The organism is Streptomyces sp. NPDC046716 (genome assembly GCF_040645755.1).
Taxonomy (GTDB): Bacteria; Actinomycetota; Actinomycetes; order Streptomycetales; family Streptomycetaceae; genus Streptomyces.
This window is the reverse complement of sequence record NZ_JBEYYU010000002.1, coordinates 1-56,978: the sequence shown is the minus strand read 5'-3', so window position 1 is coordinate 56,978 and position 56,978 is coordinate 1. Positions and strand designations below refer to the sequence as shown.

General features: G+C 70.8%; 52 protein-coding genes and 1 tRNA gene. 35 read left to right on the top strand and 18 right to left on the bottom strand.

All coding sequences use genetic code 11. The annotated features are described in order from the left end of the window. Nucleotides 1–229: 229 nt before the first annotated feature. Together ABZ930_RS01770 and ABZ930_RS01765 are read right to left on the bottom strand one after the other, a co-directional pair. The gene (locus tag ABZ930_RS01770) at nt 230–895 is read right to left on the bottom strand and encodes a hypothetical protein (RefSeq protein WP_361539780.1); all 666 of its coding nucleotides are present in this window, start codon (nt 893–895) and stop codon (nt 230–232) included. 185 nt (nt 896–1,080) lie between these two features. Next, nucleotides 1,081–1,152, bottom strand: a tRNA-Arg gene (locus ABZ930_RS01765). 194 nt (nt 1,153–1,346) lie between these two features. Between ABZ930_RS01765 and ABZ930_RS01760 the strand changes: the two genes are divergently transcribed. The 25 genes from ABZ930_RS01760 to ABZ930_RS01640 all read left to right on the top strand — a co-directional run bounded on the left by ABZ930_RS01760 (nt 1,347) and on the right by ABZ930_RS01640 (nt 27,319). After that, nucleotides 1,347–1,847 carry a response regulator gene (locus ABZ930_RS01760; RefSeq protein WP_361539777.1) on the top strand — a complete coding sequence of 167 codons (501 nt, stop codon included), beginning with the start codon at nt 1,347–1,349 and terminating at the stop codon, nt 1,845–1,847. Nucleotides 1,848–2,056: 209 nt separating this feature from the next. Then, a complete protein-coding gene (nrtL, locus tag ABZ930_RS01755; RefSeq protein WP_361539774.1) occupies nt 2,057–3,085 on the top strand; it encodes an ArgS-related anticodon-binding protein NrtL in 1,029 nt (342 codons plus the stop codon). 28 nt (nt 3,086–3,113) lie between these two features. After that, on the top strand, nt 3,114–4,505 hold the full coding sequence (lysA, locus tag ABZ930_RS01750; protein ID WP_361539771.1) for a diaminopimelate decarboxylase: 1,392 nt from the start codon (nt 3,114–3,116) through the stop codon (nt 4,503–4,505). Nucleotides 4,506–4,628: 123 nt separating this feature from the next. Continuing rightward, nucleotides 4,629–5,921, top strand: coding sequence for a homoserine dehydrogenase (locus ABZ930_RS01745; RefSeq protein WP_361539768.1), 1,293 nt, complete (start codon nt 4,629–4,631; stop codon nt 5,919–5,921). Nucleotides 5,922–5,935: 14 nt separating this feature from the next. Next, the gene (gene thrC / locus ABZ930_RS01740) at nt 5,936–6,994 is read left to right on the top strand and encodes a threonine synthase (protein WP_361540350.1); all 1,059 of its coding nucleotides are present in this window, start codon (nt 5,936–5,938) and stop codon (nt 6,992–6,994) included. A 281-nt stretch (nt 6,995–7,275) separates the two neighbouring features. Continuing rightward, a complete protein-coding gene (gene thrB, locus ABZ930_RS01735; RefSeq protein ID WP_361539765.1) occupies nt 7,276–8,193 on the top strand; it encodes a homoserine kinase in 918 nt (305 codons plus the stop codon). Nucleotides 8,194–8,589: 396 nt separating this feature from the next. Next, nucleotides 8,590–10,602 (top strand): transcription termination factor Rho, encoded by a 2,013-nt coding sequence (gene rho, locus ABZ930_RS01730; protein ID WP_361539762.1) that lies wholly within the window; start codon nt 8,590–8,592, stop codon nt 10,600–10,602. A 291-nt stretch (nt 10,603–10,893) separates the two neighbouring features. Then, nucleotides 10,894–11,994 (top strand): LCP family protein, encoded by a 1,101-nt coding sequence (locus ABZ930_RS01725; protein WP_361539759.1) that lies wholly within the window; start codon nt 10,894–10,896, stop codon nt 11,992–11,994. A gap of 153 nt (nt 11,995–12,147) precedes the next feature. Continuing rightward, nucleotides 12,148–12,369 (top strand): 50S ribosomal protein L31, encoded by a 222-nt coding sequence (gene rpmE, locus ABZ930_RS01720; RefSeq protein ID WP_081219441.1) that lies wholly within the window; start codon nt 12,148–12,150, stop codon nt 12,367–12,369. Nucleotides 12,370–12,477: 108 nt separating this feature from the next. Then, complete coding sequence (prfA, locus tag ABZ930_RS01715; protein WP_361539756.1) at nt 12,478–13,554, top strand: peptide chain release factor 1; 1,077 nt, start codon at nt 12,478–12,480, stop codon at nt 13,552–13,554. A 37-nt stretch (nt 13,555–13,591) separates the two neighbouring features. Further along, entirely contained in the window at nt 13,592–14,437 is an 846-nt protein-coding gene (gene prmC, locus ABZ930_RS01710; protein WP_361539753.1) for a peptide chain release factor N(5)-glutamine methyltransferase, read from the top strand. A gap of 50 nt (nt 14,438–14,487) precedes the next feature. Continuing rightward, nucleotides 14,488–15,135: an L-threonylcarbamoyladenylate synthase gene (locus ABZ930_RS01705; RefSeq protein ID WP_353944725.1), complete on the top strand. Its 648-nt coding sequence runs from the start codon at nt 14,488–14,490 to the stop codon at nt 15,133–15,135. 38 nt (nt 15,136–15,173) lie between these two features. Next, complete coding sequence (locus ABZ930_RS01700; RefSeq protein ID WP_353947206.1) at nt 15,174–15,803, top strand: protein-tyrosine-phosphatase; 630 nt, start codon at nt 15,174–15,176, stop codon at nt 15,801–15,803. 101 nt (nt 15,804–15,904) lie between these two features. Further along, on the top strand, nt 15,905–17,173 hold the full coding sequence (gene glyA / locus ABZ930_RS01695) for a serine hydroxymethyltransferase (protein WP_361539750.1): 1,269 nt from the start codon (nt 15,905–15,907) through the stop codon (nt 17,171–17,173). Nucleotides 17,174–17,319: 146 nt separating this feature from the next. After that, complete coding sequence (locus ABZ930_RS01690) at nt 17,320–18,666, top strand: MraY family glycosyltransferase (RefSeq protein WP_361539747.1); 1,347 nt, start codon at nt 17,320–17,322, stop codon at nt 18,664–18,666. Nucleotides 18,667–18,927: 261 nt separating this feature from the next. Beyond that, nucleotides 18,928–19,377 carry a hypothetical protein gene (locus ABZ930_RS01685; protein WP_361539744.1) on the top strand — a complete coding sequence of 150 codons (450 nt, stop codon included), beginning with the start codon at nt 18,928–18,930 and terminating at the stop codon, nt 19,375–19,377. Nucleotides 19,378–19,650: 273 nt separating this feature from the next. After that, nucleotides 19,651–20,421: a F0F1 ATP synthase subunit A gene (gene atpB, locus ABZ930_RS01680; RefSeq protein ID WP_361540346.1), complete on the top strand. Its 771-nt coding sequence runs from the start codon at nt 19,651–19,653 to the stop codon at nt 20,419–20,421. Between the two features lie 70 nt (nt 20,422–20,491). Then, nucleotides 20,492–20,728: an ATP synthase F0 subunit C gene (gene atpE / locus ABZ930_RS01675; protein WP_361539741.1), complete on the top strand. Its 237-nt coding sequence runs from the start codon at nt 20,492–20,494 to the stop codon at nt 20,726–20,728. A gap of 41 nt (nt 20,729–20,769) precedes the next feature. Beyond that, a complete protein-coding gene (locus ABZ930_RS01670; RefSeq protein ID WP_361539738.1) occupies nt 20,770–21,318 on the top strand; it encodes a F0F1 ATP synthase subunit B in 549 nt (182 codons plus the stop codon). Then, nucleotides 21,315–22,136, top strand: coding sequence for a F0F1 ATP synthase subunit delta (locus ABZ930_RS01665; RefSeq protein ID WP_361539735.1), 822 nt, complete (start codon nt 21,315–21,317; stop codon nt 22,134–22,136). Before ABZ930_RS01670 ends, ABZ930_RS01665 begins: the two co-directional genes overlap by 4 nt. 111 nt (nt 22,137–22,247) lie before the next feature. Continuing rightward, nucleotides 22,248–23,840, top strand: a complete 1,593-nt coding sequence (atpA, locus tag ABZ930_RS01660; RefSeq protein WP_361539733.1) for a F0F1 ATP synthase subunit alpha — start codon at nt 22,248–22,250, stop codon at nt 23,838–23,840. A gap of 20 nt (nt 23,841–23,860) precedes the next feature. Continuing rightward, nucleotides 23,861–24,778, top strand: coding sequence for a F0F1 ATP synthase subunit gamma (locus tag ABZ930_RS01655; protein ID WP_361539730.1), 918 nt, complete (start codon nt 23,861–23,863; stop codon nt 24,776–24,778). After that, a complete protein-coding gene (gene atpD, locus ABZ930_RS01650; RefSeq protein WP_351451303.1) occupies nt 24,778–26,214 on the top strand; it encodes a F0F1 ATP synthase subunit beta in 1,437 nt (478 codons plus the stop codon). The genes ABZ930_RS01655 and atpD overlap by 1 nt, the downstream gene beginning before the upstream one ends. A gap of 115 nt (nt 26,215–26,329) precedes the next feature. Then, nucleotides 26,330–26,704 carry a F0F1 ATP synthase subunit epsilon gene (locus ABZ930_RS01645; RefSeq protein ID WP_361539727.1) on the top strand — a complete coding sequence of 125 codons (375 nt, stop codon included), beginning with the start codon at nt 26,330–26,332 and terminating at the stop codon, nt 26,702–26,704. 159 nt (nt 26,705–26,863) lie between these two features. Beyond that, entirely contained in the window at nt 26,864–27,319 is a 456-nt protein-coding gene (locus tag ABZ930_RS01640; protein WP_361539724.1) for a DUF2550 domain-containing protein, read from the top strand. 153 nt (nt 27,320–27,472) lie between these two features. Here the strand turns inward: ABZ930_RS01640 and ABZ930_RS01635 are convergent, their stop codons facing one another. From ABZ930_RS01635 to ABZ930_RS01625, 3 genes are all read right to left on the bottom strand, one after another. Further along, a complete protein-coding gene (locus ABZ930_RS01635) occupies nt 27,473–29,344 on the bottom strand; it encodes a glycoside hydrolase family 18 chitinase (protein WP_361539721.1) in 1,872 nt (623 codons plus the stop codon). A 168-nt stretch (nt 29,345–29,512) separates the two neighbouring features. After that, complete coding sequence (locus ABZ930_RS01630) at nt 29,513–30,148, bottom strand: response regulator transcription factor (RefSeq protein WP_361539718.1); 636 nt, start codon at nt 30,146–30,148, stop codon at nt 29,513–29,515. Then, nucleotides 30,145–31,335, bottom strand: coding sequence for a histidine kinase (locus ABZ930_RS01625; protein ID WP_361539715.1), 1,191 nt, complete (start codon nt 31,333–31,335; stop codon nt 30,145–30,147). Before ABZ930_RS01625 ends, ABZ930_RS01630 begins: the two co-directional genes overlap by 4 nt. Before the next feature lie 163 nt (nt 31,336–31,498). Here ABZ930_RS01625 and ABZ930_RS01620 point away from each other — a divergent pair, with 163 nt between their 5' ends. After that, nucleotides 31,499–32,041, top strand: a complete 543-nt coding sequence (locus tag ABZ930_RS01620) for a hypothetical protein (RefSeq protein WP_361539712.1) — start codon at nt 31,499–31,501, stop codon at nt 32,039–32,041. Nucleotides 32,042–32,102: 61 nt separating this feature from the next. Further along, nucleotides 32,103–33,605: a M4 family metallopeptidase gene (locus ABZ930_RS01615; protein WP_361539709.1), complete on the top strand. Its 1,503-nt coding sequence runs from the start codon at nt 32,103–32,105 to the stop codon at nt 33,603–33,605. Here the strand turns inward: ABZ930_RS01615 and ABZ930_RS01610 are convergent. The 3 genes from ABZ930_RS01610 to ABZ930_RS01600 form a co-directional block, all read right to left on the bottom strand. Beyond that, nucleotides 33,602–34,174, bottom strand: coding sequence for a cob(I)yrinic acid a,c-diamide adenosyltransferase (locus tag ABZ930_RS01610; RefSeq protein WP_361539706.1), 573 nt, complete (start codon nt 34,172–34,174; stop codon nt 33,602–33,604). The genes ABZ930_RS01615 and ABZ930_RS01610 overlap by 4 nt on opposite strands. A 67-nt stretch (nt 34,175–34,241) precedes the next feature. Beyond that, nucleotides 34,242–34,997, bottom strand: a complete 756-nt coding sequence (locus ABZ930_RS01605) for an ABC transporter permease (protein ID WP_361540344.1) — start codon at nt 34,995–34,997, stop codon at nt 34,242–34,244. Nucleotides 34,998–35,002: 5 nt separating this feature from the next. Beyond that, complete coding sequence (locus ABZ930_RS01600) at nt 35,003–35,785, bottom strand: ATP-binding cassette domain-containing protein (protein WP_361539703.1); 783 nt, start codon at nt 35,783–35,785, stop codon at nt 35,003–35,005. A gap of 82 nt (nt 35,786–35,867) precedes the next feature. Between ABZ930_RS01600 and ABZ930_RS01595 the strand changes: the two genes are divergently transcribed. From ABZ930_RS01595 to ABZ930_RS01580, 4 genes are all read left to right on the top strand, one after another. Beyond that, nucleotides 35,868–36,506, top strand: a complete 639-nt coding sequence (locus ABZ930_RS01595) for a TetR/AcrR family transcriptional regulator (RefSeq protein WP_361539700.1) — start codon at nt 35,868–35,870, stop codon at nt 36,504–36,506. 148 nt (nt 36,507–36,654) lie between these two features. Next, nucleotides 36,655–37,506 (top strand): 3-hydroxyacyl-CoA dehydrogenase family protein, encoded by an 852-nt coding sequence (locus ABZ930_RS01590; protein ID WP_361539697.1) that lies wholly within the window; start codon nt 36,655–36,657, stop codon nt 37,504–37,506. A gap of 174 nt (nt 37,507–37,680) precedes the next feature. Further along, the gene (locus ABZ930_RS01585) at nt 37,681–38,004 is read left to right on the top strand and encodes an STAS domain-containing protein (RefSeq protein WP_111668275.1); all 324 of its coding nucleotides are present in this window, start codon (nt 37,681–37,683) and stop codon (nt 38,002–38,004) included. A 246-nt stretch (nt 38,005–38,250) separates the two neighbouring features. Beyond that, nucleotides 38,251–40,710: an ATP-binding protein gene (locus tag ABZ930_RS01580; protein ID WP_361539694.1), complete on the top strand. Its 2,460-nt coding sequence runs from the start codon at nt 38,251–38,253 to the stop codon at nt 40,708–40,710. Nucleotides 40,711–40,820: 110 nt separating this feature from the next. Here the strand turns inward: ABZ930_RS01580 and nucS are convergent, their stop codons facing one another. After that, nucleotides 40,821–41,492, bottom strand: coding sequence for an endonuclease NucS (gene nucS / locus ABZ930_RS01575; protein WP_111668273.1), 672 nt, complete (start codon nt 41,490–41,492; stop codon nt 40,821–40,823). 294 nt (nt 41,493–41,786) lie between these two features. Between nucS and ABZ930_RS01570 the strand changes: the two genes are divergently transcribed. After that, a complete protein-coding gene (locus tag ABZ930_RS01570; RefSeq protein WP_361539691.1) occupies nt 41,787–42,179 on the top strand; it encodes an SCO5389 family protein in 393 nt (130 codons plus the stop codon). A gap of 100 nt (nt 42,180–42,279) precedes the next feature. Here ABZ930_RS01570 and ABZ930_RS01565 read toward each other — a convergent pair whose 3' ends face one another. Then, the gene (locus tag ABZ930_RS01565; protein WP_361539688.1) at nt 42,280–43,314 is read right to left on the bottom strand and encodes an LLM class flavin-dependent oxidoreductase; all 1,035 of its coding nucleotides are present in this window, start codon (nt 43,312–43,314) and stop codon (nt 42,280–42,282) included. A gap of 231 nt (nt 43,315–43,545) precedes the next feature. On the opposite strand from ABZ930_RS01565, the gene ABZ930_RS01560 reads away from it, so the two are divergent. Next, nucleotides 43,546–43,872, top strand: coding sequence for an ATP/GTP-binding protein (locus tag ABZ930_RS01560; RefSeq protein WP_361539685.1), 327 nt, complete (start codon nt 43,546–43,548; stop codon nt 43,870–43,872). A gap of 23 nt (nt 43,873–43,895) precedes the next feature. Here ABZ930_RS01560 and ABZ930_RS01555 read toward each other — a convergent pair whose 3' ends face one another. The 8 genes from ABZ930_RS01555 to mce all read right to left on the bottom strand — a co-directional run bounded on the left by ABZ930_RS01555 (nt 43,896) and on the right by mce (nt 54,479). Next, on the bottom strand, nt 43,896–44,732 hold the full coding sequence (locus ABZ930_RS01555; protein ID WP_361539682.1) for an ABC transporter permease: 837 nt from the start codon (nt 44,730–44,732) through the stop codon (nt 43,896–43,898). Beyond that, a complete protein-coding gene (locus tag ABZ930_RS01550; RefSeq protein WP_361539679.1) occupies nt 44,729–45,931 on the bottom strand; it encodes an ABC transporter ATP-binding protein in 1,203 nt (400 codons plus the stop codon). Before ABZ930_RS01550 ends, ABZ930_RS01555 begins: the two co-directional genes overlap by 4 nt. A gap of 123 nt (nt 45,932–46,054) precedes the next feature. After that, nucleotides 46,055–46,774, bottom strand: coding sequence for a hypothetical protein (locus ABZ930_RS01545; RefSeq protein ID WP_361539676.1), 720 nt, complete (start codon nt 46,772–46,774; stop codon nt 46,055–46,057). A 143-nt stretch (nt 46,775–46,917) separates the two neighbouring features. Continuing rightward, complete coding sequence (locus tag ABZ930_RS01540) at nt 46,918–47,685, bottom strand: ABC transporter permease subunit (protein WP_361539673.1); 768 nt, start codon at nt 47,683–47,685, stop codon at nt 46,918–46,920. Nucleotide 47,686: 1 nt separating this feature from the next. Further along, nucleotides 47,687–48,688, bottom strand: coding sequence for an ATP-binding cassette domain-containing protein (locus ABZ930_RS01535; RefSeq protein ID WP_361539670.1), 1,002 nt, complete (start codon nt 48,686–48,688; stop codon nt 47,687–47,689). A gap of 77 nt (nt 48,689–48,765) precedes the next feature. Then, nucleotides 48,766–49,701 (bottom strand): cellulose-binding protein, encoded by a 936-nt coding sequence (locus ABZ930_RS01530; protein WP_111668265.1) that lies wholly within the window; start codon nt 49,699–49,701, stop codon nt 48,766–48,768. A gap of 183 nt (nt 49,702–49,884) precedes the next feature. Next, nucleotides 49,885–53,799, bottom strand: coding sequence for a polarized growth protein Scy (gene scy / locus ABZ930_RS01525; RefSeq protein WP_361539667.1), 3,915 nt, complete (start codon nt 53,797–53,799; stop codon nt 49,885–49,887). 239 nt (nt 53,800–54,038) lie between these two features. Further along, nucleotides 54,039–54,479 (bottom strand): methylmalonyl-CoA epimerase, encoded by a 441-nt coding sequence (mce, locus tag ABZ930_RS01520; RefSeq protein ID WP_361539664.1) that lies wholly within the window; start codon nt 54,477–54,479, stop codon nt 54,039–54,041. 138 nt (nt 54,480–54,617) lie between these two features. Between mce and ABZ930_RS01515 the strand changes: the two genes are divergently transcribed. Beyond that, nucleotides 54,618–55,820 (top strand): acetyl-CoA C-acetyltransferase, encoded by a 1,203-nt coding sequence (locus tag ABZ930_RS01515; RefSeq protein ID WP_361539662.1) that lies wholly within the window; start codon nt 54,618–54,620, stop codon nt 55,818–55,820. 62 nt (nt 55,821–55,882) lie between these two features. Continuing rightward, a complete protein-coding gene (gene meaB / locus ABZ930_RS01510) occupies nt 55,883–56,842 on the top strand; it encodes a methylmalonyl Co-A mutase-associated GTPase MeaB (protein ID WP_361539659.1) in 960 nt (319 codons plus the stop codon). Nucleotides 56,843–56,978: the final 136 nt, after the last annotated feature.

Genomic DNA, 56,978 nt, shown 5'->3' with positions numbered 1-56,978 from the left:
CGCAACCATCGGCCGGTCCCCGAGCTTGCCAGCACCCGAGCACCTGCCGACATCCAACCGAGACCGCCGTCCACCGGTCAAAGCGGTTTCCGGCGGCATCCGCCCCGTCTGGACGACGCCGCCCCGTCGGCCTCCCGGCGACCGCTGGCAGCGGCACTTGGCAAGCCCCTGGCCCCTGCCCGCGCTGACCGCCCTGGCGATCGAATACGCCCGCCGTTCCTCGTCGGATCTAGCTCAGCGGGTAGCCGATCTCCGTGAGCTCCTCGGCGAGATCGGCCAACGTGATCTCTGGATTCAACGCGGTGACGACCGAGTCGCTCAGAGGACGGGACGCGAAGATGTGGGACACCGCCGTCAACGCGACCGGAACCTCGTAGTAGTCCTCGGCCCACCTTTGAAATGCCTCCGGGGAGCGGTCCACGAGCAGCTCGAAGAGGGATCCCGCGCCGTCAGGGTCGTCCGACTGCCCATCGGGGTACTCGATCCTCCCCGTCTTCCAGACCGCATCCTTCGTTTCCCGCCACACGCATGCCGTGACGGCGGGCATCTCGTCCTCGTCGCAGAACGCGGGCTCCTCGACACACGATCGGAAGACATCGGGGACGTCGTCGAGCACTCCCGGCCAGGGCCCGTCCTGCGCGTAGGGACTCATCGGTGATTCATGGGCGAACCCGCGAACATAGGCGCCGGCGGGGGAGAAGACGATCGAGAACTCGTCGCCCGACCCGTCCCGCATCGAGGCCATCGCTTCTGTCCCTGACCATCGATCGTCGAAGGAGTGGTACCGGTCCTCCCACTCAGGGCTGAGGATGGCCTCCAACACGGCCAAGGAACGGCAGTGCTCGCGGAGCACGGATATCTCGGGCAACTGCCGAGCAACGTCTTGAACGGTCACTCACGCATCCAAGCGCACCCCTCTGACGTACGGCCATGGAGCCCAAAGGGCCCGGCGTCCGCGCGCAGTTGACCCCGCCCGCGGAAACGCTCCAACACCCTGCCCACAGGCCGTCCCGCAAACGCAAAAACCCCGCCGTCAGCGTCTCCACTGATGACGGGGTCTTTTAGGCACCTCATCCAAGGTGCCCCCGGCAGGATTCGAACCTGCGCACACGGCTCCGGAGGCCGTTGCTCTATCCCCTGAGCTACGGGGGCGTGCGCCGCGCTGTGCGTGGCGACGGGTAGAACACTACCAGCTTGCTCGGGGTCCTCAGGAACAGGTTTTCCGAGGTGGCGGAAGCCGGCGGTGGGCGGTCGGAACGGGGAGCGGAGGGGGGTCGTGTCCCCTGTACGGGGCGGAAGTGGGGAAAACCCGGACGCGGTGGCCGGTGCGGACCTACTCTCGAGTTGTGCCAGGCGCCACCGGCCGGGTCCTTGTCGTGGATGACAACAAGGTGATCCGGCAGCTGATCAGGGTCAATCTCGAGCTGGAGGGCTTCGAGGTCGTGACCGCGGCCGATGGTGCCGAATGTCTGGAAGTCGTGCATCAGGTGCGGCCGGACATCGTCACCCTCGACGTCGTCATGCCGCGCCTCGACGGCCTGCGTACCGCCGCGCGGCTCCGCGCCGACGCCCGTACCAGTGACCTGCCCATCGTCATCGTGAGCGCCTGCACCCAGTACGAGGTGGAGAACGGGCTGGACGTCGGCGTCGACGCCTTCCTCGCCAAGCCCTTCGAGCCCGGTGAACTGGTGCGCGTCGTAGGACAGTTGAGGGAGCAGGGGAGGACCGCCCGCCGCAGCGGCGCCGACCGTGGCGGTGAGGGAGGAGCCGGTGACGGCTCCGGGCCGTCGCAGCCGGAGAACGGCGACGGTTCCACCGGGCGGGCCCCCCGCACCGCAGACGCCTGACCCGGCACGGCACGGCAGGCCAGGGCAGGGCGCTGCCGAGCGCGGCCCAGCCCACGGCGCCCACCCCCCACCGATGCCCCGACCCGGCACCGAGCGACCCGGCACCACGAGGCCCGGCCCAGCCCAAGGCGCCCCCACCCCGTCCGCATCCCGGACCATCCGCGTAACCGACTCGCCTACCCACCCCCCTCCTCCCCTACGCTTGCCCTGTGACGCCCGCCGACCTCTCCCGCACCGTCCTGCGCGCCGTTCGTCGCGCGGTCGACGACGGTGCGTTCGGTGTGGTCGAGGGCGGGGCCGTCGACGAGGCCGTCGCGCGGGTCGTCGTCGAGCGGCCGCGGCCCGGCGGGCACGGGGACTACGCCACGAACGCCGCGCTGCAGATCGCCAAGCCCACCGGCCGGCCCCCGCGCCAGATCGCCGAGGTTCTCTCCGAGCGGCTGACCGGCAGCCCGGGCATCGCGGCCGTCGACATCACCGGGCCGGGATTCCTCAACCTCACGCTCGCCCCTGCGGCCGACCTGAGCCGGACCCTCGTCGCCGACATCCTGCGCCGGGGCCACGCCCACGGGCACGGCGACGCACTCCGCGGCGACCGCCTCGACCTGCGCGTTCCGGACGAACTGCGTGCTGAGGCCGTCGCCGACGCCGTCGAGCGGATCGCGCGGAGCCAGGGCGCCGAGGTCCACCGGGCACCGGCAGCCGCGTCCGGCGACGCCACCCTGCGGCCCGTGCCGGTCGCCCGTCCCGACGAGCTGTTCGCGCTCCTCGGCCGGGACACCGCCCGCTGGGCCCTGCTCCACCCCGCCGCGCACGACCACCCGCGCACCGCCACCGCCGAGGACCGCGCGGCCCTCCTCGCGCAGCGCGAGACGAACCCGCTCTTCCGCGTCCGGTACGCGCACGCCCGCACCCGGGCCCTCACCCGTAACGCCGCAGACCTCGGCTACCGCAGCGAGCCCGGTGACATTCCCGGCCACGACGACCTCGTCGCCGCGCTCGCCGAGTACCCCCGCATCCTGCTCTCCGCCGCCCGGCACCGAGCCCCCGACCGGCTCGCCCGGCACCTCGTCGTCGTCGCCGACGCGCTGCCGCCCGCCCTCGACGACGTCCTGCCCCTGGGCGGGGAGAAACCCTCGGCCGCCCATCGCGCCCGGCTCGCGCTCGCCGAAGCCGCCGGGACGGTGCTGGCCGGCGGCCTGACCCTGCTCGGCATCGACGCCCCCGTACACGTATGAGCATCCCGAAGAGAGCGCAACCGCAGCCATGAGCCGTTCCGCACACCCCGCAGGCCCCCGGCACGCCGACGTCCTGCCCGAAGGGCACTACGCCGCCCCGCCCACGGACCTCAACGTCCTCGACCCCAAGGTCTGGTCGCAGACCGTGGCCCGCACCGCCGACGGCGGCACCACCGTCGGCGGCATCGAGGTCGCCCGGCTCGCCGAGGAGTTCGGCACCCCGGCCTACTTCCTCGACGAGGCCGACTTCCGCGCCCGGTGCGCGGCCTGGCGCGACGCCTTCGGCCCCGACGCCGACGTGTTCTACGCCGGGAAGGCGTTCCTGAGCCGGGCGATCGTGCGCTGGCTGCACGAGGAAGGGCTCAATCTCGACGTCTGCTCCGGCGGCGAACTGGCCACCGCGCTCGCCGCCGGCATGCCCGCCGAGCGCATCGCCTTCCACGGCAACAACAAGACGGAGGAGGAGATCGAGCGCGCCGTCTCGGCCGGCGTCGGACGCATCGTCCTCGACTCCTTCCAGGAGATCGCCCGCGTCGCCCACATCGCCGACGGGCTCGGCAAGCGGCAGCGCGTGCAGATCCGGGTGACCGTCGGCGTCGAGGCCCACACCCACGAGTTCATCGCCACCGCGCACGAGGACCAGAAGTTCGGCATCGCGCTGGCCGGGGGACAGGCCGCGGAGGCCGTGCGGCGGGCGCTCAAGCTCGACGGGCTCGAGCTGATCGGCATCCACTCCCACATCGGGTCGCAGATCTTCGACATGGCCGGCTTCGAGGTCGCCGCGCGCCGCGTCGTCGGGCTGCTCGCCGAGGTGCGCGACGAGCACGGCGTCGAACTCCCCGAGATCGACCTCGGCGGCGGCCTCGGCATCGCGTACACCAGCGACGACGACCCCCGCGAGCCGCACGAGATCGCCAAGGCGCTCGACGAGATCGTGACGCGGGAGTGCGAGGCCGCGAAGCTGCGGACCCCGCGGATCTCCGTCGAGCCGGGGCGCGCCATCGTCGGGCCGACCGCGTTCACCCTCTACACCGTCGGCACCGTCAAGCCGCTCGACGGCCTGCGGACCTACGTCTCCGTGGACGGCGGCATGTCCGACAACATCCGTACCGCGCTCTACGACGCCGAGTACACCGTCGCCCTCGTCTCCCGCCGCTCCGACGCCGAGCCCGTGCTCGTGCGCGTCGTCGGCAAGCACTGCGAGAGCGGCGACATCGTCGTGAAGGACGCCTTCCTGCCCGCGGACATCGCGCCCGGCGACCTCATCGCCGTGCCCGCCACGGGCGCGTACTGCCGCTCCATGGCCAGCAATTACAACCACGCGCTCCGCCCGCCCGTCGTCGCCGTGCGCGACGGCGAGGCCCGGGTGATCGTGCGGCGCGAGACGGAGGAAGATCTCCTGCGTCTCGACGTCGGATAAATGAAATATCTGTCTCATCATCCGGACCGGGGGCAGAATCCCCGGTCCGGTAAGTGAGACTGGACCCATCGTAGGGATGTGGTGCGTAGTGCCATGTCGCAGCAGGAGAGGAAACGAGGTCGGATGATGCGTACGCGTCCGCTGAAGGTGGCGCTGCTGGGCTGTGGGGTCGTCGGCTCAGAGGTGGCGCGCATCATGACGACGCACGCCGACGACCTCGCCGCCCGCATCGGGGCCCCGGTCGAGCTCGCCGGTGTCGCCGTGCGGCGTCCCTCCAAGGTCCGCGAGGGGATCGACCCCGCCCTCGTCACCACCGACGCCACCGCGCTCGTCAAGCGCGGCGACATCGACGTGGTGGTCGAAGTCATCGGAGGGATCGAGCCCGCCCGGACGCTCATCACCACCGCCTTCGAGCACGGCGCCTCCGTGGTCTCCGCCAACAAGGCGCTGCTCGCCCAGGACGGCGCGGCCCTGCACGCGGCCGCGCTCGACCACGACGCCGACCTGTACTACGAAGCCGCCGTCGCGGGCGCCATCCCGCTGATCCGGCCGCTGCGCGAGTCCCTCGCGGGGGACAAGGTCAACCGCGTCCTCGGCATCGTGAACGGCACGACGAACTTCATCCTCGACAAGATGGACTCGACGGGCTCGGGCTATCAGGAGTCCCTCGACGAGGCCACCGCCCTGGGCTACGCCGAGGCCGACCCGACCGCCGACGTCGAGGGCTTCGACGCCGCCGCCAAGGCTGCCATCCTCGCCGGGATCGCCTTCCACACGCGCGTACGTCTCGACGACGTGTACCGCGAGGGCATGACCGAGGTCACCGCCGCCGACTTCGCGTCCGCGAAGGAAATGGGCTGCACCATCAAACTGCTCGCCATCTGCGAGCGGGCCGCCGACGGGCAGTCCGTCACCGCCCGCGTGCACCCGGCGATGATCCCGCTGACCCACCCGCTGGCCTCCGTGCGCGGCGCGTACAACGCCGTGTTCGTCGAGGCCGACGCCGCGGGCCAGCTGATGTTCTACGGGCCCGGCGCCGGCGGCTCGCCGACCGCGTCCGCCGTCCTGGGCGACCTCGTCGCCGTCTGCCGCAACCGGCTGGGCGGCGCGACCGGACCCGGCGACTCCGCGTACACGCAGCTGCCCGTCTCCCCGATGGGCGACGTCGTGACGCGGTACCACATCAGCCTCGACGTGGCCGACAAGCCCGGCGTTCTCGCGCAGGTGGCGACGGTCTTCGCCGAGCACGGCGTCTCCATCGACACCGTGCGCCAGTCGGGGAAGGACGGCGAGGCCTCCCTCGTCGTCGTCACCCATCGCGCGGCGGACGCGGCCCTCACCGGGGTCGTGGACGCGCTGCGCCAGCTCGACACCGTGCGCGGTGTCGCCAGCATCATGCGTGTTGAAGGGGAGTAGCAGGGATGACCGGAATGACCCACCAGTGGCGCGGCATCATCGAGGAGTACCGGGACCGGCTCCCGGTGACCGACACGACGCCGGTGGTGACGCTGCGCGAGGGCGGCACTCCGCTCGTGCCCGCGCAGGTCCTCTCCGAGCGCCTCGGCTGCGAGGTCCACCTGAAGGTCGAGGGTGCGAACCCGACCGGCTCCTTCAAGGACCGCGGCATGACCATGGCCATCACCAAGGCCAAGGAGGAGGGCGCGCAGGCCGTCATCTGCGCCTCCACCGGCAACACCTCGGCGTCCGCCGCGGCCTACGCCGTGCGCGCCGGCATGGTCTGCGCCGTGCTCGTCCCGCAGGGCAAGATCGCGCTCGGCAAGATGGGCCAGGCGCTGGTCTACGGCTCGAAGATCCTCCAGGTCGACGGCAACTTCGACGACTGCCTCAACCTGGCCCGCAGCCTCTCCGAGAACTACCCGGTGGCGCTGGTCAACTCCGTCAACCCGTACCGCATCGAGGGCCAGAAGACCGGCTCGTTCGAGATCGTGGACGCCCTCGGCGACGCGCCCGACATCCACGTCCTCCCGGTCGGCAACGCGGGCAACATCACGGCCTACTGGAAGGGCTACAAGGAGTACGCCGCCGACTCGGTGTCGTCGCGCACTCCGCGCATGTGGGGCTTCCAGGCCTCCGGCTCCGCGCCGATCGTGCGCGGCGAGGTCGTCAAGGACCCCTCGACGATCGCGACCGCAATCCGCATCGGGAACCCGGCGTCGTGGCAGCACGCGCTCGCCGCGCGCGAGGAGTCCGGCGGCTTCATCGACGAGGTGACGGACCGTGAGATCCTGCGCGCCTACAAGCTGTTGGCGTCCCAGGAGGGTGTCTTCGTCGAGCCGGCGTCCGCCGCGTCCGTCGCCGGTCTGCTGAAGGCGGCCGAGCAGGGCAAGGTCGACAAGGGCCAGAAGATCGTCTGCACCGTGACGGGCAACGGCCTCAAGGACCCGGACTGGGCCGTCGCGGGCGCCCCGCAGCCGGTCACCGTCCCGGTCGACGCGGCCGCCGCCGCGGAGCGTCTCGGCCTCGCCTGAGCCGCGTCCGGCGCTGACGCCTCGTCAACCGGGCCTGTTCGCATACGGGGTGCACAGGGGGCTTACGACACGCATCGTGCGCCTCCTGTGCGCCCTATGTCGCCACAGAACCTTCCTTCGATAGGCTGTACCGAACCCGCCCACCGCATATGCAGCGGTGCCGCCGTCGTTCCGTCGTTTTCTCTTCTGATTCCGTCGTTCGCGGCCCGGGTGCCTCATAAAACATCGGAAGTCTCGGAAGTTCTCGAAACATCCCGCAGCTCAAGGAGAGTCATCGAGCGATGGCCGGTCCCGCGTTCCGCGCCGCCGCCGTCAGGGTGCGCGTCCCCGCCACCAGCGCCAATCTCGGTCCGGGCTTCGACAGCCTCGGCCTGTCGCTGGGGCTCTACGACGACGTGGTCGTCAGGGTCGCCGACTCCGGGCTGAACATCGACATCGCCGGTGAGGGCTCCGAGAATCTGCCGCGCGACGAGTCCCACCTGCTCGTACGGGCCCTGCGCACCGCCTTCGACGCGCTCGGCGGACAGCCCCGCGGCCTGGAGATCGTCTGCGCGAACCGCATTCCGCACGGCCGCGGCCTGGGCTCCTCGTCGGCCGCCATCGTCGCGGCCGTCGTCGCCGCGCGCGCCGTGACGATAGGCGGCGACGCCCGCCTCGACGACGCCGCGCTGCTGGAGCTCGCCACCGAGATCGAGGGCCACCCGGACAATGTGGCGCCCTGCCTGCTCGGCGGCTTCACCATCGCCTGGATGGAGAGCGGCGCGGGCCGGGCGATCCGCCTGTCCGCCGCGGATTCCATCGTTCCGGTGGTTTTCGTCCCCGGGAAACCCGTCCTCACCGAAATGGCGCGAGGACTTCTGCCGCGCAGCGTCCCCCATGTGGACGCGGCGGCCAACGCGGGCCGGGCGGCCCTGCTCGTCGAGGCCCTCACCCGGCGCCCCGAGCTGCTGCTGCCGGCCACTGAAGACCGACTTCACCAGGAGTACCGCGCTCCGGCCATGCCGGAGAGCGCCGCCCTCGTGGAGCGGCTGCGGGCAGACGGTGTCCCCGCAGTGATCTCCGGGGCGGGACCGACGGTCCTCGCCCTGGTGGAGGACGGCGCGGCCGACAAGGTCGCCCGGCTGGCCGGAGAGGGGTGGGCGGCCAATCGCCTGGCCCTCGACGTCGACGGAGCGAGCGTGCTGCCGCTTGGCTCCTGACACACGGTTGCCGGATGAGAGAGGGGGAATGTTTGTTGGATCCGGTAGTGTTAACCTCAAACCTGCACCCGACCCCACCATGGCGAGGTGCTGTGTGTCCCCGTCCGGGACAACCATTCTTCCGGGAGCCTCCCCAGCAATTCATCGCGATGCCGTCGCCTGTCGACAGCTCGCGCTGAACGTTGCCGAGCTTGCTCCGGAACCGGCGTGACCGAGCCGCGTGACACGGAAATTCAGTGCACCCGCGGAATCCGGAATCGCTGCCACCAATGAATTCTTCCGCCTCATCGGCGGACAACCGCCCCGGCACGGTCCGTACCGAGAGGACCACCGCCGGACAGCACAACCGGTCGCCGAGCCAGACAGGCCGACGTCCGCTCCAGGGAAGGACCCTTCGTGAGCGACACCACCGATCTGATGGGCGTGACTGCCGACAGCTCCGCTGCCGCGCCCGCAGCGTCTGCAGGGGACACCTCTGCTACGCCTGCCCGGCGGCGCCGCGGTACCGGCCTCGACGGCATGGTGCTGGCCGAGCTGCAGCAGGTCGCATCGGGCCTCGGTATCAGGGGGACTGCGCGGATGCGCAAGAGCCAGCTGATCGAGGTCATCAAGGAGGCGCAGGCCGGCGGCGGAGCCCCGGCGAAGAGCGCCGACACCGCCGAGGCCAAGCCGAAGCGCCGGGCCACCTCGAAGGCCCGTACCGGCGACGAGTCCGCGGTCGACGCCAAGGCGGAGAAGGCCGAGTCCGGCGCCGCCAAGGCCGACAAGGCCGAGGGTGCTGCCAAGGCGAAGAAGTCCGACGCCCAGCAGCAGATCGAGATCCCGGGCCAGGGCGCCGGGGACGAGCAGCCCGCCGGTGAGCGTCGGCGCCGGCGCGCGACCGCCGAGGCGGGCAGCCCGGAGACCGTCACCGCCGAGGCCAAGAACGAGTCCAAGCAGGACGGCCAGGGCGACGGCAACCAGGACAACGGGGGCAACGAGGGCCGGCGCGAGCGCCGCGACCGTCGGGACCGCGGTGGCCGCGACCGTGACCGCCGGGGCGGCAAGGGCGACGGCCAGGGCCAGGGCCAGGGCAACAAGGACCAGGGTCAGGGCGGCGGCAACCGCCAGCAGCAGGGCGGCCGCCAGGACCGGAACAACGGTCCGCAGGACGACTTCGACGACGAGGCGGGCGGCCGTCGTGGCCGTCGCGGGCGCTACCGCGACCGCCGTGGCCGCCGCGGCCGCGACGACGACTTCGGCAACGAGCCGCAGGTCTCCGACGACGACGTCCTGATCCCCGTCGCGGGCATCCTCGACATCCTCGACAACTACGCCTTCATCCGTACGTCGGGCTACCTCCCGGGTCCCAACGACGTCTACGTCTCGCTCGCCCAGGTCCGCAAGAACGGCCTGCGCAAGGGTGACCACGTCACCGGTGCCGTGCGCCAGCCCAAGGAGGGCGAGCGCCGCGAGAAGTTCAACGCGCTGGTCCGCCTCGACTCGGCGAACGGCATGGCGGCCGAATCCGGCCGTGGGCGCCCGGAGTTCAACAAGCTGACGCCGCTGTACCCGCAGGACCGGCTCCGCCTGGAGACCGACCCGGGGGTGCTCACGACCCGCATCATCGACCTCGTCGCGCCGATCGGTAAGGGCCAGCGCGGTCTGATCGTGGCCCCGCCGAAGACCGGCAAGACCATGATCATGCAGGCGATCGCCAACGCGATCACGCACAACAACCCCGAGTGCCACCTGATGGTCGTCCTGGTCGACGAGCGTCCGGAAGAGGTCACCGACATGCAGCGGTCGGTCAAGGGCGAGGTCATCTCCTCGACCTTCGACCGTCCGGCCGAGGACCACACCACGGTCGCCGAGCTCGCCATCGAGCGTGCCAAGCGCCTGGTGGAGCTGGGCCACGACGTCGTCGTGCTGCTCGACTCGATCACCCGTCTGGGCCGCGCGTACAACCTCGCCGCCCCGGCCTCCGGCCGCATCCTGTCCGGTGGTGTCGACTCGACCGCCCTGTACCCCCCGAAGCGCTTCTTCGGCGCCGCGCGCAACATCGAGGACGGTGGCTCGCTCACCATCCTCGCCACCGCGCTCGTCGACACCGGGTCCCGCATGGACGAGGTGATCTTCGAGGAGTTCAAGGGCACCGGCAACGCCGAGCTCAAGCTCGACCGCAAGCTCGCCGACAAGCGCATCTTCCCCGCGGTGGACGTCGACGCGTCCGGTACCCGTAAGGAAGAGATCCTGCTCGGCAGCGACGAGCTCGCGATCACCTGGAAGCTGCGTCGCGTGCTGCACGCGCTCGACCAGCAGCAGGCGATCGAGCTGCTGCTCGACAAGATGAAGCAGACGAAGTCCAACGCGGAGTTCCTGCTCCAGATCCAGAAGACGACGCCGACGCCGGGCAACGGCAACGACTGACCGTCGTACGTCCTTCAGGGCCGGGCCCCGTCGCGCATGCGGCGGGGCCCGGCCCTTTTGTGCCGGTCTCCGGAGACCTTCACCACATGCATAAGAATTCGGGCCCTTTGTGAAGCATGTGGCGGGCATCGACGAAAGTGCAGGTGGGAGGGGTTAGGGACCTTGGTCCCGTTACGTTCCGTGAGGACGCGTGCTCGCTGCGGACACAGTTCCCTGTGCAACCCTTCTTGGCGATTCGCCGTCACACCAGGTGAGGGCCACAGTGGAGCTGACAGAGCCAGCGAGGAACACATGCCGGACCGTGACAGCAAGCCCGGGCGCGGACGCGCCAAGGGCCGCCGCCGCAAGCCGCGCGGCGGACGCAGCAAGGCGCTGCGCATCGCGGCCTGGAGCGCGGCGGGCATCGTCGTGCTCGGCGGCACCGGTCTCGGGTACGTCTACTTCAAGCTCGACGGCAACATCAAGAGCGTGGACATCAACGCGGCGCTCGGCACCGACCGCCCGGAGAACGTGGACAACGGCTCGCAGGACATCCTGGTCCTCGGCTCCGACAGCCGCGCCGGGGCCAACAAGAAGGCCGGCGGCGGCCAGGACGACGGTTCGGCCCGCTCCGACACCGCGATGATCGTCCACATCTACAAGGGCCACAAGAAGGCCAGCGTGGTCTCCATACCCAGGGACACGCTCATCGACCGGCCCGAGTGCACCGACGGCGACGGCACGGTGCACCAGGCGGCGTCCCAGGTCATGTTCAACTCCGCCTACTCGACGGGCGGCGCGGCCTGCGCGGTCAAGACCGCCGAGTCCGTGACCGGTATCCGCATGGACCACTACGTCGAGGTCGACTTCAGCGGCTTCGAGCAGCTCATCGACGACCTCGGCGGCGTCGAGGTCACCACCACCAAGGCGATCGACGACCCCGACAGCCACCTCACGCTCGACGCGGGCACTCACACGCTCGACGGCAAGCAGGCCCTCGGCCTCGTCCGCACCCGGCACGGCGTCGGCGACGGCAGCGACCTGGGCCGCATCCAGCTCCAGCAGGCGTTCATGAAGGCCCTGATGGACCAGCTGAAGAGCGTCGGCGTCTTCACCAGCCCCAAGAAGCTGTACGACCTCGCCGACACCGCCACCAAGTCCGTGACCACCGACTCCGAGCTGGCCTCGGTGAAGGACCTGGCCTCGTTCGCGAACGGGCTCAAGAGCATCGGCTCGAACGACATGACCATGGTCACGCTGCCGGTCCAGTACGACACCAACGACGCCAACCGCGTCCTGGTCGACGAGACCAAGGCCGACCAGGTCTGGAAGGCGCTCAAGGCCGACCGGGCCATCCCGAAGTCGGCCAGCGAGGGCACCGCCACCGGCCAGGCCGACGGCGTCGTGAAGTAACCGCGGCGCCCGCTCGGACGTCGGGGAATACTTCTGGGCCCACCCCGGTTTTGGGGGATGCGGCCAGTGCTGGCAGACTGGTACGTCGGCTCCGGTTCACGCTCCCGCAATCCGCGGCTGCGACCCGGCGCCCTCCCGAACCTAGGAGACACCTTGAAGCGCGACATCCACCCCGAGTACGTCGAGACGCAGGTCAGCTGCACCTGTGGCGCGTCGTTCACCACGCGGAGCACCATCGACTCCGGCACCATCCGTGCCGAGGTCTGCTCCGAGTGCCACCCGTTCTACACGGGCAAGCAGAAGATCCTCGACACCGGTGGCCGTGTGGCCCGCTTCGAGGCCCGCTTCGGCAAGGCTGCCGCTGCCAACAAGTAGCGAGGCTTCAGCGCCGGTCTCCGGTGCCCCTGTTTTCCGCGGGGGCACCGGGACCGGCGCTTTGCGGTGCAGCCCCCTTTTGACCCCCCGTACCAGCAGGAGCCGGAGATGTTCGAGGCCGTCGAGGACCTCATCGGTGAGCACGCCGATCTGGAGAAGAAGCTCGCGGACCCGTCGGTCCACGCCGACCAGGCCAACGCGCGCAAGCTGAACAAGCGCTACGCCGAGCTGACCCCGATCGTCACGACGTACCGCTCCTGGAAGCAGACCGGGGACGACATCGAGACGGCCCGGGAGCTCGCCGCCGACGACCCCGACTTCGCCGCCGAGGTCAAGGAGCTGGAGAAGTCGCGCGAGGAGATCACCGAGAAGCTGCGGCTTCTGCTGGTGCCCCGCGACCCCTCCGACGACAAGGACGTCATCCTCGAGGTCAAGGCCGGCGCGGGCGGCGACGAGTCCGCCCTGTTCGCCGGCGACCTGCTGCGCATGTATCTGCGGTACGCGGAGCGCGTCGGCTGGAAGACCGAGATCATCGACGCCACCGAGTCCGAGCTGGGCGGCTACAAGGACGTCCAGGTCGCCGTGAAGACCAAGGGCGGCAACGGCGCGACCGAGCCCGGCCAGGGCGTCTGGGCCCGCCTGAAGTACGAGGGCGGTGTGCACCGCGTACAGCGTGTGCCGTCGACCGAGTCGCAGGGCCGCATCCACACCTCCGCCGCCGGCGTGCTCGTCACGCCCGAGGCCGAGGAGGTCGACGTCGAGATCCACGCCAACGACCTGCGCATCGACGTGTACCGCTCGTCGGGCCCCGGCGGCCAGTCCGTCAACACGACCGACTCCGCCGTCCGCATCACGCACCTCCCCACCGGCGTCGTCGCTTCCTGCCAGAACGAGAAGAGCCAGCTGCAGAACAAGGAGCAGGCGATGCGTATCCTGCGCTCCAGGCTCCTCGCCGCGGCGCAGGAGGAAGCGGAGAAGGAAGCCGCCGACGCCCGCCGCAGCCAGGTCCGCACCGTCGACCGCTCCGAGAAGATCCGTACGTACAACTTCCCGGAGAACCGCATCTCGGACCACCGCGTGGGCTTCAAGGCCTACAACTTGGACCAGGTGCTCGACGGTGACCTCGACGCCGTCATCCAGGCGTGCGTCGACGCGGACTCGGCCGCCAAGCTCGCCGCCGCGTAAGACCCACACGCTCACAGCTCAGCCCCGGAGGACCAGCGTGAACCTGCTGCTCGCGGAAGTGGCCCAGGCCACTCAGCGGCTGGCCGACGCCGGCGTGCCCTCGCCGCGCAACGACGCGGAGGAGCTCGCCGCGTTCGTGCACGGCGTCAAGCGGGGGGAGCTGCACACCGTCAAGGACCGTGACTTCGACGCCCGGTACTGGGAGGTCATCGCCCGCCGCGAGGCGCGCGAGCCGCTCCAGCACATCACCGGACTCGCCTACTTCCGCTACCTGGAGCTCCAGGTGGGGCCCGGCGTCTTCGTGCCGCGCCCCGAGACGGAGTCGGTCGTCGGGTGGGCCATAGACGCCGTGCGCGCGATGGACGTCGTCGAGCCGCTGATCGTCGATCTGTGCACCGGTTCCGGCGCCATCGCCCTCGCGCTCGCCCAGGAGGTGCCGCGCTCGCGCGTGCACGCCGTGGAGCTGTCCGAGGACGCCCTCAAATGGACGCGGAAGAACGTCGAGGGGTCCAGGGTCGACCTGCGTCAGGGAGACGCTCTGACGGCCTTCCCCGACCTCGACGGCCAGGTCGACCTCGTCGTCTCGAACCCGCCCTACATCCCGCTCACCGAGTGGGAGTACGTGGCGCCCGAGGCCCGCGACTACGACCCCGACCTCGCCCTGTTCTCCGGCGAGGACGGCCTCGAGCTGATCCGCGGCATCGAGCGCACCGCCCACCGGCTGCTGCGCCCCGGCGGCGTCGTCGTCATCGAGCACGCGGACACCCAGGGCGGCCAGGTGCCGTGGATCTTCACCGAGGAGCGGGGCTGGGCGGATGCCGCCGACCACCCGGACCTCAACAACAGGCCGCGCTTCGCGACCGCCCGCAAGGCGATGCCGTGACCGATCACCTTTACGCAGACGAGCAGTACGCAGAGCTGGAGGCCCGCTAAATGGCACGGCGTTACGACACCAACGACGCGACCGACCGCATCACCGGTCTGCGCGAAGCCGCGTCCGCCGTCCGCCGCGGCGAGCTGGTCGTCCTCCCCACCGACACCGTCTACGGCATCGGCGCCGACGCGTTCTCGCCCGAGTCGGTCGGTGACCTGCTCGAGGCCAAGGGCCGGGGCCGGAACATGCCGACGCCGGTGGTCATCCCCTCCCCGAACACCCTGCACGGCCTCGTCACGGACTTCTCCGAGCTGGCCTGGGAGCTCGTCGACGCCTTCTGGCCGGGCGGGCTCACCCTCGTCGCCAAGCACCAGCCGTCGCTCCAGTGGGACCTCGGCGAGACCCGGGGCACCGTCGCGGTGCGCATGCCGCTGCACCCGGTCGCCATCGAGCTGCTCACCGAGGTCGGCCCGCTGGCCCTGTCGTCGGCGAACCTGACCGGACACCCCTCTCCCGAGACCTGCGACGCCGCGCAGGAGATGCTCGGGGACTCCGTCTCCGTCTACCTCGACGGTGGCCCGACCCCCGGCAACATCCCCTCCTCCATCGTCGACGTGACCGGCCCCGTGCCGGTCCTGCTGCGCGCGGGCGCGCTCAGCGCCGACGAGCTGCGCAAGGTGGTACCCGACCTCGAGGTGGCGAATTGACAGCCCCTGAGACGGGGCGTGGCATAGGCACCGAGTCCATCCCGTACGGGGAGCCTCTGGTGCTCCCCGGCGACTCCTTCCGCATCCTCCACGTCAGCACCGGCAACGTCTGCCGCTCGCCGATCACCGAGCGGCTGACCCGGCACGCCCTCGCCGCCCGGCTCGGCGAGCGGGTGGCCGGCGGCCTCATCGTGGAGAGCGCGGGAACCTGGGGCCACGAGGGTGCCCCCATGGAGGCCAACGCCGAGGCGGTCCTGGCGGACTTCGGCGCGGACGCCTCCGGCTTCGTGGGGCGCGAACTCCTCGACGACCACGTCATAAGAGCCGACCTGGTGCTGACCGCGACCCGCGATCACCGCGCCCAGGTCATCTCCATGGGGCACAGCGCGGGCCTGCGCACGTTCACGCTCAAGGAGTTCACCCGGCTCGTGCGGGCCATAGACCCGGCGACCCTGCCCGATCCGGTCGAGGCGGGCGTGGTCGAGCGCGCGCGGTCCTTGGTGCGGGCCGCGGCGGCTCTACGCGGGTGGCTTCTCGCGCCGAGCGTCGAGGCCGACGAGGTGTACGACCCGTACGGGGCCCCGCTGCCGTTCTTCCGGTCGGTCGGCTCCGAGATCAGCGAGGCGCTGGACCCGGTGGTCTCGGCGCTGACGGGCGTGCCCAAGTAGGTGCGGGTCGCGATGGTGTCCTGCCGTTCCCCGCGCCCCTTCCGGGGCTCGGACCTAGGCTGTTAGACACCCACTCTCCTCCGCGAGGCCCGGAGCCGAACATGCCGGTGATCACCGAACCCGCCGCGCTCGACGCACTGCGCCGTCAGGACCCCGAGCTGGCCGAGGTCCTGCTCGGCGAGACGGCCCGGCAGGCCGACTCCCTCCAGCTGATCGCGGCCGAGAACTTCACCTCGCCCGCCGTCCTGGCCGCCCTCGGCTCCCCGCTCGCCAACAAGTACGCGGAGGGCTATCCGGGCGCCCGGCACCACGGCGGCTGCGAGATCGTCGACGTGGCCGAGCGGATGGCCGTGGAGCGCGCCAGGGCCCTCTTCGGGGCCGCGCACGCCAACGTGCAGGCACATTCCGGCTCCTCGGCCGTCCTGGCCGCCTACGCGGTCCTGCTGCGCCCAGGAGACACCGTCCTGGCGATGGGCCTGCCCGCCGGCGGGCACCTCACCCACGGCTCACCGGCGAACTTCTCGGGCCGCTGGTTCGACTTCGTGCCCTACGGCGTCGACCCCGAGACCGGACTCATCGACCTCGACGAGGTCCGCGCGCTGGCCCGCGCCCACCGCCCCAAGGCGATCGTCTGCGGCTCGATCTCCTACCCCCGGCACATCGACTACGCCGCCTTCCGCGACATCGCCGACGACGTGGGCGCGCACCTCATCGCGGACGCGGCGCACCCCATCGGGCTCGTCGCCGGGGGAGCGGCCCCGAACCCGGTCCCGTACGCCGACATCGTCTGCGCCACCACGCACAAGGTGCTGCGCGGCCCGCGCGGCGGCATGCTGCTGTGCGGCGCCGAGCTGGCGGACCGGGTGGACCGGGCGGTCTTCCCGTTCACGCAGGGCGGCGCCCAGATGCACACGATCGCCGCCAAGGCCGTCGCGTTCGGCGAGGCGGCCACCCCCGCCTTCACGGGGTACGCGCACCAGGTCGTCGCCAATGCCCGGGTGCTGGCCGGGGCCCTGGAGGCGGAGGGGTTCGCCGTCACCACGGGCGGCACCGACACCCATCTGGTGACCGTCGACCCCGCGCCGCTCGGCGACGGCGTCGGCGTCGGCGTCGGCGTCGACGGACCCACCGCCCGCGGCCGGCTGGCCTCGGCCGGCATCGTCCTGGACACCTGCGCCCTGCCGTACGGCGAGGGCCGGGGCCTGCGCCTCGGAACCGCGGCCGTGACCACCCAGGGCATGGGCGAGGCCGAGATGGCCCGTATCGCGGTGCTCCTCTCGGGTGTCGTCCGCGACGCCTTCGAGGTACGCGCCGTCCGCGAGGAGGTCCGTGAACTGGCCCGGAGATTTCCCCCGTATCCGGGCGGATGAGGGGTAGACGCACCGGCGGAGCAGCGGCAGTGCGGGCCGGAACCGTCACTCGTGCAACCATCGTCGCTACCCGTAAGTCCCCGACCTCAAGCACACAAAGCTAGGGTGTGGGGCTGAGATGGCCAGCGATACCTGTGGGGAAGCCCGTGCGTGAATACCTGCTGACGCTCTGCATCACGGCCGCGGTGACGTATCTGCTCACAGGCCCGGTGCGGAAGTTCGCGATCGTGGCCGGCGCGATGCCGGAGATCCGGGCACGAGACGTGCACCGGGAGCCCACGCCGCGGCTCGGCGGTATCGCCATGTTCTTCGGTCTGTGCGCCGGTCTGCTGGTCGCCGACCACCTGACCAATCTGGACCAGGTCTTCGAGTCGTCGAACGAGCCGAGAGCACTGCTGTCGGGTGCCGCGCTGATCTGGCTGATCGGCGTACTGGACGACAAGTTCGAGATCGACGCCCTGATCAAGCTGGGCGGCCAGATGATCGCCGCGGGCGTCATGGTCATGCAGGGTCTGACGATCCTGTGGCTGCCGATCCCCGGCGTCGGCACGGTCTCCCTGACCCAGTGGCAGGGCACGCTGCTCACGGTCGCGCTCGTGGTCATCACGATCAACGCCGTGAACTTCGTCGACGGCCTGGACGGTCTCGCGGCCGGCATGGTGTGCATCGCGGCCGCGGCGTTCTTCCTGTACGCGTACCGGATCTGGTACGGCTACGGCATCGAGAACGCGGCGCCCGCCACGCTCTTCGCGGCGATCCTGATGGGCATGTGTCTGGGCTTCCTGCCGCACAACATGCATCCGGCGCGCATCTTCATGGGCGACTCGGGGTCGATGCTCATCGGCCTGGTGCTGGCCGCCGCGGCCATCTCCATCACCGGACAGGTCGACCCGGACGCCCTCAAGCTCAACCTCGGCGGCTCGACCCGTGACACCACGCACGCGCTGCTCCCGGTCTTCATCCCGCTGGTGATGCCGCTGACGATCATCGCGATCCCGTTCGCCGACCTGGTGCTCGCGATCGTGCGCCGCACCTGGAACGGGCAGTCGCCGTTCGCCGCCGACCGCGGCCATCTGCACCACCGGCTCCTGGAGATCGGCCACTCGCACTCCCGCGCGGTGCTGATCATGTACTTCTGGTCGGCGCTCGTCGCCTTCGGCGCGGTCGCCTACTCGGTGCACTCCGCGTCCGGGATGTGGGTCATGCTCGGCGTCGTCGCGCTGAGCTTCGTCGGCCTCCTGCTGCTGCTGTTGCCGCGCTTCACGCCGCACACCCCGCGCTGGGCGGAGCGTCTGGTGCCGCCCCGCTACCGGCGTCGCCGGGCCACGGCCGACGAGGCGTCGGCCACCTCCGCGGGTGAGACGTCCGCCGCGGAAACGGGCGAGGAGGACGAGGGCGATCGCGCGCCGATTCCCGCAGGAGTCAACGGGGCGACGGCAATTGGCGCCCGTTCGCGCTTCTCCGATCGGCGGAAGGCGGGTTCGTCGCGCTGACGCGGCGTTCCAAAAGGTCCCAATACCAGACAAGTTGATGGAGTGGGCGCGCAGACGCGCACTGTCACTCTCATGTGTGACAGCGAGCACACCATCTAGGTAAAGACCGCATCAAATAGTTTGTGATACCGTTCACGAAACCCGGGGATAGAGCCGAAAGACCGGAGTGCGACGGTCCCTTGGCCCGAAGTTCCCTCTCGGCCCCGGACTACGCTCGTCCATGACGACACCCTGCCCCCATCAATTAGCGGAGCTGCCGCCATGCCGTCCACCGACGCACGGACCCTTCTTCAAGCTGTCGTACCCACCGCCATCGCCGGCGTGATCGCCGCGGTGATCAGTGGTGTGGTCGCGGGCGGCAAGGGTGCTCTCGGAGCGGTCATCGGTGCGGTGGTGGTCATCGCCTTCATGGGGATCGGGCAGCTCGCGCTTCAGTGGACGGCGAAGAAGCTTCCGCAGCTGTTCCAGGCGATGGGCATGATGGTCTACGTCGCCCAGCTGCTGCTGCTCCTGATCTTTGTGGGAGTCTTCAAGGACACCACGCTGTTCAACCCCAAGGCCTTCGCTGTCACGCTCGTTGCCGCGACCATCGTGTGGATGGGCTTCCAGGCCCGCGCCTATCTCAAGGCGAAGATCCTCTACATCGATCCCGACGCGGCGAAGGACTCGGCGAAGAGCGAGAGCTCAGAAAAGACCGGGTCTTCGTCGTGAGGGGTAGGCCCGGGATAAGTGCTCGTTCGATGTCCTGCTATCGTCCGGTGCCAACTGCGGCATCGCTGGCGCGGGCATGTGAGCTGACGCCTGCACGATCGCGAGGCTCAAAGCCTTCCCGCCGCCCCCACACCCGAAACACCAGACCGGTGCCGACCCGCGGCTGCGCGCCGCACCGACACAACGAGGTTGCCGTACTTATGCGTCACGCCGAAGGAGCCCGCGGTGAGTGCTGACACGACCCAGCTCGCGTTTGACTGGAGCTGTCGGATCATGTCCGACAACGGGTGTGGCTTCCCGGCGCCGGGCCTGCACTCCTTCCTCTTCCAGCCGATCTTCACGGTCGGCGGGTTCGAGTTCAACAAGGTGATGCTGCTGGCGCTGCTCACCAGCCTGGTCGTCGTCACCTTCTTCTACGTGGCGTTCGGCAAGGCGAAGGTCGTGCCGGGCAAGGTCCAGATGATCGGTGAGGCCGGATACGACTTCGTCCGCCGCGGCATCGTGTACGAGACGATGGGCAAGCGGGACGGCGAGAAGTACGTCCCGCTGATGGTCTCGCTGTTCTTCTTCATCTGGATCATGAACATCTGGTCCGTGATCCCGCTGGCCCAGTTCCCGGTCGCGTCGGTCTTCGCGTACCCGGTGGTCCTGGCGGTCATCGTCTACCTGATCTGGGTGCCGCTGACCTTCAAGCGCCATGGCTTCGTGGGCGGTTGGAAGAACATCACCGGCTACGACGACTCGCTCGGCCCGATCAAGTGGCTGGTCTCGTTCATCGAGTTCTTCTCGAACCTGCTGGTGCGTCCCTTCACGCACGCGGTGCGACTCTTCGCCAACATGTTCGCCGGTCACCTGATGCTGGTGATGTTCACCGTCGCCTCCTGGTACCTGCTGAACAGCTGGATGATCCCTGCCGCCGGTGTCTCCTTCGTGATGACCATGGCGATGATCCTCTTCGAACTCTTCGTGCAGGCTGTCCAGGCGTACGTCTTCGTGCTCCTCGCCTGCTCGTACCTCCAGGGTGCTCTCGCCGAGCATCACTGAGCACCCCCAACACCCCTAAGCGCCCGGTGGCCAACCCCCACCGGTCCATGAAAGAGAAGGAAGAACTGGCATGCAGACTCTTGCCGCTCTCACTGGCGACATCAAGGCCCTCGGCTCCATCGGCTACGGTCTCGCCGCCATCGGCCCGGGCATCGGCGTCGGCATCGTGTTCGGTAAGGGCACCGAGGCCCTCGCTCGCCAGCCTGAGGCCGCCGGCCTGATCCGCGCCAACCAGATCCTCGGCTTCGCCTTCTGTGAGGCGCTCGCCCTCATCGGCATCGTCATGCCGTTCGTCTACGGCTCCTGACAGCCGCAGACGAATAGCCAAGTTCGACGAAAGGCACTGATGTGATCGCCAACCTGGTTGCACTCGCGGCCGAGGAGGAGCAGAACCCGCTCATCCCGCCCGGTCCCGAGCTGCTCGTCGGCACCCTTGCCTTCGCCATCGTCTTCTTCTTCTTCGCCAAGAAGCTCCTCCCGCGCATCAACAAGGTGCTGGAAGAGCGTCACGCGCTGATCGAAGGCGGTATCGAGAAGGCCGAGGCCGCCCAGACCGAAGCCCAGAGCGTGCTCGAGCAGTACAAGGCTCAGCTCGCCGAGGCCCGGCACGAGGCCGCGCGGCTGCGCCAGGAGGCGCAGGAGCAGGGCGCCACGCTCATCGCCGAGATGCGCGCGGAAGGCCAGCGGCAGCGTGAGGAGATCATCGCCGCGGGCCACGCCCAGATCGAGGCCGACCGCAAGGCCGCCGCTCAGTCGCTGCGTCAGGACGTCGGCCAGCTGGCCACCGACCTGGCCGGCAAGCTGGTCGGCGAGTCGCTGGACGACTACGCCCGGCAGTCGCGCACGATCGACCGCTTCCTCGGTGAGCTCGAGGAGAAGGCAGAGGCTGCTCGATGACCGCCCACGGAGCGAGCCGCGAGGCCCTCGCCGCCGCGCGTGAGCGTCTGGACGCGCTGACCGACTCCACGTCGGTCGACGCCAAGACGCTCGCCGGCGACCTGGCCGCGGTGACGGCGCTGCTGGACCGCGAGGTCTCGCTGCGCCGGGTTCTCACCGACCCGGCGCAGGCCGCCGAGGCCAAGGCCGAGCTCGCGGGCCGGCTGCTCGGCGGCCAGGTCAGCGGCGAAGCCGTCGACCTGGTGTCCGGTCTGGTCCGCTCCCGGTGGTCGGCCTCGCGCGACCTGGTCGACTCCCTGGAGGAGCTGGCCAACACCGCGGACCTCACCGCGGCGCAGAAGAGCGGCGAGCTCGACGACGTCGAGGACGAGCTGTTCCGGTTCGACCGGATCGTCTCCTCCAACACCGAGCTCCGTTCCGCGCTGACCGACAAGGGCGCCTCGGGCAAGCTGCGCGGCGACCTCGTCAAGCAGCTTCTCGGCGGGCGGGCCAAGCCCACCACCGAGCGCCTCGTCGAGCGTCTTGTGACCGTGCCGCGTGGACGTAGCCTTGAAGGGGGACTCGAGTCCCTCTCCAAGCTGGCCGCCGAGCGCCGGGAGCGCATGGTGGCCGTCGTCACGACGGCGGTGCCGCTGACCGACCAGCAGAAGCAGCGCCTGGGCCAGGCCCTCGCGAAGCTCTACGGGCGTCAGATGCACCTGAACCTGGACGTGGACCCCGAGGTCCTCGGCGGGATCAAGGTGCAGGTCGGCGACGAGGTCATCAACGGCTCCATCGCGGACCGCATCGAGGACGCCAGCCGCCGCATGGCCGGCTGACACCTCACCTAGTACGACTACGGCCCTAGTTGGGCCGTGCAGAGGATTCCTGGGGGCTGACCCCAGACCCCAAGAACACTTCGGGCCCAACAAGGAGAGCAGGGAACCCAGATGGCGGAGCTCACGATCCGGCCGGAGGAGATCCGGGACGCGCTGGAGAACTTTGTCCAGGCGTACAAGCCGGACGCGGCCTCGCGCGAGGAGGTCGGTACGGTCACCCTTGCCGGCGACGGCATCGCGAAGGTCGAGGGTCTCCCCTCGGCCATGGCCAACGAACTGCTGAAGTTCGAGGACGGCACCCTCGGCCTCGCGCTCAACCTGGAAGAGCGCGAGATCGGCGCCATCGTCCTCGGTGAGTTCAGCGGCATCGAGGAGGGCCAGCCGGTCACGCGTACCGGCGAGGTCCTGTCCGTCGGCGTCGGCGAGGGCTACCTGGGTCGCGTCGTCGACCCGCTCGGCAACCCGATCGACGGCCTCGGCGACATCGAGACGTCCGGCCGCCGCGCCCTTGAGCTGCAGGCCCCCACGGTCATGCAGCGCAAGTCGGTGCACGAGCCGATGGAGACCGGCTACAAGGCCGTCGACGCGATGACCCCGATCGGCCGTGGCCAGCGTCAGCTGATCATCGGTGACCGTCAGACCGGCAAGACCGCCCTGGCCGTCGACACGATCATCAACCAGCGTGACAACTGGCGCACCGGCGACCCGTCGAAGCAGGTCCGCTGCGTCTACGTCGCCATCGGTCAGAAGGGTTCCACCATCGCCTCCGTGCGTGGTGCCCTGGAAGAGGCCGGCGCGCTGGAGTACACGACCATCGTCGCCGCCCCGGCGTCCGACCCGGCCGGCTTCAAGTACCTGGCGCCGTACACCGGCTCGGCCATCGGCCAGCAGTGGATGTACGAGGGCAAGCACGTCCTCATCATCTTCGACGACCTCTCGAAGCAGGCCGACGCCTACCGCGCCGTGTCCCTGCTGCTGCGCCGCCCGCCGGGGCGCGAGGCCTACCCGGGTGACGTCTTCTACCTGCACTCGCGTCTGCTCGAGCGCTGCGCGAAGCTCTCGGACGACCTCGGTGCCGGTTCGATGACGGGTCTGCCGATCGTCGAGACGAAGGCCAACGACGTCTCCGCGTTCATCCCGACCAATGTCATCTCCATCACCGACGGCCAGTGCTTCCTGGAGTCGGACCTCTTCAACGCCGGTCAGCGCCCCGCGCTGAACGTCGGTATCTCCGTCTCCCGAGTCGGTGGTTCCGCGCAGCACAAGGCGATGAAGCAGGTCTCCGGCCGTCTGCGTCTGGACCTGGCCCAGTACCGCGAGCTGGAGGCGTTCGCCGCCTTCGGTTCCGACCTGGACGCCGCGTCGAAGTCGCAGCTGGAGCGCGGTCAGCGTCTGGTCGAGCTGCTCAAGCAGGCTCAGTACCAGCCGATGCCGACCGAGGACCAGGTCGTCTCCGTCTGGGCCGGCACCACCGGCAAGATGGACGACGTTCCGGTCGCCGACATCCGCCGCTTCGAGAAGGAGCTCCTCGAGCACCTGCACCGCAAGGAGCAGGGCCTGATGACCTCCATCAAGGAGGGCGGCAAGATGTCGGACGACACCCTCACCGCTGTTGCCGACGCCATCGTCGAGTTCAAGAAGCAGTTCGAGACCTCGGACGGGAAGCTTCTCGGCGAGGACGCTCCGGCCGCCGCCGGTAAGTGACGACGGAAGGGACCTGACTCATGGGAGCCCAGCTCCGGGTCTACAAGCGTCGCATCCGATCCGTCACCGCGACCAAGAAGATCACCAAGGCGATGGAGATGATCGCCGCCTCGCGCGTCGTCAAGGCGCAGCGCAAGGTGGCGGCCTCCACGCCGTACGCGACCGAGCTGACGCGCGCGGTCACGGCGGTGGGGACCGGGTCGAACACCAAGCACCCGCTGACGACCGAGGCCGAGACGCCGACCCGCTCCGCGGTTCTGCTCCTCACGAGCGACCGCGGTCTGGCCGGCGCCTTCAACTCGAACGCGATCAAGGCCGCGGAGCAGCTCACCGAGCGGCTCGTGGCCGAGGGCAAGGAGGTCGACACGTACATCGTCGGCCGCCGCGGTCTGGCCCACTACAACTTCCGCGAGCGCAAGGTCGCGGAGTCGTGGTCGGGCTTCACCGACGAGCCCACGTACGCGGACGCCAAGAAGGTCGCGGGCCCGCTGATCGAGGCCATCGAGAAGGAGACGGCGGAGGGCGGCGTGGATGAACTCCACATCGTCTACACCGAGTTCGTCTCGATGATGACGCAGTCGGCGGTCGACAGCCGTCTGCTGCCGCTCAGCCTCGAAGAGGTGGCGGAGGAGTCGGCGTCCAAGGACGAGATCCTTCCGCTGTACGACTTCGAGCCGTCGGCGGAGGACGTCCTCGACGCCCTGCTGCCGCGCTACGTCGAGAGCCGTATCTACAACGCGATGCTCCAGTCGGCTGCCTCCAAGCACGCCGCCACGCGCCGCGCGATGAAGTCGGCGACCGACAACGCGGGCGAGCTGATCAACACGCTCTCCCGTCTTGCCAACGCGGCCCGCCAGGCCGAAATCACCCAGGAAATCAGCGAGATCGTCGGTGGCGCCAGCGCCCTGGCCGACGCGACCGCGGGGAGTGACAAGTAATGACGACCACTGTTGAGACGGCCGCTGCCACGGGCCGCGTCGCCCGGGTCATCGGCCCGGTCGTCGACGTGGAGTTCCCCGTCGACGCGATGCCGGACATCTACAACGCCCTGCACGTCCAGGTGGCCGACCCGGCCAAGGACGGCGAGCAGAAGACCCTGACGCTCGAGGTCGCCCAGCACCTCGGTGACGGCCTGGTCCGCGCGATCTCCATGCAGCCCACCGACGGTCTGGTCCGCCAGGCCCCGGTGACCGACACCGGTGCCTCCATCACCGTTCCCGTCGGTGACTTCACCAAGGGCAAGGTGTTCAACACCCTCGGCGAGGTGCTGAACACGGACGAGCAGTACACGGGCGAGCGCTGGGGCATCCACCGCAAGGCTCCGAACTTCGACGAGCTCGAGTCGAAGACCGAGATGTTCGAGACCGGCATCAAGGTCGTCGACCTTCTCACCCCGTACGTCAAGGGTGGAAAGATCGGCCTGTTCGGTGGTGCCGGCGTCGGCAAGACGGTGCTCATCCAGGAGATGATCTACCGCGTCGCCAACAACCACGACGGTGTCTCCGTGTTCGCCGGCGTCGGTGAGCGCACCCGTGAGGGCAACGACCTCATCGAGGAGATGGCCGACTCGGGCGTCATCGACAAGACCGCCCTTGTCTTCGGTCAGATGGACGAGCCGCCGGGCACCCGTCTGCGCGTGGCCCTCGCGGGTCTGACCATGGCGGAGTACTTCCGCGATGTGCAGAAGCAGGACGTGCTGTTCTTCATCGACAACATCTTCCGCTTCACGCAGGCCGGTTCCGAGGTCTCCACGCTGCTCGGCCGCATGCCGTCCGCCGTGGGTTACCAGCCGAACCTGGCCGACGAGATGGGTCTCCTCCAGGAGCGCATCACGTCGACCCGTGGTCACTCGATCACCTCGATGCAGGCGATCTACGTCCCCGCGGACGACCTGACCGACCCGGCCCCGGCCACCACGTTCGCCCACCTCGACGCGACGACGGTTCTCTCCCGTCCGATCTCCGAGAAGGGCATCTACCCGGCCGTGGACCCGCTGGACTCCACGTCCCGCATCCTGGACCCGCGCTACATCGCGGCGGACCACTACAACACGGCCATGCGTGTGAAGACGGTCCTCCAGAAGTACAAGGACCTCCAGGACATCATCGCGATCCTCGGTATCGACGAGCTCGGCGAGGAGGACAAGCTCACTGTCCACCGCGCCCGTCGCGTGGAGCGCTTCCTGTCGCAGAACACCCACGTCGCCAAGCAGTTCACCGGCGTCGACGGGTCGGACGTCCCGCTGGACGAGTCGATCACGGCCTTCAACGCGATCATCGACGGCGAGTACGACCACTTCCCGGAGCAGGCGTTCTTCCTGTGCGGTGGCATTGAGGACCTCAAGGCCAACGCCAAGGAGCTCGGCGTCTCCTGAGCCTCGTAGCTCATGGGAGGGCCGGGGCGTGTCCCGGCCCTCCCGCAACGCCCACTAGACTTTGACCCAACACCCGGCAGCGGATGCCGCCGGGTGGTGACCCGAGGAGCCCACCTTGGCTGCTGAGCTGCACGTCGAGCTCGTCGCCGCGGACCGTAGTGTCTGGTCCGGCGAGGCCACCCTGGTCGTCGCGCGTACCACGTCCGGCGACATCGGCGTCATGCCCGGTCACCAGCCGCTGCTCGGTGTGCTGGAGTCGGGCCCGGTGACGATCCGCACGAGCGACGGTGGAACGGTCGTGGCAGCTGTCCACGGCGGCTTCATCTCGTTCGCGGACGACAAGCTGTCGCTGCTGGCCGAGATCGTCGAGCTGTCGGACGAGATCGATGTCCAGCGGGCGGAGCGGGCGCTGGAGCGCGCGAAGTCGGACGCCGACGCGTCCGCCGAGCGTCGCGCCGACGTCCGTCTGCGTGCGGTGGCGGCGCGCTGACCCCAGCGAGCCCTATGACGTACCTCAGCCGCGGCCCAGGCCGGAGATCGCTCTCCGGACCGGGTCGCGGCTGAGGCGATCTCCACCCGTTTTTGCTGTTCCGTTATCAGGCGTTTGATCGGTCGAGAAGTTCCTTGAGAGACGAGGAGGTCGGTGCAGATGGTCCTCGTTCTCGTGCTGTGCGTAGTCGCGGTCGTCGTACTCGTACTGCTGGGATTGTTCGTCTTCGGGCTGCGGCGGCGGCTGATCCAGCGCTCGGGCGGCACCTTCGACTGCTCGCTGCGGTGGGACGCTCCCGCGGCGGATGCCGTGGACACCTCCGGCAAGGGGTGGGGATACGGCATCGCGCGCTACAACGGTGACCGGATCGAGTGGTTCCGGGTGTTCTCGTACGCGCCTCGGCCCCGGCGGATTCTGGAGCGGGCGGCGATCGAGGTGACCGGGCGCCGGGCGCCCGAGGGCGAGGAGGAGCTGGCGCTCCTGTCCGACGCCATCGTGCTGGCCTGTACGCATCGCGGGTCCCGGCTGGAGCTGGCCATGAGCGAGGACGCGCTGACCGGTTTCCTGGCGTGGCTGGAGGCGGCGCCGCCCGGGCAGCGGGTCAATGTGGCCTGAGCGTTCTCGGCCGCGGGTTCGTCGTGGCCGGTCGCGCAGTTCCCCGCGCCCCTGGAGCGAGCTTCGCTCGTTCAGGGGCGCTTTTTCTGTGCCGCACATGAAGAAGCCGGGCGCACGGGGGGCGTTCCCGTGGGCCCGGCTTCGCTGGGGGGCCTACTTCAGGCCGTTGGCCACCGCGGTGACCAGTTCACCGTTGGCCGTGTCTCCCGAGAACTCCCAGAAGAACGCGCCGCCCAGACCCTGCGACTTCGCCCAGCTCATCTTGGAGCCGATCGTCGCCGGGGTGTCGTAGGACCACCAGTCCGAGCCGCAGAAGGCGTAGGCCGTGCCGGCCACGGTGCCGTTCGACGGGCACTTGGTCTTCAGGACCTTGTAGTCCTCGATGCCCTGCTCGTACGTGCCGGCGGCCGGACCCGTGGCGGTGCCGCCCGGCTCCTTCTGCGTGACGCCGGTCCAGCCGCGGCCGTAGAAGCCGATGCCGAGCAGCAGCTTGGCGGCCGGGACGCCCTGCGCCTTGAGCTTGGCGATCGCGTCGGCCGAGGTGAAGCCCGACTGCGGGATGCCGGAGTACGAGGTGAGCGGGGAGTGCGGGGCCGTCGGACCCTTGGCGGCCCAGGCGCCGAAGAAGTCGTAGGTCATGACGTTGTACCAGTCGAGAGGCTGGGCAGCGCCCGCGTAGTCGTTCTTCTCGATCTTGCCGCCGGCCGAACCGTCGGCGGTGATGGCGGCGGTGACCAGGTTGGAGGAGCCGAACTTGGCGCGCAGGGCCGTCGTCAGCTTCTTCAGGGCGTCCTGGCCGGAGGTGTCACAGGACAGACCGCAGGCGTTGGGGTACTCCCAGTCGATGTCGATGCCGTCGAAGACATCGGCCCAGCGCGGGTCCTCGACCAGCTTGTAGCAGGAGTCGGCGAACGCGGCCGGGTTCTGCGCGGCCTGGCCGAAGCCGCCGGACCAGGTCCAGCCGCCGAAGGACCAGAGGATCTTCAGGTTCGGGTGCTTGGCCTTGAGCTGGCGCAGCTGGTTGAAGGCGCCGCGCAGCGGCTGGTCCCAGGTGTCGGCGACGCCGGAGACGGAGTTGGCCGCGGTGTAGGCCATGTCCGTGTCGGCGTAGGAGTCGCCCATCGTGCACTGGCCGTTCTGCACGTTGCCGAACGCGTAGTTGATGTGCGTGATCTTCGCGGCCGAGCCGGAGGTCTCCAGGTTCTTCGGGTAGTACTGGCGGCCGTAGACGCCCCAGTCCGTGAAGTACCCCATCTTGACGTTGCCGCCGCCGCCCGGGTTGCCCGGGTCGGTGCCGCCGCCAGTGGTGTGGACCTTGACCGAGCCGGAGACGGGGCCGGTCTGGTCGGCGGTGTCGCGGGCCTGGACGGTGTACGAGTAGTCGGTGCCCGCAGTCAGGCCGCTGTCGGAGTACGAGGTCCCCGTCACCGTCGCGACCTTGGCGCCGTCGCGCAGGACGTCGTAGTTCTTGATGCCCTTGTCGTCCGTGGCGGCCGACCAGGAGATCTTCGCCGAGGTGTCGGTGATGGCGGAGGCGGTCGGGGTGCCGGGCGCGGAGGGGGCCGCGTCGCCGGGGACGTCGCCGCCGTCGCAGGAGGCGCCGTTGATCTTGCAGCCGGTGGGGGCGCCGGCGCCGGAGCCGTTGAAGCCGAAGGAGATCGAGGCGCCGGGGGCGAGCGACCCGTTCCAGGAGAGGTTCTTGCCGGTCCAGTGGTCGGCGGAGTTGGTGACGGTGGCGTCCCAGGCCGAGGTCACCTTCGTACCGGAGGGGAAGTCCCACTCGACGGCCCACGAACTGATGGCCGTGGTGCCGCCGTTCTTGATCGTCCACTTGCCCTCGAAGCCGGTGCCCCAGTCCTGGGTCTTGGCGTAGGTGGCGGTGACGGCGCTGGCCGCGGCGGCGGCCTGGGAGGGCGTCGCGAGGGCCGTGACGGCGGTGAGGCCCGCGGCGGGGAGGACGAGTGTGGCGAGGGCGGCGGTGAATCTGTGCCGCAGCCGCTTTCTGGGTACGTCGGTCGAGCGCATGGGGTGCTCCTCGGGGTTCCGGGGTCCGTGAAGGGGGTGGATCCCTGCGACGCCCATGAGCACCAGGAGTGGGGGGTGTGCTCACCGCAGTGCGGTGAGAATAGAAAGGTCTGGACCATCGGTCAAGGTCTAAACCAATTACGGATTTCGGCCAACCTGCGGCGCGGCCTACAGGCCCAACTCCTGCGCCAGCACCGCGGCTTGCACCCGGCTGCGCAGCCCCAGCTTGCCGAGAAGGCGGCTGACGTGGGTTTTCACCGTGGCCTCCGCCATGTCGAGGCGGTCCGCGATCTCCGCGTTGGAGAGCCCTTCGCCCAGGCGGCGGAGGACTTCGTGCTCGCGCCGGGTGAGGGTCGCCAACTCCGGCGGCGCGGGCGCGTGTCGCGGACCCGACGCGAACTCGGCGATCAGCCGGCGGGTCACGGCCGGCGCGATCGTCCCCTCGCCGCGCGCCACGGTCCGCACCCCCTCGATGAGGTCCTTGGCCTCGGTGGTCTTGAGCAGGAAGCCGCTGGCGCCCGCGCGCAGCGCCCCGAAGACGTACGCGTCGAGGTCGAAGGTGGTCAGCACGAGAACGTCCGCGAGGGCTTCGGCGACGATCGCGCGGGTGGCCGAAACCCCGTCGAGGCGCGGCATCTGAATGTCCATCAGCACCAGGTCGGGCCGCAGCTCGCGGGCCAGCGCCACCGCCTGCTCGCCGTCCTCGGCCTCGCCGGCCACCTCGATGTCCGGCGCGCTGTTCAGGATGAGGACGAGCCCGGCCCGTACGGCGGACTGGTCCTCGGCGACGAGTACGCGGATCACGCGGGTTCTCCTTCGGGGGCCGGGGCTTCCAGGGGCAGCGCCGCGCGCACCCGCCAGACGGTGCGCCCGGCGTCGGGCTGCGGGCCCGCGTCGAAGGTCCCGCCGAGCAGTTCGGCGCGCTCGCGCATGCCGACGAGCCCGGCACCGGAGCCGGGGGCGCGCGGCCCGTCCCGGTCCCCGCACGGGCTGGTGACCCGCACCTCGACCCGGTCGGCCGCGCGTGCGACCTCGACCGTGACGGGGCCGGGGGCGGCGTGCTTGAGGGCGTTGGTGAGGGACTCCTGGACGATGCGGTAGGCGGCGAGGCCGACCGGCGCGGGCAGTCCCGTGGTGGCGCCGGTGACGGTCAGCTCCGCGTCCAGTCCGTTCGCGCGGGACTGTTCGACGAGGGCGCCCAGGCCGTCCAGGGCCGGTGCCGCGGCCGGTTCGGCGGAGGCGCCCGCGTCGCGCAGGATGCCGATCAGGCGGCGCATCTCGGCCAGTCCGTCGACGCTGTTCTCGCGGATCGTCTCCAGCGCCGTACGGGTGGTCGCCGCGTCGTCGATGGAGAGTGCGGCCGTGGAGTGGATCGCGATCGCGGAGAGGTGGTTGGCGACCATGTCGTGCAGCTCGCGGGCCATCCGGGCGCGCTCCGCCGTCACCGCCTGGGTCCGGTCGATCTCGGCGAGCAGCGCGGTCTGTTCGGCCCGCAGCCGCTCGGCCGCCGCCGTCTCTCGGTGGTTGCGGACCAGTACTCCGGTGGCGGCCGGGGTGAGGGTCACCAGGCTCACGGCGATCCCGATCAGCAGCGCCTCCGGGCGTCGCAGCACGGCCAGGGCGCCCAGCGTCGCCGCGACCGTGACCAGACCGCTGGCCACCGGGATGCGCCGGGCCGCCGCCGGGCTCCCGTACAGGACGGCCGCGTAGACCAGGTCCGTGTACATCAGGACCGTCGCCAGGCTGCCCGAGGTGCACTGGTCGGCGACGAGCACGAGGGTGCCCGCCGCGACCGCGCACCACGGCAGCGTCCGGCGCACCAGCTCCAGGCCCGCCATCGCGACGAGCGGCAGCAGCGGCCACGCCCCGTCGAGCGGACGGCCCGTGCTCATGCGCAGGCCGATGCCCCACAGCAGCAGCCCGCCCAGCAGGCCCGCCACGGCGATCCGGACGTCGTCGCGGTGCGGCGGGCGGGGGAGCGGCAGGTGCATGACCCCATCCAACACGGACCGGGGCCGCCGGGCACGGTGCCCTGGGACGACGTCGCGCGGGCCGCCGGTACATCGAAGGATGCAGTCCCGTCTCGTCACCCACGACGACGATCACGCCCGGTTCGGCGGCCAGGCTGGAAGCGGGGAACGAGAGGAGCCCGTCGTGATCGTCACGCTCATCGTCGTCTGCGAGGTCGCCTTCTGGGTGCTGCTCGCCGCCGGACTCGCCCTGCGCTACGGGGCCCGGATGCCCCGCACGGGTCTCGCCGTCCTGCTGTGCGAGCCGCTTCTGGAGGTGCTGCTGCTGGTCGTCACCGCGATCGACCTGAAGAACGGCGCCGAACCGGACTGGAAGCACGGCCTGGCCGCCGTCTACATCGGCTACTCGGTGGCGCTCGGCCACTACACCGTCCGGTGGGTCGACGTCCGGGTCGCCCACCGCTTCGCGGGCGGCCCGCCGCCGTCCACGCCCAAGTACGGCACCGCCCGCGCGGTCCACGAGTGGAAGCTGGCCGCGCGCTGGGTGCTCGCCGCGGTCATCGCCCTCGTCCTGCTCCAGGGCGCGGTCTGGTACGTCGGCGACGACGGGGACACCGGGTCCCTGACCCAGTGGCAGCAGCGCATGCTGTTCCTCATCGGCATCAACGTGGTCATCGCCGTGAGCTACACGCTGTTCCCGAAGAAGGCACCCGCGCTCGACCGGTGACCGGCGGAAATACGCTCTCCGGGCCATGGGCGGCGGCCCGTGCCGGGGCGACGATGCGGGCATGGACAGCACGCTCCTGGCCGCGCTCGTCGGCACGGTGGGCGGCAGCGCGGCCACCGGCACCGGGGCCTGGCTGCGCAATCGGGCCTCCGCGCGCACGGCGGCCCGGCTGGTGTACGCGGAACTGACCCGGGACAGCTCCGCCGTGGCGCAGTTCCGGCAGACCGGGCAGTGGATGGCGCCGCCCCTGTCGAAGACCGCCTGGCAGAGCAACAGCCCGGTGCTCGCCCGGATGCGCTCCGGCGACGTCTTCGAGCGCGCCAACCGGGGGTACGAGGCGCTGGACCTGGCCAGGGCCGTCGCCGCGAACGACCTGTCGGGCGACGAGCGGGACGAGCTCGTCCACGAGGCGTGCAGGCAGCTGATCACCGCGATACGGGAGGTCGGCTCCGTCGCCCACATGTCCGCGCACCAGATCCAGGCGTGGACGGCGCCGCTGGAGCCGGGCGCGGCCGCCAACATCGTGGCGAGCCCCGGCATGCTCCCGGTCGCGCTGGTGCCCCGGGGCGGCGTCCCGCCGGTGCCGGGCGCCCCCGCCTACGTCGTGCGCGAGGGGGGCCTGGAGGTGCGGCCCGGCGCCGACCCCTCCGATCTGGTGCGGCACCTGGTCTTCGACGCGGCCGGCGGCAAGCGGCTCGACGGGCTGCGGCCGGTGCGCTGGACCGGCTCGGCGGTGAGCGCGGACCCCGCCGTGGAGACCGCGTACGAGGCGCTGGAGGCGATGGACCGGTTCGGCGTCGACGTGCTCGACATCGACGAGGACGATGCCTCGCGCTTCCCGTTCGCGGCGGTCGTGCACTACGACCGGCGGTACAACAACGGCTGGTGGAACGGGCAGTTGATCGTCCTCGGCGACGGCGACCGGGAACTCTTCCGGGGCTTCGCCCACTTCGACGTGGTGACCGCGGAGGGCTGGTGGCGGCTGCGCGAGCTGGAGCGGTTGCCCTTCGAGGGGCAGTCGGGCGCCCTCGACGTCTCGATCCGGGACGTGCTGGCCACGCTCACCCGCCAGTACGCCGACGGCCTGCGGGCCGAGGACGCGGACTGGCTGCTGGCCGACGGCCTCATCGTGCCGGGCCCCGGCGGCCACGCGCTGCGCTCCCTGAGGGCCCCCGGCACGGCCTACGACAACGAGGTGATGGGCAGGGACCCGCAGCCCGCGCACATGGACGCGTACCGGGAGACGGATCTCGACAACGGCGGCGTCCACATCAACGGCGGCATTCCCAACCACGCCTTCTACCGCCTCGCGAGCGAGCTCGGCGGCCACGCCTGGGAGCGCGCGGGCCGCATCTGGTGGGACGCCCTCACCGGTGAACTGCCCGGCCCCGCACCGGACTTCGCGTCCTGGGCCACGGCCACCGTGCGGGCCGCCGCCGCCCGCTACGGCGCGGACGGCGCCGAGTGCAGGGCCGTCCGCGCGGCCTGGGACGCGGTGGGTGTCCCGCTCGCCCAGGGGGTGTCCGCCGAGCCCCGCACGGCGCCCGGCACGGACACGCCCTAGCGCTCGCCGCCCGGCACCCAGAGCACGTCCCCGACCGCCTTGTTCGCGGTGCGGGCGAGGATGAACAGCAGGTCGGAGAGGCGGTTCAGGTAGGTCGCCGTCAGCGGGTTCATCGTCTCGCCGTGCACCTCCATGGCGGCCCACGTCGACCGCTCGGCCCTCCGCACCACGGTGCACGCCTGGTGCAGGAGGGCGGCGCCCGCGGTCCCGCCGGGCAGGATGAACGAGCGCAGCTTCTCCAGCTCCGCGTTGAACCGGTCGCAGTCCGCCTCCAGCTTGTCGACGTAGAACTGCTCGACGCGCAGCGGCGGGTACTCGGGGTTCTCCACGACCGGCGTGGACAGGTCGGCACCGACGTCGAACAGGTCGTTCTGTACGCGCGTGAGCACCGTGACGACCTCCTCGTCCAGGCCGCCGAGGGCGACGGCCGTGCCGATGACGGCGTTGGCCTCGTTGGCGTCCGCGTACGCCGAGATCCGCAGATCGGTCTTGGCGGTGCGGCTCATGTCGCCGAGGGCGGTGCTGCCCTTGTCTCCGGTACGGGTGTAGATGCGCGTCAGATTGACCATGCGACCAGCGTAGTTATGCCCGCCCGTCACCCACCACCACCCTTGTACGAAGCCCTTCGGGCTGCCCCTATGCTCCGGCCCGCCGGAAGACACGTGTGCCGACCGTCACGGCGCAGACCGCGAAGCCGACCGCGACCAGCACCCCGTACAGCATCCGCGCCGTCGCGTACTCACCCACGTACGCGTCCCGCATCGCGTCCACCAGATACCGCACCGGCAGGAAGTGCGAGAGCACGTCCAGCCAGCCCGGGGCCAGCGTCATCGGCAGCATCAGTCCCGACAGCAGCATCGCCGGCACGGTCAGCGCGTTGACGGCGGGCCCGAACTCCTGCGGCGTGCTCACCCGCAGCGCGAAGGCGTACGAGAGCGCGGCGAGGGAGACCGTGAGCAGGGCCACGAAGCCGAAGCCGATCAGGATCCCGGCGAGCGGCGCCCGCAGCCCCATCGCCAGCGCGGCGAGGACCAGCAGCACGGCCTGGAGGACGAAGAGCGCGGTGTCCCGCAGCACGCGGCCGAGCAGCAGCGCGAGCCGGCTGACCGGGGTGACCCGCATCCGCTCCACCACGCCCCAGTTCTTCTCGATGAGCACCGAGAACCCGGCGAACCCGGCCCCGAACACCCCGAGCTGGAGCAGCAGGCCGGGCACCAGGACCTGCCACGAGCTGCCGCTCGACCCCAGCGGCAGGCCGGTGAGCAGCGGCCCGAAGAAGAGCAGGTAGAGCAGCGGCATCAGGACGCCGAAGAGCATCTGGAACTTGGAGGAGAAGGTCTGGCGCGCGTAACGGCCGAAGATCAGCGCGGTGTCCGCGGCGAGGGTCTTCATGTCGCTCACACCGCCACCGGGGTCGTGTCCACCGGCGCGGGACCGCGCCCGGTGATCGCCAGAAAGGTCTCCTGGAGCGTCGCGTCGATCGACCCGCCGTGCTTCAGCTTGAGCGCGCTCGGGGTGCCCTCGGCGGCCACGACTCCCTTGTCGACCACGACGATCCGGTCCGCGAGGGCGTCGGCCTCGTCCAGGTAGTGCGTGGTCAGGAAGACGGTGGTGCCGTGCTCGTCGCGCAGCCGCCGCACCAGGTCCCACAGGTCGGCGCGGCTGCCCGGGTCGAGCCCGGTCGTCGGCTCGTCCAGGAAGAGGACGGCGGGGCGGTGGGTGAGCCCCAGCGCGATGTCGAGGCGGCGCCGCTGACCGCCGGAGAGCGCGGCGGTCCGGCGCTCCAGCAGCTCGGTGAGGCCGAGCTCCGACGCCAACTCCTCGGCACGGGCCACGGCCTGGTGCCTCGTCAGTCGGTAGAGCCGGCCCTGCGTGACCAGTTCCTCCCGTACGGAGACGGTCGGGTCGACGCCGCCTGACTGGGCGACGTAACCCACCGCGCGGCGCACGCCTGCCGGGTCGCCCGCCAGATCGTGGCCCGCGACGGTGGCCGCGCCGCCGGTCGGCGGGAGCAGCGTCGTGAGCATCCGCAGGGTCGTGGTCTTGCCCGCGCCGTTCGGGCCGAGGAAACCGAGGATCTCGCCGGGCTCGACCCGCAGGTCGATGCCGCGGACGGCCTCGACGGGCCCGCGTTTGGTCGTGAAGGTCCGGGCCAGCCCGGACGCGCTGATGACTGCCATGCGAGCCAGAAAAACAGAGTCACTGAAATTTTGCAATGCCTCCAAAATTTCAGTGAGGCCATTGAGCGCGTAGGATCGGCGCATGGCGGAAGGGCTCAGGGAGCGGAAGAAGCGGCAGACCAGGCAGTACATCTCGGACGTGGCGACGGGTCTTTTCCTGGAGCGCGGGTTCGACGCGGTGACCATCGCGGAGATCGCGGACGCCGCGAACGTCTCCGTGAACACGGTCTACAACTACTTCCCGGCCAAGGAGGACCTGTTCCTCGACCGCTCCAAGGGGGTCGTCGACCGGATGTCGCGCTGGGTGCGCGGGCGCGCCCCGGGGGAGTCCGCGGCCGTCGCCGTGCTGCGCGAACTGCGCGAGGAGATCGAGTCGGTCTCGCCGCGCGTCGGCCTGATGGACGGCTACAGCGACTTCATGCGGGTGGTGCACGGCGCTCCCGCCCTGCGCTCCCGGCTGTGGGCCATCCAGCAGGAGGTCCACGACGACCTCACCGAGACCCTGCGCCAGGAGACGCGCGCGGCCGACGACGATCCGCTGCCGGACCTGATCGCCGGCCAGATCGGCTGGGTGCACCAGACGGTCATGGCGGGCATCGGCCGCCGCATGCTCGCCGGCGGCAGACCCGCCGAGGTCTCCCGCGAGATGCTCGATCTTCTCGACGGCGCAGAGGAACTCCTGAGCGAAAAGGTGCTCAACTATGCGGTGCGCGACGCCTGATGGAGCCCGCCGGTGTGATGTCCGTCATTCGAGACGTGACGCGCATCTCTTAACCGCCACATGCCCGCTCACGGGCGCTATCGTCCGCCACAGAGCAACGTAAACAGTGGTTAAGCGGTACGCGGGTACGCGGTAAGGGGAGTCGCACGTGGCACGGAAGCTCGCCGTCATCGGGGCCGGTCTCATGGGGTCCGGCATCGCCCAGGTCTCTGCCCAGGCGGGCTGGGACGTCGTCCTGCGCGACGTCACCGACGAAGCCCTCGCACGGGGTACCGACGGCATCAAGGCGTCGTACGACAAGTTCGTGAGCAAGGGCAAACTGACGGCCGAGGACGCCGGGGCGGCTCTCGCCCGCATCACCCCGACCACCGATCTGGACGCGGCCGCCGACGCCGACCTCGTCGTCGAGGCCGTCTTCGAGAAGCTGGAGATCAAGCACGAGATCTTCCGCGCGCTCGACAAGATCGTGCGGGACGACACGGTGCTCGCGTCGAACACCTCCGCCATCCCGATCACCAAGATCGCGGCGGTGACGGACCGTCCGGAGCGCGTCGTCGGTGCGCACTTCTTCTCGCCCGTGCCGATGATGCAGCTGTGCGAGCTGGTCCGCGGCTACAAGACGAGCGACGAAACCCTCGCCACCGCGAGGGAGTTCGCCGAGTCCGTCGGCAAGACCTGCATCGTCGTCAACCGCGACGTGGCGGGCTTCGTCACCACCCGGCTCATCTCGGCCCTCGTCGTCGAGGCGGCGAAGCTGTACGAGTCGGGCGTCGCCACCGCCGAGGACATCGACATCGCCTGCAAGCTGGGCTTCGGCCACGCGATGGGCCCGCTGGCCACGGCCGATCTCACCGGCGTCGACATCCTGCTGCACGCCACGAGCAACATCTACACCGAGTCGCAGGACGAGAAGTTCGCGCCGCCGGAGCTGATGCGCCGGATGGTGGACGCCGGTGACATCGGACGCAAGAGCGGGCAGGGCTTCTACAAGCACGGCTGAACCGGCAAGCGGGGCTGAACCGGCCCCGCCTGACGCGACATCACCCCTCAGGGTGAATTCGGTATCGGTTCGCTTACAGACGGCAACTTCTGGCGCCTTGAGCCAGTCAGTTGCAGTGACATACCCAGATCACATGGAAACCTCTCGTCACTACTGATCGCACGGGGAGCGCATATGCACATCAGGGGCGACCACGCCGAGCTGGTCGTCGGGGGCCGCCTCGACGTCCGGAGCGCGGCGGACGCCCGTACGGTCCTGCACACCGCCGTCGACGACGGCATCGGAGACCTGGTCCTCGACCTGTCCGAACTGGACTCGTGGGACGCGACCGGACTCGGCGTCATCATGGGCGCCCACCGGCGCGCCGGCCGCTGTGGACGACGGCTCGTCCTGCGCGGGGTCCCGGACCGCATGCAGCGCCTGCTGGTCGCGACCCGGCTGCACCGGATCCTGGCCATCGAGGGCGGCATCGGAGTCGAGTCGCTGCCCCGCGTGTGAGGCACGTTCACCCCTCGAAGGTGTGAATCACTCATTCCTGGGGGAAGCGCCCACAATCCTCACGAGACTGTGACGTCTCGGACGGCGCGGCACCCCGGCTGTTCGGAGATACTGCGACAAGGTCTAGGGTTCGGTCGCCCGCGGTATGACGTACCCGCCTCGCGGGCACCGGACCAGAAGCGACAGCGCAGTGTGCACAGGCCGGGAGGGGCAAGCGGCACACCACGCTTTTGGGGGGCTTTGACCATGGACCCGACGAACCGGGAACCTGAAGACTTCAGCCAGGATCGGCGAGACGACAGCACACCGGCGCACGGCGGCCGCCCGCGGTCGCCCGTCCCGCCCGACTTCGGCCAGCCGGCACCCGCGCTCGCGCGCACCGTGCGGCTCGTGTCGGGCGACCATCTCCTCACCGTCAACCCTGTCGACGGCAGCGAGATCGAGCCCTGCCCGCCGGGGGAACGCCCGGGCAGGCCCGTCAAGTTCGACGACACCGAGCGCGCCGACCGCGCGCGGGCCGCACGGCCGCCGCTGCCGCCCGGGCCCGCACTGCCCCGGCTGCCGCTCCTGGAGCGCCAGGAGGACCGCGAGCGCCTCGTACGGCTCCTCGCGCGCGGGCGCTCCGTACGGCTCACCGGACCGTCGGGATCCGGGCGCACCGCGCTCCTCGACCAGGTCGCCGAGGACTGCCTCGGCATCGCGCCTGACGGCGTCGTCCGGCTCTCCGGCCACCGCCGCTCGGCCGACGACCTGCTGCACGAGCTGTTCGGCGCCGTCTACAACACCCCGCTGCACCGCCCCGACCGCACCCTGATGCGCGAACTCGTGCACGAGGTCGGCGCCGTCGTCGTCCTGGACGACCTGGAGTTCGGCGGCGCCCAGCTCGACGAACTCCTCGAAGCCACTCCGGAGTGCGCCTACCTGCTCGCCGCGACGCCCGACGTCGCCGCGCCGTCGGCCGACTCCCACGTGGAGGAGGTCTTCCTCGGCGGCCTGGGCCGCGGCGGCAGCCTGGAACTCCTGGAGCGCGTCGTCGGCCGGGTGCTGACCGACGACGAGGCCCAGTGGGCCGGCGACCTGTGGTTCGAGTCCGAGGGGCTGCCGCTGCGGTTCGCGCAGGCCGGCGCCCTGCTGCGGCAGGTCGACCAACTGCGCGCCGATCCGGACGTCTTCGAGGAGTTCGGCTACTTCTCCGACGCACCGGTGGACGCGCCCTTCGACTCCGCCGAGGGGCAGGACGTACCGCTGCCCTCGCTCGCCGAGGGCGCCGCGCCCGTAGCCCTGCTCGCCTCCCGGCTGAGCCGCTCGGCCCGCGCCACCCTGCGGTTCGCCGTCGCGCTGGGCGGCGAGATCCCGCACCAGGCGCATCTGCCGGCGCTCGTGGGCGACCAGCACGCCGACGCGGCCCTGGCCGAGCTGGTCTCCAGCGCGCTCGTCACCGCGGTCGGCTCCCGCTACCGCCTCGCGGCCGGTGTCCAGGTGCAGTTGGAGGCCGCCGGGTTCGGGGACGAGGCCGTCGAGCGGGCCCGTACCGCGGCCCTGCACTACGCCTGGTGGGCCGGGCATCCGTCGGTCGGGCCCGAGCGGGTCGCCGCCGAGAGCGACGCCCTGCTCGCCGCGCTCGCCGTCCTCGTGCCGGTGTCGGCGGACGACGGCGAGACGCCCGCCTCCGTGGAGCTGGCCCGCGCGGCCGCGCCCGCGTTCGCCGCCGGGCTCGCCTGGAGCGCCTGGGAGCGCGCGCTGCGCTCCGGGCAGGAGGCGGCACGGATCGCCGGGCTGGTCTCCGAAGAGGCCTACTTCCACCACGAGCTGGGGATCCTCGCGCTGCTCGAAGGACAGCTCGACCGCGCCCGCGCCGAGCTGGAGGCCTCCATCGGCCTGCGCGGCGCCCTCGCCGACAAGCGCGGCACGATCGCCGGCCGGCGCGCCCTCGCCCTGGTGGCGGACCGTTCCGGCGGCGCGCTGCCCGGTGGCCGCACGGCGGCCGGCGAGGAAGTCCCCGACGCGATGTACGAGGAGTCGCAGTCGCCGCCCGGCGGAGTGGCCGCCGGGTTCGCGAAGCCCGAAGTGCCGGGCGAGGCCGAGACCTTGGTGAGCCGGCCGCCGGCGCCCGCCCCGACCGTGGTCGGCGGCGGCACGGCGCCCTCGCGCAGGTCCGTCGTCAGCGGCGCCCGGCGCAACATGGTCGCGGCCGGCGCGGGCGCGCTGCTCGCGGCGGTGCTGGGCACGGTCGTCACCCTCGGCACCCTCTCGAACAACGACGAGCCGCCGTCCGACAAGGTCAACACCAATCCGTCGGCGACGGCGGGGGAGAGCGGCGGGGAGCTGGGCGCGGACAAGGCCGACGACACGGCCAAGGGCGGAGACGGTTCCGGCTCCGCGTCGGCGTCGGCCGATCCCGGCGCGGACGGGGTCCCGGGCACGGCGGACGACCCGACGCCGTCCCAGAGCTCCAGCGGCACGCCGTCGGACACCCCGAGCGGCTCCACGTCGCCCGACAAGCCGACCAAGTCCCCGACCAAGAAGCCGACGAAGTCCCCGACGAAGTCGCCCACGAAGTCCCCGACGAAGTCCCCGTCGCCGAGCGACGACCCGACGTCCCCGTCGCCGACCCCGGACCCGACGGACCCGACACCGACGGACACGGAGACCACCGACACGGCGAGCAACCCCGTCGCCCCGAGCGCGTCCGACACCGTGATGTAGAAGCGCCCCGCGAGGGGAGCGAGGCACTGCGCGGGCAACCACGACGAAAGCCGCGGCCGCATCCGCTCATCGACCGAGCAGACGCGACCGCGGCTTTTCGCGGCCGAGCCCTAGAACAGCCGCAACTTGTCGTCCTCGATACCCCGCATGGCGTCGTAGTCCAGCACCGTGCACCCGATCCCCCGGTCGGTGGCCAGCACCCGGGCCTGAGGCTTGATCTCCTGCGCCGCGAAGACCCCGCGGACCGGCGCGAGGTGCGGGTCGCGGTTGAGCAGCTCCAGGTAGCGCGTGAGCTGCTCCACGCCGTCGATCTCGCCGCGCCGCTTGATCTCGACGGCGACGGTCTGCCCCTCGGCGTCCCGGCACAGGATGTCGACCGGCCCGATCGCCGTCATGTACTCGCGGCGGATCAGCGTATAGCCCTCGCCGAGGGTGTCGATGCGGTCCGCGAGGAGTTCCTGAAGGTGTGCTTCCACGCCGTCCTTGATGAGGCCGGGATCGACACCGAGTTCGTGCGAGGAGTCGTGGAGGATCTCCTCCATCGTGATGATCAGTTTCTCGCCCGCCTTGTTGATGACGGTCCAGGTGCCTTCGTCGTCACCCGTGCCCTCCTTCAAGGTGCAGGGCGGCGACATCCAGTTGAGGGGCTTGTAGGCCCGGTCGTCCGCGTGGATGGAGACGCTGCCGTCCGCCTTCACGAGGATGAGACGGGGGGCCGACGGGAGATGGGCGGTGAGCCTGCCCGCGTAATCCACGGAGCAGCGGGCGATGACGAGACGCATGGTGGGCAACGCTACTCGACTGCCGACGCTCCCCGCACTTCGCCCGCCGGTCGCCCGGCGCCACCCTGTCCGAGCGCTTTCGGGTGCCCCTTTTATCAAGAAGCACCCCGTTCGATATTGGCTGGTTGTGTGCGACCGGTGCGCGGTACGCCCTGTTGCGCTCCGGAAGCGTTGCTTACCGTAGAAGCAGGAGGTCGCGGTGCGCGCACGCTGAGTGTTCGAGGGGCCGTGCGTGCCGGGGGCTCTTGGCCTGTCCGTCAACCCCCGCTCCCTGGGGGTGCGAGAGGAGAACCCATGTCGCTCGACGTCTCACCGGCACTGTTGGAACAGGCCGAGCGAGGCGAGGTTGACGAAGCGGACTTCGTCGACTGCGTCCGGACCTCCCTGCCTTACGCATGGGAGATGATCAGCTCTCTGGTGGCCCAGCTGAAGGTTGACGGCGGAGAGTTCGCCGACAACGAGACGCCGCCCCCCAGCGAGCAGGAGCGCGGGCAGTTGCTGCGCGCGCTCGCAAGTGACGCGATTCGCGGCGCACTGCAGCGGCACTTCGGTGTCCGGCTCGCGTTCCAGAACTGCCACCGGGTCGCGGTCTTCCCGCTGACCCCGGCGGTGGACGAGACGCTGGCCCGCTTCACCTCGGTCCGCAACCAGCTGCTCAACCAGTCCCCGGAGCTGCGGGACTGCTGACGGCTTACGCCTTGGATCGGTTTGCCTGCCGTCCCGTGCGCGGGAGGTGCATCTGTACGGGCGGCAGGCACCGGACCTTCAAGGCGACCGACGGGCGGGATCAGCCGAGTTGCGGAAGAACCTCGGCTCCCAGCCGGCGGACGTTCTCCTCCGTCGCCGCGAGATCCCCCGAGCCCTCGACGAGCAACGCGAAGCGTGTGATGCCGGTGCGCTCCGATGTGGCGGCGAGCCGGTCCGCGCACAACTGCGGGGTGCCGACCGGGTGCAGACGGCACAGCAGCTCCGTGTAGGCGCGCGGATCCCGCATCTTGCGTACGCGGCCGTCCACCGTCACATGCGCGTCCAGCCCTTGTTTCAGCCAGCCTGGCATCGCCTTCAGGAGCGCCTCCGACGCGTCCGCGCCGCGGTCGCCGATCTGGGCGACCCCGGCGGAGACATGGGGCGCGGAGAGGATCTCGTCGGGCGTACGCCCGGCCTCGCGCGCGCAGCGGCGCCACAGTGCCACCATCTCCGCCTTCTCCTCGTCGCCGCAGTGCATCCCGAGCAGCATCGGCAGGCCGCGCTCGGCGGCGGTGCGCACGCTCTTCGGTGACGTACAGGCGACGACGATCTCGGGTCCCGCCGGGTCCGTGTCGCCTATCGCCTCCGCCGGGCGGGGCACCACCGGCACCTCGCGGAACGCGAACCGGCCGTCCTCGCCCCCCACATGGGACTCGCGCAGCCAGCGCAGCAGCAGGTCGAGCGAGTCCGGGAACCCCGACTCGTACGCCTCGAGTCCCGCGCCGAAGACCTCCAGGTCCACCCACGGCCCGCCGCGCCCCACGCCGAGCGAGAACCGCCCGCCCGAGGTCAGGTGCAGCAGTGCCGCCTGCTCGCCCAGGGCCACCGGGTGCGCCGTCGGCAGCACGCTCACGGCCGTGCCGATCCGCAGGGTGCGGGTGCGGCCGAGCAGCAGCGCGGCCAGTGTGATGGCCGACGGGCAGGTCCCGTACGGCACGAAATGATGTTCGGCGAGCCAGGCCGTGTCCAGGCCCGCCTCCTCGGCGATCTCGGCCGACCGCACCGCCCGGTGCAGGGCCTCCCCCTGCCCCTGACCCGGGAACTGGGCCGCCAGTACAAAAGTTCCTACGCGCATCGCGTTTTTGCCTCCTTGGCGCCGACGCGGGCACTCCCCATGCAGGCATTAACGGTTGGCAAGTGCCAAAGACACGGCTTGGCATGAAGATTGACAGATTTTCTCCGGAGCGCCGGTGCCGGTGGGGTTGCCGCGGGCCGGTGGGGGACGTGGTGAGCGCCGATCGCCGCAGCTCCGTCGGCGTACGCTGGTCCGGACCCCGCTCCGTACCAGCACCCCGTGAGGTGATCCGTGTCCCCGCGTCGCAACCGCCCCAAGGCCGGCGGATCGTCAGGCAGCAGCGACGACGAGGGGCGGCGCTACGGCGGGTTCCAGTCCTCCGAGCACTGGCAGGGCGAGGAGTGGAGCGTGCGCCACGTCGCGGGCGCGAGCGCGGCCGGCAAGACCTACCGCTGCCCCGGGTGCGACCAGGAGATCGCCTCCGGTGTCGCCCATGTCGTGGCCTGGCCCCAGTACGGCGGCGTGGACGACCGGCGCCACTGGCACAAGGCGTGCTGGAACGCGAAGGACCGCCGCACCACGAAGGTGCAGCGGTCCCGGAACGCGCCGCGCTACTGAGGGCTCCCGCCCCGGGGCCCGTCCTACACGTCGCGGCTGTTGAGGCTCGCGAACGCGGCGGCCAGGGCGACGCCGCTGATGGCGATCATGATCCACAGCGGGTCCCAGCCGGACGGCCCGGAGCCCCCGGTCACCGAGTTGTTGTAGAGCACCGCGAGCTGGCTCGGGATCGAGTACTCCAGCAGGGCCTGCTGGAGGTCCTTGAGTGATTCCGCGAACATGAACAGCGCGAGGACCAGCGGCAGCAGCACCAGGCCGATCATGATGGTGATCGCGCCCGCCGAGTGCCGCACGAGCGTGCCGAGCGCGAGACCGAGCAGGCCGAGCAGCGCCACGAACAGGCCGACGCCGACGGTCGACTTGAACCACATGGTGCCGGTCGGCGAGTCCTCGGCGCCCACGATGGCCACCTGGAGCGCGCCGACCAGTCCGGCGACCACCGTGGTCAGCGCGAAGACCAGGGTGAAGAACACGATGGCCTTGGCTGCCAGCACCCGGCTGCGGCTCGAGCAGGCCGTCATCGTCGTACGGATCATGCCGGTGCCGTACTCGGACGCGATGGTCAGGACGCCCAGCGTGATCACGCAGATGATGCCGAGCAGCACACCGAAGAAGCCGAGGCCCAGCGTCTCGTTGCCGTCCATCGCCGAGGTGTCCGCGGAGGCGACGACCGCGGCCGACGCGAGGCCGATGCCGACCATGAGCACGATCATCACGCCGAGCGTCCACATCGTGGAGCGCACCGATCTGATCTTGGTCCATTCCGAGGCGAGCGCGTCACCGAGGTGGGCGCGGCGCACGGGGATGGGGGAGTGGTACGAGGTGCCGGGCGGGGCGTAGGGAGGGGGCGGCGTGCTCATCGGGCGTCGTCCTTCTGCGTCTCGTCCGTCTTGTCCATCGTGGCCGTCGTGTTCGCCGGGGCGGGCGGCGCGACGGGGAGGGCCGGCGCCGGCGCCGCTGCGGGCGCCGGGGGCTGCGGGGTGGCGTACGGGTTCGCGACCGGGGCCGGGGGCTGCTGCGGCTGGCCCTGGGGCGGCGGCGGGGCGTACCAGCCCGGCTGGTCCTGGCCCGGGACCGGCATCGGCGCCTGCGGCGGCATCATGCCGGGCGCGAGCGGCTGCTGCAGGCCCGCCCGCTGGTCGACCGTGGAGCGGTAGTCGACGGCGCCCTGCGTCATCCGCATGTACGCCTCCTCCAGCGAGGCCTGATGCGGGGACAGCTCCCACAGCCGGACGTCCGCCTCGTGCGCGAGGTCGCTGATCCGCGGCAGCGGCAGGCCCGTCACGCGCAGCCCGCCGTCCGGCTCGGGCAGCACCTGGCCGCCCGCCTCGGTCAGCGCCGTGCTCAGCTTCTCGCGCTGGGCCGGCTCGGTGTCCGGGGTGCGCACGCGCGCGAAACCGGCCGAGTTGTGGGCGATGAAGTCCCGGACGCTCATGTCGGCGAGCAGTTGCCCGCGTCCGATCACGATCAGGTGCTCGGCGGTCAGCGCCATCTCGCTCATCAGGTGCGAGGAGACGAAGACCGTGCGGCCCTCGGCGGCCAGCGACTTCATCAGGTTCCTGACCCAGAGGATGCCCTCCGGGTCCAGGCCGTTGACCGGCTCGTCGAAGAGCAGCACCTGGGGATCGCCGAGCAGCGCCGCCGCGATGCCGAGCCGCTGGCCCATGCCGAGCGAGAACCCGTTGGAACGCCGCCTGGCGACCTCCTGGAGGCCGACGACGCCGAGCACCTCGTCGACCCGGCGGGCCGGGATGCCGGAGAGCTGGGCCAGGCTCAGCAGATGGCTGCGGGCGGTCCGGCCGCCGTGCACGGCCTTCGCGTCCAGCAGCGCGCCCACCTGGCGCGGCGCGTTCGGCAGCTCGTTGTACGGGTGCCCGCCGATGGTCACCCTGCCCTGGGTCGGCTTGTCGAGGCCGAGGATCATCCGCATCGTCGTCGACTTGCCCGAGCCGTTCGGCCCCAGGAAGCCGGTCACTGTTCCCGGCCGGACCTGGAAGGAAAGGTTGTACACGGCCGTCTTCGCGCCGTAGCGCTTCGTCAGGCCGACTGCCTCGATCATTCTCCGCACCCATCGGAAGGTCTGAACGGTTCTGAAAGGTTCAGGACGTCGGGGCAGACGCCCCCGTAAGGGTTAGGAGCGTATCCGAGCGCTGACGGTTCCGGCCAAGAGTGAGCAAAGGGATCAGCGGGGCCAGTGGGCGGTCTGGTAACCGGTTTCCCGGAGCAGCCGGGTGCCCTCCTCACGCGCGGCGGGGGAGGCGGCGGCCCGGCGCACCCAGTCGTCGGGCGTCGGGCCGAGCAGGGCCAGCAGCGCGGGGGAGCGGCGCAGGAGGGCGGTGAGCAGCGCCGCCTGGTCCCCGCCGCCGGGACGCGGGGCGCCGCCGGTCGCGGGGTCGGTCAGGACCCCGTACTCGCTGACGTAGAGCTGGAGCCCCGGGACCGGGGCGTCCGGCACCGCCACCCTGCGGTAGTTCGGCAGCTCGGTCGCGTCCACGGCCTTGAGCTGGACCTCGTCGAGCCAGGTGACGACGAGGGTGAGGGCGGCGCCGGGGTCGGGGTAGGGGGCGGCCGCGACGTAGCCGTTGCGGCCGATGTGGGCGGAGCAGCCGATGCCGATGCCGCGCGTGCGGACCGGGATCATGGGGACCCGTACCGGAAGGCTCAGGCGGGTCAGCTTGTGGGCGATCTGGGCGGGGGAGGCGTTGGAGCCCACGGCGAGGACGGGTGTGCGGTCCTTCAGTACGTCTGTCAGGGCGTCCTGAATGGTGAGGTCGTGGAGTTCGTCGCCGAGGAGGAGGGCCGGGGTCGTGATCGGGCGGCCCGGGTAGGTGAGCGGGGCCAGGGCCGGGGGTGTGCCGTAGCCGAGGGCCTTCAGGGTGCGGGCTGGGTCTTTTGGCGCCATAGGGGCGCAGGTTAGGGGGTCCGTGCGGGTCCGGTGGGGCTTCTCGCGCAGTTCCCCGCGCCCCTGACGGGGCGCACATGGCCGGTCGCGCTTGCGCGGTGGAGCCGCGGATCGATACGGCCCGCGCCCCTGACGGGGCGCTGCTACGCGTCCCGCTTCTTCAGGAGGGCGTAGCCCACGAGCAGTGCCACCGCCACCCACACCAGCAGGATCGCCAGGCCGCCCCACGGGCCGTACGCGGTGTCGTCGGTCGGGGGGACCACCTGCATGATCCGCTGGCCCGCCTGGTCGGGGAAGTACTGGGCGACCTTCCTCGTCGCCGAGACGCTGCCGAGGATCGGGGAGATCAGGAAGAAGAACGGCATGAGGATGCCGAGCGAGAGCATCGGTGAGCGGAGGACCGAGGCGACGCCCATGGAGAACATCGCCACCAGCGTCATGTAGACGGCGGCGCCGATCACCGCGCGCAGCACGTTCGGGGCGCCCAGGTCCGTGCTGTGGTCGCCGAGCATGAGCTGGCCGAGGAAGAACGACGCGAAGCTGGTGACCAGCGCGACGGCCAGGACCAGCAGCGAGGCCACCGCGATCTTGCCGAACAGAAACGTGCCGCGCTGCGGGACCGCCGCGAGCGAGGTGCGGATCATGCCGGTGCTGTACTCGCTGGCCACGACGAGGACACCGAAGACCACCATCGCCAGCTGCCCGAGGGAGAGGCCGGAGAAGGAGATGTAGGTCGGGTCGAACGTCAGTCTGCTCTCGCGGGACATGTTGTCGAAGTCGTTGCCGGACAGGGCGCTGACGAGCATGCCGAGCCCGGCCGAGACGACGACGGCGAGGCTGAGGGTGAGGGCCGTCGAGTTGACCGACTTGATCTTGGTCCACTCGGAGCGGAGGACCTGGGCCGCGGCCATCTCAGGCCCCCTTCCCTTGGTGCTTGTCACGGTTCCAGGACGCGCCCCAGCCCTGCTGCTGCGGCTGTTGTTGCTGCTGCGGTGGCGGAGCCGCCTCGCCCGAGTGCGCGTGGTACTCGACCGACCCGGCGGTGAGCTGCATGAACGCCTCTTCGAGGGACGCCTGCTGCGGACTCAGCTCGTGCAGCACCAGCTGATGGCTCGCGGCCAGCTCGCCCAGCTGTTCGGGGGAGCCGCCGTCGACCTCCAGGGTGCCGTTGCCGGACTCCACGGCCGTGATGCCGTTCTCGTGCAGGACGTCCAGCAGGCGCTCGCGCTGCGGCGAACGCAGCCGCACGAACGACCGCGAGTTCTCCCGGATGAAGTCCGCCATCGAGGTGTCGGCGAGCAGCCGGCCCTGCCCGATGACCACCAGGTGTTCGGCGGTGAGCGCCATCTCGCTCATCAGGTGCGAGGAGACGAAGACCGTACGGCCCGAGGCCGCGAGCGACTTCATCAGATTGCGGATCCAGTGGATGCCCTCGGGGTCCAGGCCGTTCACCGGCTCGTCGAACATCAGGATCTGCGGGTCGCCGAGGAGCGCGCCCGCGATGCCGAGCCGCTGGCCCATGCCGAGCGAGAAGCCCTTGGACTTCTTCTTGGCCACCGCCGTCAGGCCGACGGTGTCCAGCACCTCGTCCACCCGGCTCCTGGGGATGCCGTTGGACTGGGCGAGGCAGAGCAGATGGTTGTACGCGCTGCGGCCGCCGTGCATCGCCTTCGCGTCGAGGAGCGCGCCGATGAACGTGAGGGGGTCCTTGAGCCGGGCGTACTGCCTGCCGTCGATCCGGACCGTGCCCGCGGTGGGGTTGTCGAGCCCGAGCATCATGCGCATCGTCGTCGACTTGCCCGCGCCGTTCGGGCCGAGGAAGCCCGTGACGATGCCCGGCCGGACCTGGAAGGTGAGGTTGTCCACGGCGGTCTTGTCGCCGTAGCGCTTCGTCAGCCCCTCGAGCTCAATCATGCGGCCACGCTAGAGCGCGCGTAAGCCCCCTGCCACTTGTTCGGGGCAGGGGGCTTACAGAGTGACGCCTGTGGCGATCAGCGGGACTGCTGCGCCGGAACCCCACGGGAGATGGGCTCGTCCTCGACCGGCGCACCGGCGGCGGCGACCGCCGCACCGGTGAGCGTGGCCAGCATTTCGCGCACGTTCGTCAGCTGGGCGTTGATCGAGTCGCGGCGGTTGGTGAGCGCCGCCAGCTCGCGCTCGGATTCCGAGCGGATGCGGTCGGCCTTGGCGTTCGCGTCGGCCACGATGTCCTCGGCCTGGCGCTGGGCCGTCTCCACCGTCTGACGGGCGCGGCGCTCGGCGTCCGTGCGCAGCTTCTCGGCCTCCAGGCGGAGCTGCTCCGCGCGGTGCTCGATCTCCGCGAGGCGCTTCTCGGCCTTGGCCTGACGCGAGGCCAGGTCGCGCTCGGACTGCTCGCGCCGCTTGGCCAGGTTCGTCTCGAAGTCCGCGGCGGCCTGGGCGGCCTTGGCGCGGGTCTCCTCGAAGAGGGCGTCCGCCTCCTCGCGCTTGGACTGCGCGTCCTTCTGCGCCTCGGAGCGCAGCGTGGACGCCTCGCCCTTGGCCTTCTCGACGATCCGGACGCCCTCGTCCTCGGCCTTGGCCTTGCGCTCGGCGGCGAACGACTCCGCGTCGTTGCGCACCTGCTGCGCCGCGGACTCGGCGAGCTCGCGGTGCTGCTCGGCGGCCCGGCGGGCCTCCTCGCGCAGGTCCTTGGCCTCCTCCTCGGCGAGACGGAGGATCTTCTCGACACGCGCGCCGAGGCCGGCGTACGACGGCTCCGCGTCGTTCACCTGGGCCTGGGCGTTCTGTGTCTCGAGGTGGAGTTCCTCGATGCGCTTTTCCAGAGCAGTGATGCGAGCGAGAGCGCTGTCACGGTCGGAGACGAGCTTGGAGATTCGTTCGTCCACCTGAGCGCGGTCGTACCCACGCCGCACAAGCTCGAAGCCGTAGGGGGAAGTGTCGCTCATGGGGTTCCTGTCGAATGAGACCGGTGAGGTGATAAGGGGAATCCTAGGGGTCAAAGCGGCGTGTCATCGAGCAGATGCCTGTTTGATCTGGAGAATGACACCCCTTTTGAGTGGCGTAGCGGCTGAGCACTTGCCAGGAGTAGGGCCGAACGACCTCTTCAAGCACGTTACTTGCTCTCCTGGCTAGCCCTCTGCCCCCTTGCCACCCGATCGGGTACCCCCTGCCGCGGCGCCGGCCTTGACGCCGCCGTCCTTGCCCGATCCGGGAGTCTCAAAAGACTCCAACGCCTCCAACACGTCCTGGACACGGGAGATTTCGGCGTTGATGTCCTCGCGGCGTCTGACCAGCACATCCAGATCGCGCTGACCCTTCTCGATCATGGCGGTGGACTCCTCCTCGGCGTCGGCCCTGATCTTCTCCGCCTCGCGCGTCAGCTCGGCCTTCTTCTGCTCGGCCTCCTTGAGCAGCCCCTCGGCCTTCTTCACGGCGGCGATCCGGACCTTGCCCGCCTCCGAGTTGGCGTCGTTGAGGATGTCCTTGGACTTGGCGGTGGCCTCGGCCAGTTGCTCCTCGGCTGCCTTGACCAGGGCGTCGCAGCGCTCGCCCGCGTTCTTCATCGCCTCGGCGGACTCGCGGCGTGCCCGCTCGTGCAACTCCTCGATCTCGCCCGTGATGCGGTCGCGCAGCTCCTCGGCCCGCTCTCTTATCTGAGTGGCGTCCCGGCGGGCCCCGACGAGGAGTTCGTCCGCGTCGGTACGGGCCTTCTCCACCGTCGTATTGCCCTCGACGGTCGCCTCCGAGGTCAGCCGCTCGGCCTCCGTGCGGGCCGCGCCGACCATCGTGTCGGCCTGCGCCTCGGCGTCGGCGGTCGTCTTCTGCGCCGTCTCGTGCGCCTCGCGCGTCAGCTTGTCGGCCTCGGCGGCGGACTCCGTGATGAGCTTGTCGACCTGCTCGGCGGCCTCCGTACGGCGCTTGTTCGCGTCCTTGCGGGCCTCGTCCAGGGTGCGCTCCGCCTCGTCCCGCGCGGCGGACGTGACGCGCTCCGCCTCCTGGGCGGCCTCGGCCTTGACGCGCTCGGACTCGGTACGGACGCGCTCCGCGTGCTGCTGCGCCGAGCCGACCGTCTCCGCGGCCTCGGCCCGCAGCCGCTCGGCGTCGCCGGACGCGTCCGCGATCAGCTTCTCGGCCTTGGCGACCGACTCGGTGCGCAGCCGCTCGGCCTCGGTGGTGGCGTCGCCGACGCGCTTCTCGGCCGCCGCGGTGGACTCCGCGCGGACCCGCTCCGCCTCGGTGTTCGTCTCCGTCGTCAGCCGCTCGGCCTCGGTGCGCGCCTCTCCGATCAGGGTGTCGGCCTGGGTGGCGGCGTCCGACCGGATGCGGTTGGCGTCCTCGCGGGCCTCGGCGCGGGTGCGCGAGGCGTCCTGGTCGGCGCCCGAACGCAGGTCGGAGACCTCGGTGCGGACCCGCTGGGCGTGCTCGGCGGTCTCGCTCCGCAGCCGCTCGGACTCGGCGATCGCCTCCGAGACGGTGTGCTCCGCCAGCGACTTGGCGGCCTCCGCCTCGGTGGCGGCCTCGGACCGCAGCCGGTTCGCGTCCTCGGCGGCGCGCTCGCGCTCCGCGTACGCGTCGGAGCGGACCCGGTCGGCCTCCTCCTGCGCCTCCTGCTTGGTGCGGCCGGCCGCGTGCTCGGCGGCCGAGCGCAGCCCCGCGATCTCCTCCTGGGCCTGCTCCTGCAGCCCGGACACGGAGTCGCGCACCTGCTGCGCGGTCTGCTCGGCGGCGGAGACCAGCTCGGTGGCCCGCTGGTCCGCCTCCTCGACCAGCCGGGTGGCCTCGGTCTGCGCCTCCTCGACCCGGGCGCGGGCGACGGCCAGCAGCTCCTCGCTGCGCTCGCGGGCCCGCTCGCGCTCCTGGTCGGCCTCCTGGCGGGCGCTGCCGAGCGTCTCCTCGGCCTCGCGGCGCCTGCGGGCGGCCTCCTCGGTCGCGGCGGCCAGCGTCTCGGCGGCCTCGGCGGCGATCCGCTCGGCGGCGGTCTGCGCCTCGGCGCGGAGCCGGTCGGCGGACTCCTGGGCCTCGGTCTTGAGCCGCTCGGCCTCGGTGGCGGCCTCGGACCGCAGCCGTACCGCGATGTTCTCGGCCTCGGAGCGGGTCGTCGAGGCGTCGGCGGCGGCCTCGGTGCGCAGCCGCTCGGCCTCCGTCTCGGCCTGCGCCTGCAAGGTCCGTACGCGCTCGGCGGCCTCGGTGCGCAGCCGGTCGCCCTCGTCGGCTGCCTCCCGGCGCAGCCGCTCGGCCTCGGCACGCGCGTCCGTCAGCGTCGTCTCCGACGCCGTCAGGCGCTCCTCGGCCTCGGTGTGCAGCCGGGTCAGCTCGCGGGCCGCCTCGTCCTGCCGGTTCCTTATGGCCTCTTCGGTCTCGTCCTTGAGGGCCTGCGCGGCGCGCTCCGCCTCGGCGCGGGTGGCCTCGGCCTGCTCGTCGGCCTCGGCACGGTGCCGGTCGGCCTCGGCGCGGGTGCGCTCCAGCGTCTCCTCGGCCTGCTTGCGCAGACCCGTGGCGCGCTCGATGGCCTCGGTGCGGACCCGCTCGGCCTCGGTCGTGGCACCGCTGCGCAGCTCGTCGGCGTCGGCCCTCGCCTTGGCGAGGAGCTGTTCGGCGGTCTTGGCCGCCTCCTCGATCTGCTGGACGGCCTCGCGGCGGGCCTCGGCCCGGATCCGCTCGCCCTCCTCGACGGCCTCGGCCCGCAGCTGCTCGGCCTCGCCGCGCAGCCGGCGCGCCTCCTCCTGGAGCTCGACCGTCTTGGCCCGGTACTCCTTGGTGTCGTCCTTGGCCGCACCCTTGAGCTGCTCGGAGATGTCGTGCGCCTCGGCGCGCAGCCGGTCCGCCTCGGCCTCGGCCTCGGTGCGGATCCGCTCGGCCTCCTCGGTGGCGGCCTTCGTCGTCGACTTGGCCTCCTCGGAGGCCTTGTTGAGCACGTCCTCGGCGGTGCGCGCGGCCTTCGCCAGCTCGCCGGCGGTCTCCTCCGCGGTGACCGTACGGGCCTTCTCCTTGGCCTGCGCGATCAGCTGCTCGGCCTCGGCCCTGGCGTCGGCGACGACCTGCTCGGCCTCCGACTTGGTGGTCTCGGCCTCCTTGGTGGCCTCCTGGACCAGGCGCGCGACCTGCTCCTTCGCGGTCCGCGTGCGCTGCTCGTTGGCCGACTCGGCGCTCGCGAGCTGCTTGGCCGCGGCGTCCTTGGCCTCGGTGAGGACCTTCTCGGCCTCGGCGCGGGCCTCGCGCAGCGCGGTGTCCGCCTCGGAGATCTTCTGCTCGGCGGCCCGGCTCAGCTCGCCGGCCTGGCGGCGGGCGGCGTCCGACTCGGCGGTCGTGCTGGTGCGCAGCTGCTCCGCGTGGTCGGTGGCCTCCTGGGCCTGCGTCGACGCGGCATTGAGCAGGCGCTCGGCGTCCTGGCGGGCGCGGGCGAGGAGGGCCTGGGCCTCGGCGCGCGCGGTCTCCGCCTCGCCGGTCAGCCGGCGGCCGGCCTCGGCGGCGACCCGCTCGGTCTCGGCGCGGGCGGCGGCCAGCGACTGGTCGGCCTCGGCGCGCGACTCGTCGAGCAGGCGGCGGGCCTGCTGCTCGGTGCGGGCGCGCAGCTGCTCGGCCCACTGCACGTTCTCGTTGACGTGGGTCTCGACCGTGCGGCGGCGCTCGGCGAGCTCCTGGTCGAGCTGCTGCCTGCGGTTGACCGCCTCGGTGTGCAGCTCGGACTGGAGCCGGGCCTGCTGCTCGGCGTGCTCCTGGAGGATGCGCTGGGTCTGCGCCCGGGCCTCGCGCAGCTCGCGCTCGGCGTCGGCGCGCAGCTGCTCGGCCTGGATCTGGGCATTGCGGAGCAACTGCTCGGCCTGATAGCCGATGTCCGCCCCGTCATAGGCAGGCCGGGACGCGAGGCTGCGGCGCGCCTCGTGCAGCTTGGCGCGCAACACCTCCACCTGGTAGCCCAGGTCCTCGGCGTGCTGGACGGCCTTCTCCCGCTCGGTCTTCAGCCGCTCCATCTCGGCTTCGAACCGCGAGAGATGGTCGGTCTCAGCCGGCCGCCGGCCGTCCTGGCTCTCGTAGCCCCGCACTGCGCGGTCCCATCCGTCCCCTGGTCGCAAGTTCTTCCTTACGAGCTCCGTCCATACGCCGAACGGGGCCCCCGGGGAATGGTGTCAGATCGACAAGGAGTACGCAGTCGGCGCTCGGGACCCATGTGTTCCGGCCCTTTCGCCCCGACCCTCGTCCCCCGATACCCGGACCCCGGCCCACGACTGTCCGTTGGTGGCGACAGTCGCTCCCCAACCCTACCGGCCCGAGTATGCGGAGGTCAGTGGTCGGCCGACTCCTGGGGTGCGGAGGTGACGAGTTCCGTCAGCACGCCGTGGCAGTCCTTGGGGTGCAGGAACGTGATGCGGGACCCCATCGAACCCCGCCGGGGCTCGTCGTACAGGACGCGTACGCCCTTGCCCCTGATGGCGTCGGCGTCGGTGTCGACATCGGCCGTACCGAAGGCGATGTGGTGCACTCCCTCGCCGTTCTTGGCCAGCCACTTGCCCACCGCGGAGTCCTCGCGGGTGGGTTCCAGCAGCTGGAGGTAGGAGGCCCCGCCGTCGTCGGTCTCGTTGATCTTGAGCATGGCCTCGCGCACGCCCTGCTCTTCGTTGACCTCGGTGTGGAACACCTCGAATCCGTACGTGGCCCGGTAGAACTCGACGGTCGCGTCGAGGTCGTGGCAGGCGATCCCGATGTGGTCGATTCGCGTCAGCATGGGTCAAGTGCAGCGCGGTTCGTCGTGGTTACGCAACGTGCGCGCGATCACATTCACTGGCCGATGACGGGCGGCGTACCGCTCAGTACATTCGAGTAAACCCTCGTTCACTCCTCATCTCCCAAGGGGCTGTGCCTCATGTCTGGAACGACCGGTACCACCTCAGTGATCGTCGCGGGCGCGCGCACGCCCATGGGACGACTGCTGGGATCCCTCAAGTCCTTCTCCGGAGCCGACCTCGGCGGTTTCGCGATCAAGGCCGCCATCGACCGTGCGGGCATCGGTGGCGACCAGGTGCAGTACGTGATCATGGGCCAGGTGCTCCAGGCCGGGGCAGGGCAGATCCCGGCACGCCAGGCCGCGGTCAAGGCGGGCATCCCGATGAACGTCCCGGCGCTCACGATCAACAAGGTCTGCCTGTCGGGCCTCGACGCCGTCGCGCTGGCCGACCAGCTGATCCGCGCGGGTGAGTTCGACATCGTGGTCGCGGGCGGCCAGGAGTCCATGACGAACGCCCCGCACCTGCTGCCGAAGTCCCGTGAGGGCTACAAGTACGGCGCGGTCGAGATGCTCGACGCGATGGCGTACGACGGCCTGACGGACTCCTTCGAGAACATCCCCATGGGCGCCTCGACGGAGAAGCACAACACCCGCCTCGGCATCGCCCGTCCCGAGCAGGACGAGGTGGCCGCCCTCTCGCACCAGCGGGCCGCCGCCGCGCAGAAGAACGGCCTGTTCGAGGCCGAGATCACGCCCGTCGAGATCCCGCAGCGCAAGGGCGACCCGGTCCTGTTCAGCAAGGACGAGGGCATCCGCGCCGAGACCACGGCGGAGTCCCTCGGCAAGCTGCGTCCCGCCTTCGCCAAGGACGGCACGATCACGGCCGGCACCTCCTCGCAGATCTCGGACGGCGCCGCCGCGGTCGTCGTCATGAGCAAGGCCAAGGCCGAGGAGCTGGGCCTGGACTGGATCGCGGAGATCGGCGCGCACGGCAACGTGGCGGGGCCGGACAACTCGCTCCAGTCGCAGCCCTCGAACGCGATCCGGCACGCCCTGAAGAAGGAGGGCCTCGGGGTCGCGGATCTTGATCTGATCGAGATCAACGAGGCGTTCGCGGCCGTCGCCGTGCAGTCAATGAAGGACCTCGGCGTGTCCTCGGAAAAGGTGAACGTCAACGGCGGCGCCATTGCCCTGGGTCACCCGATCGGGATGTCCGGCGCGCGCATCGTGCTGCACCTCGCCCTGGAGCTGAAGCGGCGCGGGGGCGGTGTCGGCGCGGCCGCGCTGTGCGGCGGCGGCGGTCAGGGTGACGCGCTCGTGCTGCGGGTACCCAAGGCGTAACGGGTACACCGGTTCACCGGTTCACCGACTTCTCGGTACGGGTCTGACGGAACGGAGCTGTGATGCAGGACGTCCCCACGCTGGTCGCCCAGGCGAGAGAGGGCAGGCCACGGGCCGTGGCCCGGCTGATCTCGCTGGTGGAGGGGGCGTCCCCGCAGCTGCGCGAGGTCATGGCCGCCCTCGCCCCGCTGACGGGGAACGCGTACGTGGTCGGGCTCACCGGATCGCCGGGGGTCGGCAAGTCGACCTCCACGTCGGCGCTGGTGAGCGCGTACCGCAGGGCCGGGAAGCGGGTCGGGGTGCTCGCCGTCGACCCGTCGTCGCCGTTCAGCGGGGGCGCGCTGCTCGGCGACCGGGTGCGGATGTCCGACCACGCCTCCGACCCCGGGGTCTACATCCGCTCCATGGCCACGCGTGGGCACCTGGGCGGGCTCGCCTGGGCCGCGCCGCAGGCCATCCGGGTGCTCGACGCCGCCGGGTGCGACGTGGTGCTGGTCGAGACCGTGGGCGTCGGGCAGTCCGAGGTGGAGATCGCCTCCCAGGCCGACACCAGCGTGGTGCTGCTCGCGCCCGGGATGGGGGACGGGATCCAGGCCGCCAAGGCCGGGATCCTGGAGATCGGTGACGTGTACGTCGTCAACAAGGCGGACCGGGACGGCGCCGACGCCACCGCGCGCGAGCTGAACCACATGCTGGGCCTCGGGGAGTCCCGGGCGCCCGGTGACTGGCGGCCGCCCATCGTGAAGACGGTCGCGGCGCGGGGCGAGGGCATCGACGAGGTCGTCGAGGCGCTGGAGAAGCACCGGGCGTGGATGGAGGAGCACGGGGTGCTCTCCGAGCGGCGGGTGGCTCGCGCGTCCCGCGAGGTCGAGACGATCGCGGTGACCGCCCTTCGCGAGCGGATCGGCGACCTTTCCGGGGACCGGCGCCTGGGTGCCCTTGCCGAGCGCATCGTCTCCGGCGACCTGGATCCCTACCGGGCCGCCGACGAACTCGTCGAGGGGCTGACCCAGAGCGGCTGACCGCCGCTCTCGTCGTGGCTGGTCGCGCAGTTCCCCGCGCCCCTGAAACGAGCTTCGCTCGTCCAGGGGAGGCGGCGCGAAGCGCCTGCCTCAGGGGCCGAGGACCCCGTCGCCGTGCGTGCGCAGCACCTCGGCG

Coding starts and splice junctions, on each gene's coding strand:
- ABZ930_RS01615 (WP_361539709.1), top strand. CDS start 32,103: ATGGACAGCACGCTCCTGGCCGCGCTCGTCGGCACGGTGGGCGGCAGC.
- nucS (WP_111668273.1), bottom strand. CDS start 41,492: ATGCGTCTCGTCATCGCCCGCTGCTCCGTGGATTACGCGGGCAGGCTC.
- ABZ930_RS01685 (WP_361539744.1), top strand. CDS start 18,928: ATGCCGTCCACCGACGCACGGACCCTTCTTCAAGCTGTCGTACCCACC.
- atpB (WP_361540346.1), top strand. CDS start 19,651: ATGTCCGACAACGGGTGTGGCTTCCCGGCGCCGGGCCTGCACTCCTTC.
- thrC (WP_361540350.1), top strand. CDS start 5,936: ATGACCCACCAGTGGCGCGGCATCATCGAGGAGTACCGGGACCGGCTC.
- atpA (WP_361539733.1), top strand. CDS start 22,248: ATGGCGGAGCTCACGATCCGGCCGGAGGAGATCCGGGACGCGCTGGAG.
- ABZ930_RS01565 (WP_361539688.1), bottom strand. CDS start 43,314: ATGCGCGTAGGAACTTTTGTACTGGCGGCCCAGTTCCCGGGTCAGGGG.
- ABZ930_RS01540 (WP_361539673.1), bottom strand. CDS start 47,685: ATGGCCGCGGCCCAGGTCCTCCGCTCCGAGTGGACCAAGATCAAGTCG.
- ABZ930_RS01570 (WP_361539691.1), top strand. CDS start 41,787: ATGTCGCTCGACGTCTCACCGGCACTGTTGGAACAGGCCGAGCGAGGC.
- ABZ930_RS01655 (WP_361539730.1), top strand. CDS start 23,861: ATGGGAGCCCAGCTCCGGGTCTACAAGCGTCGCATCCGATCCGTCACC.
- ABZ930_RS01555 (WP_361539682.1), bottom strand. CDS start 44,732: ATGAGCACGCCGCCCCCTCCCTACGCCCCGCCCGGCACCTCGTACCAC.
- ABZ930_RS01600 (WP_361539703.1), bottom strand. CDS start 35,785: ATGGCAGTCATCAGCGCGTCCGGGCTGGCCCGGACCTTCACGACCAAA.
- meaB (WP_361539659.1), top strand. CDS start 55,883: ATGCAGGACGTCCCCACGCTGGTCGCCCAGGCGAGAGAGGGCAGGCCA.
- ABZ930_RS01725 (WP_361539759.1), top strand. CDS start 10,894: ATGCCGGACCGTGACAGCAAGCCCGGGCGCGGACGCGCCAAGGGCCGC.
- ABZ930_RS01585 (WP_111668275.1), top strand. CDS start 37,681: ATGCACATCAGGGGCGACCACGCCGAGCTGGTCGTCGGGGGCCGCCTC.
- atpE (WP_361539741.1), top strand. CDS start 20,492: ATGCAGACTCTTGCCGCTCTCACTGGCGACATCAAGGCCCTCGGCTCC.
- ABZ930_RS01605 (WP_361540344.1), bottom strand. CDS start 34,997: ATGAAGACCCTCGCCGCGGACACCGCGCTGATCTTCGGCCGTTACGCG.
- ABZ930_RS01610 (WP_361539706.1), bottom strand. CDS start 34,174: ATGGTCAATCTGACGCGCATCTACACCCGTACCGGAGACAAGGGCAGC.
- ABZ930_RS01635 (WP_361539721.1), bottom strand. CDS start 29,344: ATGCGCTCGACCGACGTACCCAGAAAGCGGCTGCGGCACAGATTCACC.
- atpD (WP_351451303.1), top strand. CDS start 24,778: ATGACGACCACTGTTGAGACGGCCGCTGCCACGGGCCGCGTCGCCCGG.
- ABZ930_RS01550 (WP_361539679.1), bottom strand. CDS start 45,931: ATGATCGAGGCAGTCGGCCTGACGAAGCGCTACGGCGCGAAGACGGCC.
- ABZ930_RS01705 (WP_353944725.1), top strand. CDS start 14,488: ATGGCACGGCGTTACGACACCAACGACGCGACCGACCGCATCACCGGT.
- ABZ930_RS01545 (WP_361539676.1), bottom strand. CDS start 46,774: ATGGCGCCAAAAGACCCAGCCCGCACCCTGAAGGCCCTCGGCTACGGC.
- ABZ930_RS01595 (WP_361539700.1), top strand. CDS start 35,868: ATGGCGGAAGGGCTCAGGGAGCGGAAGAAGCGGCAGACCAGGCAGTAC.
- ABZ930_RS01745 (WP_361539768.1), top strand. CDS start 4,629: ATGATGCGTACGCGTCCGCTGAAGGTGGCGCTGCTGGGCTGTGGGGTC.
- ABZ930_RS01665 (WP_361539735.1), top strand. CDS start 21,315: ATGACCGCCCACGGAGCGAGCCGCGAGGCCCTCGCCGCCGCGCGTGAG.
- ABZ930_RS01530 (WP_111668265.1), bottom strand. CDS start 49,701: ATGAGCGACACTTCCCCCTACGGCTTCGAGCTTGTGCGGCGTGGGTAC.
- thrB (WP_361539765.1), top strand. CDS start 7,276: ATGGCCGGTCCCGCGTTCCGCGCCGCCGCCGTCAGGGTGCGCGTCCCC.
- ABZ930_RS01535 (WP_361539670.1), bottom strand. CDS start 48,688: ATGATTGAGCTCGAGGGGCTGACGAAGCGCTACGGCGACAAGACCGCC.
- ABZ930_RS01580 (WP_361539694.1), top strand. CDS start 38,251: ATGGACCCGACGAACCGGGAACCTGAAGACTTCAGCCAGGATCGGCGA.
- ABZ930_RS01640 (WP_361539724.1), top strand. CDS start 26,864: ATGGTCCTCGTTCTCGTGCTGTGCGTAGTCGCGGTCGTCGTACTCGTA.
- ABZ930_RS01625 (WP_361539715.1), bottom strand. CDS start 31,335: ATGCACCTGCCGCTCCCCCGCCCGCCGCACCGCGACGACGTCCGGATC.
- mce (WP_361539664.1), bottom strand. CDS start 54,479: ATGCTGACGCGAATCGACCACATCGGGATCGCCTGCCACGACCTCGAC.
- ABZ930_RS01515 (WP_361539662.1), top strand. CDS start 54,618: ATGTCTGGAACGACCGGTACCACCTCAGTGATCGTCGCGGGCGCGCGC.
- glyA (WP_361539750.1), top strand. CDS start 15,905: ATGCCGGTGATCACCGAACCCGCCGCGCTCGACGCACTGCGCCGTCAG.
- lysA (WP_361539771.1), top strand. CDS start 3,114: ATGAGCCGTTCCGCACACCCCGCAGGCCCCCGGCACGCCGACGTCCTG.
- prfA (WP_361539756.1), top strand. CDS start 12,478: ATGTTCGAGGCCGTCGAGGACCTCATCGGTGAGCACGCCGATCTGGAG.